Annotated in this window: 57 protein-coding genes, 1 tRNA gene and 2 pseudogenes (2 of these 60 cut by a window edge); 27 read left to right on the top strand and 33 right to left on the bottom strand. The window is 50.2% G+C overall.

Annotated features, from left to right (window positions below):
• The 4 genes from ACH0WD_RS00605 to ACH0WD_RS00590 form a co-directional block, all read right to left on the bottom strand.
• On the bottom strand, positions 1-518 hold the 5' portion of the coding sequence (locus tag ACH0WD_RS00605; protein WP_000780158.1) for an exo-alpha-sialidase. Its footprint begins 526 nt before the window's first position; 518 of the gene's 1,044 nt are visible here — the first part of the coding sequence; its start codon is at positions 516-518; the stop codon falls past the left edge of the window.
• Positions 519-856: 338 nt separating this feature from the next.
• The gene (locus ACH0WD_RS00600) at positions 857-1,324 is read right to left on the bottom strand and encodes an Hsp20 family protein (RefSeq protein ID WP_001218118.1); all 468 of its coding nucleotides are present in this window, start codon (positions 1,322-1,324) and stop codon (positions 857-859) included.
• Between the two features lie 197 nt (positions 1,325-1,521).
• A complete protein-coding gene (locus tag ACH0WD_RS00595) occupies positions 1,522-1,749 on the bottom strand; it encodes a hypothetical protein (protein ID WP_077905755.1) in 228 nt (75 codons plus the stop codon).
• 199 nt (positions 1,750-1,948) lie between these two features.
• Entirely contained in the window at positions 1,949-2,074 is a 126-nt protein-coding gene (locus ACH0WD_RS00590; protein WP_000758944.1) for a hypothetical protein, read from the bottom strand.
• Between the two features lie 377 nt (positions 2,075-2,451).
• Between ACH0WD_RS00590 and ACH0WD_RS00585 the strand changes: the two genes are divergently transcribed.
• Positions 2,452-2,796 carry a c-type lysozyme inhibitor gene (locus tag ACH0WD_RS00585; RefSeq protein ID WP_000977722.1) on the top strand — a complete coding sequence of 115 codons (345 nt, stop codon included), beginning with the start codon at positions 2,452-2,454 and terminating at the stop codon, positions 2,794-2,796.
• 753 nt (positions 2,797-3,549) lie between these two features.
• Here the strand turns inward: ACH0WD_RS00585 and ACH0WD_RS00580 are convergent.
• A tRNA-Arg gene (locus ACH0WD_RS00580) sits at positions 3,550-3,626 on the bottom strand.
• 405 nt (positions 3,627-4,031) lie between these two features.
• Entirely contained in the window at positions 4,032-4,589 is a 558-nt protein-coding gene (gene pagC, locus ACH0WD_RS00575; RefSeq protein WP_000789472.1) for a virulence membrane protein PagC, read from the bottom strand.
• An 807-nt stretch (positions 4,590-5,396) separates the two neighbouring features.
• On the opposite strand from pagC, the gene pagD reads away from it, so the two are divergent.
• The 8 genes and pseudogenes from pagD to ACH0WD_RS00535 form a co-directional block, all read left to right on the top strand.
• A complete protein-coding gene (pagD, locus tag ACH0WD_RS00570) occupies positions 5,397-5,660 on the top strand; it encodes a virulence protein PagD (protein ID WP_006497305.1) in 264 nt (87 codons plus the stop codon).
• Positions 5,661-5,791: 131 nt separating this feature from the next.
• The gene (gene cspF, locus ACH0WD_RS00565; protein ID WP_001537306.1) at positions 5,792-6,004 is read left to right on the top strand and encodes a cold shock-like protein CspF; all 213 of its coding nucleotides are present in this window, start codon (positions 5,792-5,794) and stop codon (positions 6,002-6,004) included.
• A gap of 417 nt (positions 6,005-6,421) precedes the next feature.
• Complete coding sequence (locus tag ACH0WD_RS00560) at positions 6,422-6,943, top strand: RICIN domain-containing protein (protein WP_001589112.1); 522 nt, start codon at positions 6,422-6,424, stop codon at positions 6,941-6,943.
• Between the two features lie 190 nt (positions 6,944-7,133).
• Positions 7,134-7,373 carry a virulence protein MsgA gene (msgA, locus tag ACH0WD_RS00555; protein ID WP_000497451.1) on the top strand — a complete coding sequence of 80 codons (240 nt, stop codon included), beginning with the start codon at positions 7,134-7,136 and terminating at the stop codon, positions 7,371-7,373.
• 488 nt (positions 7,374-7,861) lie between these two features.
• Positions 7,862-8,650 carry a hypothetical protein gene (locus ACH0WD_RS00550; RefSeq protein WP_001033389.1) on the top strand — a complete coding sequence of 263 codons (789 nt, stop codon included), beginning with the start codon at positions 7,862-7,864 and terminating at the stop codon, positions 8,648-8,650.
• A 321-nt stretch (positions 8,651-8,971) separates the two neighbouring features.
• Positions 8,972-9,178, top strand: coding sequence for a hypothetical protein (locus ACH0WD_RS00545; protein ID WP_000787631.1), 207 nt, complete (start codon positions 8,972-8,974; stop codon positions 9,176-9,178).
• Positions 9,179-9,339: 161 nt separating this feature from the next.
• Positions 9,340-9,441: pseudogene (locus tag ACH0WD_RS00540) on the top strand (tail fiber assembly protein); the annotation flags it as partial.
• A 391-nt stretch (positions 9,442-9,832) separates the two neighbouring features.
• Positions 9,833-10,015: pseudogene (locus ACH0WD_RS00535) on the top strand (hypothetical protein); the annotation flags it as partial.
• Positions 10,016-10,300: 285 nt separating this feature from the next.
• Here the strand turns inward: ACH0WD_RS00535 and sopF are convergent.
• Together sopF and icd are read right to left on the bottom strand one after the other, a co-directional pair.
• Entirely contained in the window at positions 10,301-11,425 is a 1,125-nt protein-coding gene (sopF, locus tag ACH0WD_RS00530) for a type III secretion system effector SopF (protein ID WP_000917278.1), read from the bottom strand.
• A gap of 457 nt (positions 11,426-11,882) precedes the next feature.
• Entirely contained in the window at positions 11,883-13,133 is a 1,251-nt protein-coding gene (gene icd / locus ACH0WD_RS00525; protein WP_000444513.1) for an NADP-dependent isocitrate dehydrogenase, read from the bottom strand.
• Positions 13,134-13,304: 171 nt separating this feature from the next.
• Between icd and rluE the strand changes: the two genes are divergently transcribed.
• The 9 genes from rluE (at position 13,305) to roxA (ending at position 21,494) form a co-directional block, all read left to right on the top strand.
• The gene (gene rluE / locus ACH0WD_RS00520; RefSeq protein WP_001249412.1) at positions 13,305-13,970 is read left to right on the top strand and encodes a 23S rRNA pseudouridine(2457) synthase RluE; all 666 of its coding nucleotides are present in this window, start codon (positions 13,305-13,307) and stop codon (positions 13,968-13,970) included.
• Positions 13,967-14,296, top strand: coding sequence for a lysozyme inhibitor LprI family protein (locus ACH0WD_RS00515; RefSeq protein WP_000825956.1), 330 nt, complete (start codon positions 13,967-13,969; stop codon positions 14,294-14,296). Before rluE ends, ACH0WD_RS00515 begins: the two co-directional genes overlap by 4 nt.
• Before the next feature lie 11 nt (positions 14,297-14,307).
• A complete protein-coding gene (locus tag ACH0WD_RS00510) occupies positions 14,308-14,769 on the top strand; it encodes an NUDIX hydrolase (RefSeq protein ID WP_000476070.1) in 462 nt (153 codons plus the stop codon).
• A 53-nt stretch (positions 14,770-14,822) separates the two neighbouring features.
• Positions 14,823-15,929, top strand: coding sequence for a tRNA 2-thiouridine(34) synthase MnmA (gene mnmA, locus ACH0WD_RS00505; protein ID WP_000004540.1), 1,107 nt, complete (start codon positions 14,823-14,825; stop codon positions 15,927-15,929).
• A gap of 86 nt (positions 15,930-16,015) precedes the next feature.
• The gene (gene hflD, locus ACH0WD_RS00500) at positions 16,016-16,657 is read left to right on the top strand and encodes a high frequency lysogenization protein HflD (protein WP_001519653.1); all 642 of its coding nucleotides are present in this window, start codon (positions 16,016-16,018) and stop codon (positions 16,655-16,657) included.
• A gap of 3 nt (positions 16,658-16,660) precedes the next feature.
• On the top strand, positions 16,661-18,031 hold the full coding sequence (gene purB, locus ACH0WD_RS00495; protein ID WP_000423763.1) for an adenylosuccinate lyase: 1,371 nt from the start codon (positions 16,661-16,663) through the stop codon (positions 18,029-18,031).
• 126 nt (positions 18,032-18,157) lie between these two features.
• Positions 18,158-18,829 (top strand): two-component system response regulator PhoP, encoded by a 672-nt coding sequence (phoP, locus tag ACH0WD_RS00490; protein ID WP_001537766.1) that lies wholly within the window; start codon positions 18,158-18,160, stop codon positions 18,827-18,829.
• Positions 18,829-20,292 carry a two-component system sensor histidine kinase PhoQ gene (phoQ, locus tag ACH0WD_RS00485; RefSeq protein ID WP_001031685.1) on the top strand — a complete coding sequence of 488 codons (1,464 nt, stop codon included), beginning with the start codon at positions 18,829-18,831 and terminating at the stop codon, positions 20,290-20,292. The genes phoP and phoQ overlap by 1 nt, the downstream gene beginning before the upstream one ends.
• Before the next feature lie 80 nt (positions 20,293-20,372).
• The gene (roxA, locus tag ACH0WD_RS00480) at positions 20,373-21,494 is read left to right on the top strand and encodes a [50S ribosomal protein L16]-arginine 3-hydroxylase (protein ID WP_000456514.1); all 1,122 of its coding nucleotides are present in this window, start codon (positions 20,373-20,375) and stop codon (positions 21,492-21,494) included.
• A gap of 39 nt (positions 21,495-21,533) precedes the next feature.
• On the opposite strand, the gene ACH0WD_RS00475 is transcribed toward roxA, so the two are convergent.
• Both ACH0WD_RS00475 and pepT read right to left on the bottom strand, forming a co-directional pair.
• Entirely contained in the window at positions 21,534-22,868 is a 1,335-nt protein-coding gene (locus ACH0WD_RS00475) for a hypothetical protein (RefSeq protein WP_000944561.1), read from the bottom strand.
• A gap of 3 nt (positions 22,869-22,871) precedes the next feature.
• Entirely contained in the window at positions 22,872-24,101 is a 1,230-nt protein-coding gene (gene pepT / locus ACH0WD_RS00470) for a peptidase T (protein WP_000359412.1), read from the bottom strand.
• Positions 24,102-24,351: 250 nt separating this feature from the next.
• Here pepT and potA point away from each other — a divergent pair, with 250 nt between their 5' ends.
• The 5 genes from potA (at position 24,352) to potD (ending at position 29,840) form a co-directional block, all read left to right on the top strand.
• Positions 24,352-25,488 carry a spermidine/putrescine ABC transporter ATP-binding protein PotA gene (gene potA / locus ACH0WD_RS00465; protein WP_000531607.1) on the top strand — a complete coding sequence of 379 codons (1,137 nt, stop codon included), beginning with the start codon at positions 24,352-24,354 and terminating at the stop codon, positions 25,486-25,488.
• Positions 25,472-26,335, top strand: coding sequence for a spermidine/putrescine ABC transporter permease PotB (gene potB, locus ACH0WD_RS00460; RefSeq protein ID WP_000799391.1), 864 nt, complete (start codon positions 25,472-25,474; stop codon positions 26,333-26,335). The genes potA and potB overlap by 17 nt, the downstream gene beginning before the upstream one ends.
• 328 nt (positions 26,336-26,663) lie before the next feature.
• Positions 26,664-27,674 carry an SPI-2 type III secretion system effector SifA gene (gene sifA, locus ACH0WD_RS00455; protein ID WP_001747472.1) on the top strand — a complete coding sequence of 337 codons (1,011 nt, stop codon included), beginning with the start codon at positions 26,664-26,666 and terminating at the stop codon, positions 27,672-27,674.
• A 315-nt stretch (positions 27,675-27,989) separates the two neighbouring features.
• On the top strand, positions 27,990-28,769 hold the full coding sequence (potC, locus tag ACH0WD_RS00450) for a spermidine/putrescine ABC transporter permease PotC (RefSeq protein WP_000580299.1): 780 nt from the start codon (positions 27,990-27,992) through the stop codon (positions 28,767-28,769).
• A 24-nt stretch (positions 28,770-28,793) separates the two neighbouring features.
• On the top strand, positions 28,794-29,840 hold the full coding sequence (gene potD, locus ACH0WD_RS00445) for a spermidine/putrescine ABC transporter substrate-binding protein PotD (RefSeq protein WP_000759329.1): 1,047 nt from the start codon (positions 28,794-28,796) through the stop codon (positions 29,838-29,840).
• An 81-nt stretch (positions 29,841-29,921) separates the two neighbouring features.
• Here the strand turns inward: potD and cobB are convergent, their stop codons facing one another.
• From cobB to lolC, 5 genes are read right to left on the bottom strand one after another with little or no spacing between them, the layout of a single operon-like run.
• Entirely contained in the window at positions 29,922-30,743 is an 822-nt protein-coding gene (gene cobB, locus ACH0WD_RS00440) for a Sir2 family NAD+-dependent deacetylase (RefSeq protein ID WP_001191856.1), read from the bottom strand.
• Positions 30,744-30,761: 18 nt separating this feature from the next.
• On the bottom strand, positions 30,762-31,673 hold the full coding sequence (gene nagK / locus ACH0WD_RS00435) for an N-acetylglucosamine kinase (protein ID WP_000291330.1): 912 nt from the start codon (positions 31,671-31,673) through the stop codon (positions 30,762-30,764).
• Positions 31,674-31,701: 28 nt separating this feature from the next.
• Complete coding sequence (gene lolE / locus ACH0WD_RS00430) at positions 31,702-32,946, bottom strand: lipoprotein-releasing ABC transporter permease subunit LolE (protein ID WP_000168091.1); 1,245 nt, start codon at positions 32,944-32,946, stop codon at positions 31,702-31,704.
• Complete coding sequence (gene lolD, locus ACH0WD_RS00425) at positions 32,946-33,647, bottom strand: lipoprotein-releasing ABC transporter ATP-binding protein LolD (protein WP_001033714.1); 702 nt, start codon at positions 33,645-33,647, stop codon at positions 32,946-32,948. Before lolD ends, lolE begins: the two co-directional genes overlap by 1 nt.
• Positions 33,640-34,839: a lipoprotein-releasing ABC transporter permease subunit LolC gene (gene lolC / locus ACH0WD_RS00420; protein ID WP_001670457.1), complete on the bottom strand. Its 1,200-nt coding sequence runs from the start codon at positions 34,837-34,839 to the stop codon at positions 33,640-33,642. Before lolC ends, lolD begins: the two co-directional genes overlap by 8 nt.
• A gap of 337 nt (positions 34,840-35,176) precedes the next feature.
• On the opposite strand from lolC, the gene mfd reads away from it, so the two are divergent.
• On the top strand, positions 35,177-38,623 hold the full coding sequence (mfd, locus tag ACH0WD_RS00415; protein ID WP_001114323.1) for a transcription-repair coupling factor: 3,447 nt from the start codon (positions 35,177-35,179) through the stop codon (positions 38,621-38,623).
• Between the two features lie 147 nt (positions 38,624-38,770).
• Positions 38,771-39,736 carry a L,D-transpeptidase family protein gene (locus ACH0WD_RS00410; protein WP_000482967.1) on the top strand — a complete coding sequence of 322 codons (966 nt, stop codon included), beginning with the start codon at positions 38,771-38,773 and terminating at the stop codon, positions 39,734-39,736.
• Positions 39,737-39,832: 96 nt separating this feature from the next.
• Here ACH0WD_RS00410 and bhsA read toward each other — a convergent pair whose 3' ends face one another.
• On the bottom strand, positions 39,833-40,090 hold the full coding sequence (gene bhsA, locus ACH0WD_RS00405) for a multiple stress resistance protein BhsA (RefSeq protein WP_000800159.1): 258 nt from the start codon (positions 40,088-40,090) through the stop codon (positions 39,833-39,835).
• A gap of 241 nt (positions 40,091-40,331) precedes the next feature.
• On the opposite strand from bhsA, the gene comR reads away from it, so the two are divergent.
• Positions 40,332-40,967, top strand: coding sequence for a TetR family copper-responsive transcriptional repressor ComR (gene comR / locus ACH0WD_RS00400; RefSeq protein ID WP_000205987.1), 636 nt, complete (start codon positions 40,332-40,334; stop codon positions 40,965-40,967).
• A gap of 74 nt (positions 40,968-41,041) precedes the next feature.
• On the opposite strand, the gene ACH0WD_RS00395 is transcribed toward comR, so the two are convergent.
• The 8 genes from ACH0WD_RS00395 to hinT form a co-directional block, all read right to left on the bottom strand.
• The gene (locus ACH0WD_RS00395) at positions 41,042-41,581 is read right to left on the bottom strand and encodes a glycine zipper 2TM domain-containing protein (RefSeq protein WP_395201712.1); all 540 of its coding nucleotides are present in this window, start codon (positions 41,579-41,581) and stop codon (positions 41,042-41,044) included.
• A gap of 178 nt (positions 41,582-41,759) precedes the next feature.
• Positions 41,760-43,064 carry an NADH-quinone dehydrogenase gene (gene ndh / locus ACH0WD_RS00390; RefSeq protein ID WP_000211053.1) on the bottom strand — a complete coding sequence of 435 codons (1,305 nt, stop codon included), beginning with the start codon at positions 43,062-43,064 and terminating at the stop codon, positions 41,760-41,762.
• A gap of 253 nt (positions 43,065-43,317) precedes the next feature.
• Complete coding sequence (ycfP, locus tag ACH0WD_RS00385; RefSeq protein ID WP_000587943.1) at positions 43,318-43,860, bottom strand: alpha/beta hydrolase YcfP; 543 nt, start codon at positions 43,858-43,860, stop codon at positions 43,318-43,320.
• 24 nt (positions 43,861-43,884) lie between these two features.
• Positions 43,885-44,910 (bottom strand): beta-N-acetylhexosaminidase, encoded by a 1,026-nt coding sequence (nagZ, locus tag ACH0WD_RS00380; RefSeq protein WP_000529340.1) that lies wholly within the window; start codon positions 44,908-44,910, stop codon positions 43,885-43,887.
• A gap of 10 nt (positions 44,911-44,920) precedes the next feature.
• A complete protein-coding gene (thiK, locus tag ACH0WD_RS00375) occupies positions 44,921-45,745 on the bottom strand; it encodes a thiamine kinase (protein ID WP_001257320.1) in 825 nt (274 codons plus the stop codon).
• Positions 45,726-46,364, bottom strand: a complete 639-nt coding sequence (gene lpoB / locus ACH0WD_RS00370; protein WP_000164359.1) for a penicillin-binding protein activator LpoB — start codon at positions 46,362-46,364, stop codon at positions 45,726-45,728. Before lpoB ends, thiK begins: the two co-directional genes overlap by 20 nt.
• A gap of 13 nt (positions 46,365-46,377) precedes the next feature.
• A complete protein-coding gene (locus ACH0WD_RS00365; RefSeq protein ID WP_000589563.1) occupies positions 46,378-46,752 on the bottom strand; it encodes a YcfL family protein in 375 nt (124 codons plus the stop codon).
• A gap of 2 nt (positions 46,753-46,754) precedes the next feature.
• Complete coding sequence (hinT, locus tag ACH0WD_RS00360; RefSeq protein ID WP_001532068.1) at positions 46,755-47,114, bottom strand: purine nucleoside phosphoramidase; 360 nt, start codon at positions 47,112-47,114, stop codon at positions 46,755-46,757.
• Positions 47,115-47,455: 341 nt separating this feature from the next.
• Here hinT and fhuE point away from each other — a divergent pair, with 341 nt between their 5' ends.
• Positions 47,456-49,630, top strand: coding sequence for a ferric-rhodotorulic acid/ferric-coprogen receptor FhuE (fhuE, locus tag ACH0WD_RS00355; protein ID WP_000008399.1), 2,175 nt, complete (start codon positions 47,456-47,458; stop codon positions 49,628-49,630).
• 72 nt (positions 49,631-49,702) lie between these two features.
• Here the strand turns inward: fhuE and ptsG are convergent, their stop codons facing one another.
• From ptsG to fabG, 9 genes are all read right to left on the bottom strand, one after another.
• Positions 49,703-51,136, bottom strand: a complete 1,434-nt coding sequence (gene ptsG / locus ACH0WD_RS00350) for a PTS glucose transporter subunit IIBC (protein ID WP_000475705.1) — start codon at positions 51,134-51,136, stop codon at positions 49,703-49,705.
• Between the two features lie 294 nt (positions 51,137-51,430).
• Positions 51,431-52,228 carry a metal-dependent hydrolase gene (locus ACH0WD_RS00345; protein WP_000480274.1) on the bottom strand — a complete coding sequence of 266 codons (798 nt, stop codon included), beginning with the start codon at positions 52,226-52,228 and terminating at the stop codon, positions 51,431-51,433.
• Positions 52,229-52,238: 10 nt separating this feature from the next.
• The gene (gene holB, locus ACH0WD_RS00340) at positions 52,239-53,243 is read right to left on the bottom strand and encodes a DNA polymerase III subunit delta' (protein ID WP_000872436.1); all 1,005 of its coding nucleotides are present in this window, start codon (positions 53,241-53,243) and stop codon (positions 52,239-52,241) included.
• A complete protein-coding gene (tmk, locus tag ACH0WD_RS00335) occupies positions 53,240-53,881 on the bottom strand; it encodes a dTMP kinase (RefSeq protein WP_000535396.1) in 642 nt (213 codons plus the stop codon). The genes holB and tmk overlap by 4 nt, the downstream gene beginning before the upstream one ends.
• Positions 53,871-54,893, bottom strand: a complete 1,023-nt coding sequence (yceG, locus tag ACH0WD_RS00330) for a cell division protein YceG (protein ID WP_000736459.1) — start codon at positions 54,891-54,893, stop codon at positions 53,871-53,873. The genes tmk and yceG overlap by 11 nt, the downstream gene beginning before the upstream one ends.
• Positions 54,894-54,895: 2 nt before the next feature.
• The gene (gene pabC, locus ACH0WD_RS00325; RefSeq protein WP_000478653.1) at positions 54,896-55,705 is read right to left on the bottom strand and encodes an aminodeoxychorismate lyase; all 810 of its coding nucleotides are present in this window, start codon (positions 55,703-55,705) and stop codon (positions 54,896-54,898) included.
• Between the two features lie 123 nt (positions 55,706-55,828).
• The gene (gene fabF / locus ACH0WD_RS00320; RefSeq protein ID WP_000044664.1) at positions 55,829-57,070 is read right to left on the bottom strand and encodes a beta-ketoacyl-ACP synthase II; all 1,242 of its coding nucleotides are present in this window, start codon (positions 57,068-57,070) and stop codon (positions 55,829-55,831) included.
• Between the two features lie 85 nt (positions 57,071-57,155).
• Entirely contained in the window at positions 57,156-57,392 is a 237-nt protein-coding gene (gene acpP / locus ACH0WD_RS00315; protein WP_000103754.1) for an acyl carrier protein, read from the bottom strand.
• A 155-nt stretch (positions 57,393-57,547) separates the two neighbouring features.
• Positions 57,548-57,671: the end of a 3-oxoacyl-ACP reductase FabG gene (gene fabG, locus ACH0WD_RS00310; RefSeq protein WP_000007236.1), read on the bottom strand. 611 nt of this gene lie beyond the right edge of the window; 124 of the gene's 735 nt are visible here — the last part of the coding sequence; its start codon lies off the right edge, out of view — the gene reads right to left on this strand; its stop codon occupies positions 57,548-57,550.

Here is a 57,671-nt window from a genome sequence, read left to right as displayed (position 1 = left end):
GAGATATTCCAGTGTTTTCCTTCGTCAGAGGATCGATCCACAAATGCCCTCCACCGTTCAGGACTTTCAATCGACCCTGGCGCAATCCAGGCGCCATTTGATGCCAGCAGGAGTTTATTTTTTACGGGACCGCGCGGCAAAATATCATCGTTAACCAACGGAGCTGGCGTACTCCAGGTAAATCCTCGATCGCTGGAGGTGATAAACCAGGTTTTCCACACGTGTACGTCGCTGCCTACTTTATAAAATAACCACAATTTATCCGACGGGTAAAATAACACCGGATTCCAGTGCGCTTCCCCCTCGCGTGCCGCCACTCGCTGCGGTGTTGTCCAGATATTATGTTCATAGCGAGATAGCCAGATGGCTGTATCTTCGCTTCCTTCGCGCAACCCCGCGAACCATGCGGCCACGAGCGTACCGCACGGTAAGCGAACAAGCGTAGAGGCATGGCACTGGAAGGACTCGGTTCCGCTTTCCGGTAAAATGACCTGCCGATTGACGAGCACTAATTTCATACCTGCCTCTATTAAATAAGGTAAAAAGCATCAGCTTTTTTACGTATGAAAGTAGTGTTAGCAGAAATGGCATCAACGCGGTGAAAACGATCAACCGCTATACGAATTTATATTCAGGTATCGCGCCCATAACAGGCAGAATGTCGAGAGTGGACAAAAATTGGACTGACCTCGCGGATAATTCCAACTTACCGCCGTCCAATGGCGACGAGGTCAGTGGCACGGGATAATATAGAGGTCAGGGCTATAATATTTAGCGATCTGTGCCTACAAGCATGACGGGATACTTTTCGCTACAGGCAATGAAGGCCCGTCTAAACGGGCCTTCATTAACGCGATTATGATTTGTGTTCAATCGCCTTTGGTTTGCTTTCTATGGCAATTTTTTTCGGTTTCTCGCTTTCAGGGATCTCCTGGTAAATCTCGACCAACAAGAGGCCCTGTTCCAGTTTCGCATTATTCACCTTAGCATGTTCAGGCAAAGAAAAACTCAACTGGAAGTCCGCCTTACGAATACCACGATAAATCCAGTGCGTCTGATCCTCTACCGTCTCTTCAGTGTGTTTACCCGTAATATTCAGGTTGCCGCCAACCGTTTCAATTTCAAGCTCTTCCTCTTTCCAGCCAGGAACGCTCACGGTAAGCAGATAGTTATTCGCATCGCGCTTTTGCAGATCGTAAGCTGGCGTCGCAGCGACTGGCGTATCTCCTGTTAATTGACTGAAAAGTCTATCAATACGGTTGAAACGGTCAGAGAAAAGAGAATCAGCAAACACGGGAAGTGCTGACAAGGTTCTGAGTGCCATCATTAACCTCCTGAATCACTATTCAAAAGTTCAACATCAAGGCAAGCATTGCTTGTCCACTGACTACATAGGGACGGAAAAAACATTTTCAAGTCTATAAAAGCCTTTTTTTAGTCACGAATTTAAGTAGTTAACGAAAAGTCTCATCCCGTTCATTGCCATTTCCGCTGTCCCTTCATCTTTACAATTTTTCTTCATCAGCAGAATTGATAATGATTATCAATTGCATTAGTGTATACAGGTTGGTTATGGCAGTGACCAACGCCCTTCTCCATTATCAAACCCAGCGCCGCCTTCGGGCGGCCTTTTGGGAGGAAATATGGTCGCCAAAAATAAAATTCACGGTCGTCGTATTCGTCAATCTCTGCAACAGTTACATCATCGTTGTCTTTTTCAGCAACTGGCGGTAAGCCCACCAGGAACAAAATATGTTTCAGTCACCGCTGAAACAAAAAACTGGCTTATTCATCTTGTGACTTCAGAGGGCCGCTAGCACGCGGTAGTGACTGTCCATGTTGTCGCTAAAATTTTAATGAAATGACTTTTATACACCTACAATTTGCGCCCGGCTACTCCGGGCGCCGTACCTGAAGATATGACACCCGTTGCCAACTGACAGGAATTTTAGTCATCGTCTCCGGCGTAGAAAAATTCGATATCTTTATTAAACCATTTATCAATGTTGTGCCACATCAGACAACCGGTCAGAAAACTTGCGATCAATATCCCTCCTATAAGCCACTTTTTCACATATACTCCTGAATAACCCCTGTTGATGCCATTATCTGATCGATAATAAAAAGACCATCATTTGAAGAAATAGTTTCACTGACAGATACCGTATGAAACGAGACAGTGAACAGTACCGTTTTCTTCGGTTTTTATGCCATAGTATTGAGCAGTGGTGACAATCATTTTCTATCGCACCATAATGATTTGCAGCCTATAGTTTATGATTTTAAGATTTGTCTACTCATCACATATGCCAGTGATGGATAAATTATAATACGCTTTTCTGGCGCACTTTTCGTCAGTAAACAGGAATACTATAGCATTCATCGTATTGATGCCGCCTTATCTCCCGTTCTTCAGGGAATTAACGACAATTTTATGCACAAAGGATACTAATGATGAAACGTAAATTGATCCCATTTACCCTCTTTCTCGCTGCGCTTAGCGCCAGTTCCACATCTATAGCAGCTTCGCAGGAGATTTCTAAATCTATATACACCTGTAATGATAACCAGGTTATGGAGGTGATTTACGTCAACACCGAGGCTGGAAACGCCTATGCGATTATCAGTCAGGTAAACGAGATGATCCCGATGCGGTTAATGAAAATGGCCTCCGGAGCAAATTACGAAGCCATAGACAAAAATTATACTTATAAACTTTATACCAAAGGCAAAACGGCTGAACTGGTGGAAGGTGATGATAAACCTGTTCTCAGTAACTGTTCCTTAGCTAACTAACCTTAAGAAATGCCTGAAGGCTCATCAGGCATTTCCACTTCAACCTTTCTGTAACGTAACGTTAAAGAATATGTGAATCACTACCATAGTATAATGGCTAATTAGTAACCACTTTTGAACATGGTTAATCCTATTTTTAAAGAAAAGTTCGAACTGTCTGAATTGTCGTTGTTGAGCGTTTAAATGTTTTGCTTTATTAAGTGACCCAGGTAGAATTCGCAGCGGCTGGTAACCATTCATATTCGCACTATTGAACGATCACCGGCCAACCGCGCCAGGGTCTTGCATACGCTCTGGCGCGGTTAAATCCCCAGGCCATAAACGAAATCACTGGTTTCTGCTATTGATCGTATCTTTCACGTTAACCTGCATTATGCTTGCCCACCTGATGTAAAAAGACACCGCTCTGAACCATAGGGTGTGAATTTCATTTTATAAAAAATTGCGGTGCCGGGTGCCTCCCGGTGAACCATACCACAGTCAATATGGTTCGCGAGGAACATTAACTATTTGACTGGACGCCCCGCCGCAAAGGGGGATTCACCGCATAAGAAAAATCTACAACTCACAAGTAATAAAAGACAATAACATTTTTGTGCATTTTTTATAAATGACTATCTTGTCACGTAATAAATGAAATTATTCTGTAACAGGGTTCGAGACAATACTTATTCAAAACTGAAGTGGTTAGTGGGAGTCGAACCCACATCATCAGCCTGACACTGAGGTAATAACATTATACGATAACCACATTGGACCGCCACCGAGGCCTCGAACCTCGCACCATCAACTTAGGAGGTTGATGCTCTATCCAGCTGAGCTAGTGGCGGCTGGGGACTTCTGCCAGGCGCAAAAAAGGTGCTCTCCTGGATAAAATACATACCTTGCTACTTTTCAGTAGTCGTTCAGCGGCAGGTACAATATGCGAAGGCGGTCACAAAATCTTGATGACATTGTGATTAATTCCAGGAAAATTTTTCAGAGTGAATCTTGTGAGATCTGGCGTTATTTACACCAGATTTTCCTTCCTGCTTATCACCTACCTGAACAACCTTGATTGCTTACCACAATCCTTTATCTGTGCTTATGCTGGTGAGATGTTATGTACAGCGTCACTATGACGAAGAGAGTATGACGAAGAGAGAAAAAACAGGCAGGTACGTGTCACTGGTAAAGAAGCCCTGTTTTATTGACTGGCGGTGCGGAAGGCGAACCTTCCGCATAGCTTATGCTTTTCAGAAACGGTATCCAACCCCGACGTTGAAGCCGTTTATTTTTGTAGAGGAGATGTTGCTTCCTTCATACCCAACATCAACGACGATATTCTCCAGCGGATTCATCTGTACACCCGCGCCCCAGGCAAATCCCGTTTTCCTTGAGGAAATTTTGTTAGAAAAAGAATCGCCATCCTGAGTGGAATGTTCTTTAAACGTCGCCTTTACCGTGCCGACACCCGCCAGCGCGTATAACGAAAAATTGTCAGACAATCGATAGGCTGGCCCAACCATAAAAGAGCCGTACTTCACCTCAAACTTGTCATGGTAATGAATACCTTCAGGCTCAATAGACCCGGAAGCCTGGCTGTCTCCATATAAGTAACTTAGCGAGGAAATAAAACTTACCGGAGAGTCATCCTCATAACGGTATTTCACATTTACCCCTCGGATATTTTTGAAATCCTGAACTTTACTTTGTGCATACCCCACGGAAAAGGCGTTAGTATCGGCCTGTGCAACATTTACAACCAAAACGCTTGTAGTAATAACTAAAGTGGATAAAATAATATTTTTCATAACAACTCCTTAATACTACTTATTATTTACGGTGTGTTTAAACACCTGCAGTACCGATCCGGCATTCAGTTATCGCCACTATGCCGAATCGACAAAACCACGAATAATTCACCGCTATCGCTCCTGATGCGTTTACTTCCTGAAAGATATTTTTACTACCAAAGCGCTCTATCGCTCATTAAGGTAACCGGTTCTACAATGTCATCTAACTTTTATAGATTTGAATGCTAATTTTTCTCACGCATATATATTTAACAGAAACCATAAAGTGTTTAGCCACTATAGAACAACAAGCTCACCATACAACTCTTTGATATTTAAAGAAAAAAACATCACAACCACATTAAGAGACCTGACACCGATCGGCTAAAAACATGTCATTAAGCAAACTCACCATATAACCAGAACATATCGCATTGTGCTTCACAGTCCTCACGTGACGCTTCAGCCACAATACCGTTATATGCCATCGCAGGCGCTGTAATCATATTCACAATGATGCTTAACACGATTTATTCCCGCTCCGATTTAATCTTTTAATATGTCTATCAGTTACAACATTTCTTGTTATAAGAATAGAATCAACACCACAATTCCAACATAAATATCACCTGTGTTGAGAGAAAATTTACATTCCAGAAAAATAATAACGGACGCAAATATTGAACACGCGATAAAAAAGTCTATTTCGCTATAAAACCCATTATTATTAAGAGTGGTTAACTCTTCGTTGAATAAAAAATGCCAATGACGTTCCATAATTCATTAGATGAACTTCACAAGTCATTACATATAACAGGAGGTGCTATGAAACATCATGCTTTTATGCTTTGGACATTACTTATTTTTTCATTCCATGTTTTGGCCAGTTCAGACCATTGTTCTGGTTTACAACAGGCATCATGGGATATTTTCATCTACGATTTTGGTAGTAAAACCCCGCAACCACCTACAAATACCGATAAAAAGCAAGCCAGGCAGATTAGTTCACCATCCTGCCCGACGGCAAAACCCATGATGTCCGCACCAACCAACGACGCCAGGAAAGGGAATACTTTCTCCAGAACATAATGTTATTTATCTACAATGGTGCCGAACGACCACTTTTAGCCATCCGGAAATCTTGATTGCCATCAAATATAGCTGGCATTATTTTTCCTGACGTGTATAGTGCGCCCCGTTATCCCCATTAAGGAATTTGTTTGTCTCGTAAAATGACAGGAATTGTCAAAACCTTTGATTGTAAGAGCGGTAAAGGTCTCATCACCCCCTCCGATGGACGCAAAGATGTTCAGGTCCACATTTCAGCATGTCGCCAACACGAAACAGAAGCGCTTATCCCCGGTATACGCGTTGAGTTTTGTCGTATTAATGGCCTCCGCGGACCTACCGCCGCCAACGTTTATCTTTCATAATTCGTCACTCGGCATTTTTTCAGAAAAATTTAGCGAGCCCGTATACCTCCGCTGTCTGTGCTATGAGGCTTTGCCTGAAAGGCTGCAGAATGTTTTCAGTGGCGAAAATCTAAAGGATTTATTTTGCTAATGACTCCTGTGACCTCTTTTATCATATATCGGGTGTCCCCCCCTTCTCACTTTGTTTAACGTGAAGAAATGTACAGCCGTTTTTCACTGTGATAGCATCTAATATTGCAAAAGTATTTAACTCTATATACCCATCGTCACAGGAGTGGCTGGCTGCGCGCATTTAACCGAAGTATTTATGTGATTCTATCGGAATTATCTCTATTGTCGCTCAATGCTACGTCATATTCAGTGGGTATAAATCGCCAATATAGTTGTAACGCTATTTATTTTTAGGGTAATAATTGAATGACTTTGCTTTCAGGAAAAACCACACTGGTTCTCTGCCTCTCCTCTATTTTATGTGGATGTACGACGAACGGCTTACCCGCACCTTATAGTATTAATTTGTCGTTCCCGGTCATTACACAAAACCAAATTAATTCCGGTGGTTATTACATAAATGACGCGGAACAAATTCGGACAACTGATGGTCTGTGCCTTGATACAGGTTCAGATCAACAGAATCGTTTGACGCTGCGGGAGTGTAAGCATGTGCAATCTCAGCTTTTCTCATTTCACCGAGACAGAATCATGCAGGGTGAGAAATGTCTGGATGCTGCAGGACAGGGTACGAAAGAAGGCACGCCAATCATTCTTTATTCATGCACGGGTAATGATAACCAGCGCTGGCTCACTGATGATAACAAAATTAAGGGGAAACAGAGCCGAAAATGCCTGGGCACAAATAGCATTATTGTCAGAAAAGGCGACCCTGTTGTGTTGGCCGATTGCGATTTTAGTCGCGCCCTGGAATTTACCATCAGGTAGCAGGACACCGCTGTGAAGAGAGAGCCGCTAACCTCATGACACGACAACAGGTTAGCGACCTTTACTTCCACGTGCGGTCAATTTACTTTACGCCCGCAACGTCAGGATGACAAAACGGCGGCTAAACCTTGACACCAGTTATATACCCAGCTTAAATACTGGTCATCCAACCAGTAAAAAGGAAATGGCGATGTTCGTCGAACTCGTTTATGACAAGCGAAATGTTGAAGGTTTGCCAGGCGCACGCGAAATCATCCTCAATGAACTCACAAAACGCGTGCATCAACTTTTTCCCGATGCGCAAGTGAAAGTTAAGCCAATGCAGGCGAACGCATTAAACAGTGACTGTACAAAAACCGAGAAAGAACGGCTGCACCGTATGCTGGAAGAGATGTTTGAAGAGGCTGATATGTGGCTGGTCGCCGAATAACGCCCCCTCCTGCGAAAGCGACATGTCCGATCGAAAACAGCGCCCTGAGGCGCTGTCTGTGACGATATAACGCAAACGCCACCACTCAGAACATGTTGTTGTTGATATCTCAGACCGATATGTGGAACCGACATTCATCGCTTCACTGGCCTGTCGGTATGAGTAGCCCTTATCAACAATCAGCTATGCGCATTCCAGCCTGAACTCTGAAAGTACGTTTGGTTTTTTTGTTTATTAAGAGCCTATCCCATTAGACTCTTTTAATCGCCAAACTGGCTTTAACGATTACGCCTACTGGGATAGGTTCTAAACTTATCATCAATACGTAAAATACCTATTTACGAACATAAAGTAACAGGTAAAAATCCGAAATAAAACCAGCATAACTAAAACTTACTGCAGATATGCACACGCATTATTACTATGTTTCCAGGATAGTCTCGACCAGTCAAGGCATCTATTTTATATAAAAAAGGGAAATACTTCACATGAATAAAATACATGTTACATATAAAAATCTCTTACTTCCGATTACCTTCATCGCGGCAACTCTAATTAGCGCCTGTGATAACGATAAAGATGCCATGGCGGAAGCTGAAAAAAATCAAGAGAAATACATGCAAGAAATCCAGCAAAAAGAGCACCAGCAATCAATGTTCTTTTACGACAAAGCCGAAATGCAAAAAGCTATTGCCAATATCAACGCAAAAGGTGGAGCCAATCTTGCGATTATTGAAGTCCGTTTCTTCAAGGGCGGGTATTCATTCATTCGACAGAGCGTTAACACCCCTGCTAAAGTAGAGATGTTTAAATTTAACAACGGCTACTGGGGGGGACCTTCGCCTGTCAACTTAACCATCTTTGGCACTATAACAGAGGAGCAAAAACAAGAAGCACTAAAAGAAGCTTTATTCAAATTCGACTCGATCAATTTCAGCATTATACCAGAGCGTATTAAGGAAACAATTAAACGCGCTAACGCCAGTGGCATCATTTCCGTTACGGAAGATAGCGATATCGTTGTACGAGCAGAGATAGCTCATAATGGCGAATTCGTCTATGACATTACCATTACTGCTAAAAATACAGCACGTGCGGTAATGACCTTAAATAAGGATGGTTCTATTGCCGGATATGAGACCAAAGAACCTTTCGACCCCAAAAAAGAAGCCGAAAAAGCACAGCAACTTGTTGAACAATCGAGAAAAGACACTGAAAGTCAGCGTAAAAAAGCAGCTGAAAAGATGAACGAAATACAGCAGACATTTAAAAAATAGTAGGCGATACAAACATTGATAAAAATTATAGCGCGAAAGAACGCGTGCCAGGTACTAAAGCACTGCCTGAAGACAGCGAATCGCCATTTCATTCTCTGACACTGTAATTTTTCGTGCTCAAAATGTTTATTTATTGAGCCTTTTGTGGATAAACAGGTGACGTTATGTGACGCCAGGAACCTGGTCCAGCGGGCGTACTTGTTGGAGCCAGTGTAAAGCCGGGCAGCGCGCAGAAACCGGAGCGTATACGTTGTACGTGAGAATTTCGAGCACTGCCCGACCTAAAAATGACGAATAAAATAGATATTTTAAAGAGGTAATATGAAGAATTTTTTCAAAATAATTACTGATTTCATCACGAATATTTCCCTTGATCTATTTGCTATATTTTTATGCATGTTATTCGTATACAAAACAGGACCATCAATTGGTGTGATATCATTTTTTATTGCATTAATTATTTATATCATTCTTCATTTTGTTTTTTACTCATTTCGTGAAAAAATCATAAAAAAAATATTCAAATAAGTATTGAAAATTACTGTTTTGAGGTACAAATTCAGCGCAATAAAACAGAGCAACTCAAAAACAAAAAATTAGGCGTAGCGAAGTGGAAGAGGACTGTCATGTACTGGACCGTGAGCTGGTCGGGAGAGCAATGTACGGGAAAGAGCGCAATACTGTCATTGATGGCAACAGATGATGAGCGACGAATGGAAAAATACAGGGTGTTGGTAAACCGTGTGGACACATCAAAACCTGACTGGCCTGATGTGCCTGTAAGCCAATAATATAACGTTGTGAAAAATCAGGCTGGCGTTAATAAAACACACCAGCCTGAAGTAATATTCAGTTCAGGATGAGCTGATGAAACATAATAGTCAGATATACCCTCAGTCCTGATATGGTTGATATAGTTTTCTGTAAAAAACTAACAACCACAAACATCACACCACCCCGGTGGCTTTAGCTCACCTTCTGGCCAATGGTCACACCAGCCTGGGTGAACCAATGATTCGGGGTTTGGCCAGCCACCGAAGGCGTGTTTTGTATTATCTGGTGGGGGTTTTGAATCACTGGCAGCCATCGCCGATGCCGAAAAGGCTGTAGCCGACAACACCAGAAGCAATGGGAAAAATACACGATGTCTCATAATATCACCCGTAAATATTAAGATTATCCTTGCTGTTAACTTCCCTCATTTTCAGCATAACTCATGCTTCATCATCATTGAATAAACAATTAAGTTTGTTGAACGAAAATTTACTTAAAGAAAAAATAATAAGCCTTAATATTTTTTGCAGTATTTTAATTTATAGCAGAATAAATGTACGTAGATGGCGTAAAAACCTGATGAGCAGGAATATCGATAGCCAGTAAATCACTCCTGTGGTAATGCAGGACACCTGATGACTGTTAAGGTCGCTTCATCTGTAGCGCCGGTGAATTCCAGCGATTTAAGTGAAAAGTAGCCAGCAGGCGCTTCTGCTGGTCCATATTCCTCTATTTTTCAGGCCATACTGAAGTGCCACACAGGTATCTGACAGAACGGTCCTGAGATAATAAATATAAAAGCAGTTACTGCCTACCTCAAGAAGTATGTGCTCATGATCATTTAAAGCTCTTTTAAAGAGACTGATAATAAGCTTGTCAATATAATATTATGCAGTCTCTATTAAGCGCTTGGTTTATTTGTTTTGCATAATCATATAGTTGACTTTTCGAGTAAGAATTTTCTTGCAAAGACAAATAAACGTGTTTTATATCTCTAAATAAGCATACATCACCATGAATATGAGCTTCTATATAATTCCCTTCATAGCCTGTACCATAATTAGAATGAGCTAAAAATTTTTCGCCCTTAGCCATTTTAACCAAACTCTTAAAGCAATTATAACCAAAAAAATCATTTTGACAGGATGCAATCAGGTTCTCCATATGGCAAAATGTAGATAATTTACTCGTATCCAGGCCAAATCTGTGACCGTAGATATCAAAAGGTGAGAATGTACAATTTGTTTTTACATTATCATTTAATTCAAAAAATGATTTCCCATAGGCGCTGGCACCTCCATTTTCACCGTTCAGAAAGTCCAGTGCAGCATAAATTGGTCTGCTTGTAGGGCTAAAAGTTTTACTGTTGGGAGTATATGCTACGGAAAAACCGCCTGTCTGACCATATGGGGCATAAGGTGAATCTGCAAGCTTCTCCAGTTCAAATGCTTTAGTTTCAACTGAATCACGCCCGACATTATAAGCGGGTAAATCTCCCGGTCTGCAACCTAATGCATAAGAGTTCAGATATTCTTTATTTTTTAAGAGAGAGACAAAGTCAATTTTTGCTGCATTAAAATTTATTGTCAGCCGGGCATTTTGTAAAATATCCACCATCTTATTTAGCAAGAGAGCGCAATCTATTTCGGCACCACACTCACGGCTTATCCGCCTGAGCGCTTTTTCTCTTATTATGTCAGCGTCGCGCTGACACCTGGAATGAATATGCGCAAGTACTTGTTTTCCAAAAAGGCGGCCATACACCTTTTTACGCTCTTCATTGCTGAGACCGCAAAACACTTCGTCAAAAGAAAGCCTGTACGCTGCGCTTACAGAACCGCTCACCGCTCCGCTTTCTGGAAATGGCGGAACATCTTCAACAACATTTTTAACTTGCTGAATATCTGAAGACAGAGGAGTACGTCCGACATTTTTTTCCTTATCTGTTTCCAGATATTCCGGAACCTTTACACTTCCACTATAGCAGATAGGTTTGAGCATATGTCTCCTGAATTTTTACGACTAATAGTATTCACTTTCGCTGACGTATTCTTTATCAGGCTGATATTTCAACACTTTTTAGCCGCCTTGTAGAAGTGCAAATAAAGACACTAATGATTTCATAAAATGCTTAATCTACCCACTATTGCAGGCAATAAATTATCACCTTTTATTGAAATATTATCCTGATAATAACAACAAATCTAATAAGGCACTTTCAAAAAATAGCCAAACCACCCATCATAAAGAAAACCACACACAATCAAAATCGGTAACTATCAGCTTTCAACGGGGCTCAGGTTATCATGACGATCGGGGTAAAGGATGGATTACTATTGCGGTCAGAATTGAGGAAGTTTTGATAAATTTTTTTGATAAAATTTTGATAACCGTTCGAATGCTAATAATAAAAACGGGGACGTTAAGTCCCCGTTTTTGTTTTTAACAATTATCGTTATTACATATTTGCGATAATCGCGTCGCCAAACTCACTACATTTCAGCAGTTTAGCGCCTTCCATCAGGCGTTCAAAGTCATAGGTCACGGTCTTCGCGGCAATCGCGCCTTCCATACCTTTAACAATCAGATCCGCCGCTTCGAACCACTGCATGTGACGCAGCATCATCTCCGCAGACAGAATAATGGAGCCTGGGTTGACTTTATCCTGGCCCGCATATTTCGGCGCAGTCCCGTGAGTCGCTTCAAACAACGCGCATTCGTCGCCGATATTCGCACCCGGTGCAATACCGATACCGCCAACCTGAGCCGCCAGGGCATCGGAAATATAGTCACCGTTCAGGTTCATACAGGCGATAACGTCGTATTCCGCCGGACGCAACAGGATCTGTTGCAGGAACGCATCGGCGATAACGTCTTTAACCACGATCTCTTTACCCGTGTTCGGGTTCTTAATTTTCAGCCACGGACCGCCGTCAATAAGCTCACCGCCGAACTCGTCGCGCGCCAACTGGTAGCCCCAGTCTTTAAACGCGCCTTCGGTGAACTTCATGATATTGCCTTTATGTACCAGCGTAACGGAATCGCGATCGTTGGTAATAGCGTATTCAATCGCCGCGCGAACCAGACGTTTAGTGCCTTCTTCAGAACACGGTTTGATACCGATACCGCAGTGCTCCGGGAAGCGAATTTTCTTCACGCCCATCTCTTCGCGCAGGAACTTGATCACTTTCTCAGCGTCTGTAGAGTCAGCTTTCCATTCAATTCCGGCGTAGATGTCTTCAGAGTTTTCACGGAAGATGACCATATCGGTCAGCTCCGGATGTTTCACCGGACTTGGCGTGCCCTGATAGTAACGAACGGGACGCAGACAAACGTACAGGTCAAGCTCCTGACGCAGGGCAACGTTCAGAGAGCGAATACCGCCGCCAACCGGCGTGGTCAACGGACCTTTAATCGCTACGCGGTAATCACGAATCAAATCAAGGGTTTCAGCGGGGAGCCAGACATCCTGGCCGTAAACCTGTGTGGATTTTTCTCCGGTGTAAATTTCCATCCAGGAAATTTTACGCTCGCCTTTATAGGCTTTCTCGACGGCGGCATCGACCACTTTAAGCATGGCTGGAGTGACATCAACACCGATACCATCGCCTTCAATAAACGGGATAATCGGATTCTCAGGAACGTTGAGTTTGCCGTTTTGCAGGGTGATCTTCTTACCTTCCACCGGAACAACTACTTTGCTTTCCATTCACCTCTCCTTCGAGCGCTTCTGGTTTGCTCGTCTGTCATCGCGCTGCATGTGCAATGGCGTCCTGCTGCACGACTGCGTTAGAGCAATTTTTTGTTAATGTTTTGTAATGAGCATGTCAATACTACCCTATTGTTTGCCGCCATGAAAGACACTCATTATTGCGCTATAATGCGGCAATTAATAAGTTCTGAAAACACCATGCAAAAAACTTCTTTTAGAAATCACTACGTTAAGCGATTCAGCTCACGACAAGCATCTAAATCACGGAAAGAAAACCAGCCAAAACGCGTGGTTTTGTTCAATAAACCTTACGATGTGTTGCCGCAGTTCACGGATGAAGCAGGTCGCCGCACGTTAAAAGATTTTATTCCTGTGCAAGGCGTTTATGCCGCAGGCCGCCTGGACCGCGACAGCGAAGGGCTTTTGGTGCTGACTAATGACGGCGCGCTGCAGGCGCGCCTCACGCAACCGGGCAAACGCACCGGCAAGATTTACTATGTTCAGGTAGAAGGTATCCCGGATAATGCAGCGCTGCAGGCGCTTCGTACTGGCGTCACGCTCAACGATGGCCCTACCCTGCCTGCCGGTATTGAGATTGTCGCGGAGCCTGACTGGCTGTGGCCGCGCACCCCGCCGATTCGCGAACGGAAGAATATTCCCACCAGTTGGCTAAAAGTCACCTTATATGAAGGCCGCAACCGCCAGGTAAGACGCATGACAGCGCATGTCGGTCATCCCACTCTACGATTAATTCGTTACAGCATGGGCGACTACACGCTCAACGGCCTCGATAATGGACAGTGGCGCGAGATCGCACAGGAGAAAGACAGATGAAACGGCTTCTCATTGCTTTTGCTTTATTAACACCGTTATCCGTTAATGCGGCCAGCTTCGACTGCCAGAAAGCGCAGGCTGCGGATGAAAAGGCTATCTGCGCGCACCTGACGCTGAATGATAAAGACGTGGAAATGCACACCAAATATCAGTTTCTGAAAGGGTTGTTCGCGATGGGCAGTCGCGGCGCCCTGCAGGACGCCCAGCAGAGCTGGCTTAAACAGCGTCAGCAGTGCAAGGCCGACGTCACCTGCCTGACAAAAGCTTATAACGAGCGTCTGAAACAGCTTGACGCGATCTATGACCACATTGATAAACCGCTTTAATAAGGATGCCTATGTTCAAGCCGCACGTGACCGTTGCCTGCATCGTACATGCCGAAGATAAATTTCTGGTGGTGGAAGAGACCATCAACGGTAAATCGTTATGGAATCAACCTGCCGGACACCTGGAGGCAGATGAAACGCTGGCGCAGGCCGCCGCGCGTGAACTGTGGGAAGAGACTGGCATCACGGCGCAACCACAGTATTTTATCCGTATGCATCAGTGGATTGCGCCGGATAAAACCCCGTTCCTGCGCTTTTTATTCGCTATCAAGCTTGATCATATTTGCGCGACCGAACCCCATGACAATGACATCGATTGCTGCCGTTGGGTGAGCGCCGATGAGATTCTGAACGCGCCGAATTTACGTTCTCCGCTGGTGGCTGAAAGCATTCGCAGTTATCAAACGGGACAACGTTACCCCTTATCTATAGTGGGCGAATTTAACTGGCCGTTTACAGAGGGTGTCAAGTAAAGGGCTGCGTGATAGAATACGCCGCCTTGAAGTTCAATGTCGCGAGTATTCCAATGTCAGAAAGCCCAAAAAAAGTGATCGTCGGCATGTCCGGCGGTGTCGATTCCTCCGTTTCCGCCTGGCTGTTGCAACAACAGGGTTATCAGGTAGAAGGCCTGTTCATGAAGAACTGGGAAGAGGACGATGGTGAGGAATACTGTACCGCGGCAGCCGATCTGGCTGACGCGCAGGCCGTGTGCGACAAACTTGGCATTGAACTGCATACCGTTAATTTTGCCGCAGAATATTGGGATAACGTCTTTGAACTGTTCCTTGAAGAGTACAAAGCGGGCCGTACGCCGAACCCGGATATTCTGTGCAATAAAGAGATCAAATTTAAAGCCTTCCTTGAATTTGCCGCAGAAGATTTAGGCGCCGACTATATCGCCACCGGTCACTACGTTCGCCGCGCGGATGTAAACGGCAAAAGCCGGTTGTTGCGCGGGCTCGACGGCAACAAAGATCAGAGCTACTTCCTCTATACGCTTGGCCATGAGCAGATTGCGCAAAGTCTGTTCCCGGTTGGCGAGCTGGAAAAACCGCAGGTGCGTAAAATCGCCGAAGATCTGGGGCTGGTAACCGCCAAGAAAAAAGATTCTACCGGTATCTGCTTTATCGGCGAGCGCAAATTCCGCGACTTTTTAGGGCGCTATCTGCCTGCGCAGCCGGGGAAAATCATTACCGTTGACGGCGATGAAATCGGCGAGCATCAGGGTCTGATGTATCATACGCTCGGTCAGCGTAAAGGGCTGGGAATCGGCGGCACCAAAGACGGTAGCGAAGACCCCTGGTATGTGGTGGATAAAGACGTTGAAAACAATGTGTTAATTGTCGCCCAAGGGCATGAGCACCCACGTCTGATGTCGGTAGGCCTCATCGCCCAGCAGCTACATTGGGTCGATCGCGAACCGTTCACCGGCACCCTGCGCTGTACGGTAAAAACCCGCTACCGCCAGACCGATATTCCGTGCACGATTAACGCGCTGGATGACGATCGTATCGAGGTCATTTTTGACGAGCCGGTTGCCGCCGTTACGCCGGGCCAGTCCGCTGTCTTTTACAGCGGCGAAGTCTGCCTGGGTGGCGGCATTATCGAGCAGCGACTGCCGCTGACGGTCTGATTATTCAATACACAACACCATTCAAGTCGCCTCAAAGCGGCTTAAAAGATGAAGTGTATTTTATTTGATACAAGGAAGCAGTGATTGTGGCAAAGAATTATTATGACATCACCCTCGCGCTGTCTGGCATTTGCCAGTCAGCACGCCTGGTGCAACAACTGGCGCACCAGGGGCACTGTGATGCCGACGCGTTGCACGTTTCACTCAACAGTGTCATTGATATGAATCCCAGTTCTACTCTGGGCGTGTTCGGCGGCAGCGAAGCTAACCTGCGTCTTGGTCTGGAAACACTGCTCGGCGTGCTGAATGCCAGCAGCCGACAAGGACTTAACGCCGAACTGACGCGTTATACGCTTAGCCTGATGGTGCTGGAGCGCAAGCTGTCATCCGCCAAAGGCGCATTGAATACGTTAGGCGATCGCATTAACGGCCTGCAGCGCCAGCTTGATCATTTTGATTTACAGTCAGACACGTTAATGAGCGCCATGGCGGGCATCTACGTGGATGTGATTAGCCCATTGGGCCCGCGCATTCAGGTGACGGGCTCCCCGGCCGTTCTGCAAAGTCCGCAGGTGCAGGCCAAAGTCCGCGCCTCGCTACTGGCAGGCATCCGTGCAGCCGTGCTCTGGCATCAGGTAGGCGGTGGTCGCCTACAGCTTATGTTTTCTCGTCATCGCCTGACGACTCAGGCAAAACAAATTCTTGCTCATTTAACCCCGGAGTTATGATCTATGGAATTATCCTCACTGACCGCCGTTTCCCCTGTCGATGGACGCTACGGCGATAAAGTCAGCGCGCTGCGCGGAATTTTTAGCGAATACGGTTTGCTGAAATTTCGTGTACAAGTCGAAGTACGTTGGCTGCAGAAATTAGCCGCGCACGCAGCGATCAAGGAAGTTCCTGCTTTTGCTGCCGACGCAAACGGTTACCTGGATACGCTTGTGGCAAACTTCAATGAAGAAGATGCCGCGCGCATTAAAACCATTGAGCGTACGACTAACCATGATGTGAAGGCAGTTGAGTATTTCCTGAAAGAAAAAGTCGCCGCGATCCCGGCGCTACATGACGTTTCCGAATTTATCCACTTTGCCTGCACTTCTGAGGACATTAACAACCTGTCGCACGCGTTAATGCTCAAAACCGCGCGCGATGAAGTGATCCTGCCTTACTGGCGTCAGGTGATTAACGCGGTTAAAGATCTCGCCACGCAGTATCGCGACATTCCTCTGCTCTCCCGCACCCACGGCCAGCCGGCAACGCCTTCCACTCTGGGTAAAGAGATGGCGAACGTGGCGTATCGTATGGAGCGTCAGTTCCGCCAGCTCAACCAGGTGGAGATCCTCGGTAAAATCAACGGCGCCGTAGGCAACTATAACGCGCATATCGCCGCCTATCCGGAAGTTGACTGGCATCAGTTCAGCGAAGAGTTCGTCACCTCGCTGGGCATCCAGTGGAACCCTTACACCACCCAGATTGAACCGCATGATTATATTGCGGAACTGTTTGACTGTATCGCGCGCTTTAACACCATCCTGATCGATTTCGATCGCGATGTCTGGGGCTATATTGCGTTGAACCATTTCAAACAGAAAACCATCGCCGGGGAGATCGGTTCTTCTACCATGCCGCATAAAGTTAACCCCATTGACTTTGAAAACTCAGAAGGCAACCTCGGTCTGTCTAATGCAGTGTTGCACCATCTGGCAAACAAACTGCCGGTTTCCCGCTGGCAGCGCGATCTGACCGACTCAACCGTCCTGCGTAACCTGGGTGTCGGCATCGGCTATGCGCTTATCGCTTATCAGTCCACCCTGAAGGGCGTCAGCAAGCTGGAAGTAAACCGCGATCATCTGCTTGACGAACTGGATCACAACTGGGAAGTATTAGCCGAGCCGATCCAGACCGTCATGCGCCGCTATGGTATTGAAAAACCCTATGAAAAACTGAAAGAATTGACCCGTGGCAAGCGTGTTGATGCCGAAGGAATGAAACAGTTTATTGATAGTCTGGCCCTGCCGGAAGCAGAAAAAACGCGCCTTAAAGCCATGACGCCGGCAAATTATATCGGTCGCGCTGTGACTCTGGTCGACGAACTTAAATAATGCGTGCCTCACCCTCTTTTCTTCAGAAAGAGGGTGACTATTTGTCTGGTTTATTAACTGTTTATCCCCAAAACACCATAATCAACGCTAGACTGTTCTTATTGTTAACACAAGGGAGAAGAGATGATGCGCGTACTGGTTGTAGAGGATAATGCATTATTACGCCACCACCTGAAGGTTCAGCTCCAGGATTCAGGTCACCAGGTCGATGCCGCAGAAGATGCCAGGGAAGCTGATTACTACCTTAATGAACACCTTCCGGATATCGCTATTGTCGATTTAGGTCTGCCGGATGAAGACGGCCTTTCCTTAATACGCCGCTGGCGCAGCAGTGATGTTTCACTGCCGGTTCTGGTGTTAACCGCGCGCGAAGGCTGGCAGGATAAAGTCGAGGTTCTCAGCTCCGGGGCCGATGACTACGTGACGAAGCCATTCCACATCGAAGAGGTAATGGCGCGTATGCAGGCGTTAATGCGCCGTAATAGCGGTCTGGCCTCCCAGGTGATCAACATCCCGCCTTTCCAGGTAGATCTCTCACGCCGGGAATTATCCGTCAATGAAGAGGTCATCAAACTCACGGCGTTCGAATACACCATTATGGAAACGCTTATCCGTAACAACGGTAAAGTGGTCAGCAAGGATTCGCTGATGCTTCAACTGTATCCGGATGCGGAACTGCGGGAAAGCCATACCATTGATGTTCTCATGGGGCGTCTGCGGAAAAAAATACAGGCCCAGTACCCGCACGATGTCATTACCACCGTACGCGGACAAGGATATCTTTTTGAATTGCGATAATGAATAAATTTGCTCGCCATTTTCTGCCGCTGTCGCTGCGGGTTCGTTTTTTGCTGGCGACAGCCGGCGTCGTGCTGGTGCTTTCTCTGGCATATGGCATAGTGGCGCTGGTCGGCTATAGCGTAAGTTTTGATAAAACCACCTTTCGTCTGCTGCGCGGCGAAAGCAACCTGTTTTATACCCTCGCCAAATGGGAAAATAATAAAATCAGCGTTGAGCTGCCTGAAAATCTGGACATGCAAAGCCCGACCATGACGCTGATTTACGATGAAACGGGCAAATTATTATGGGCGCAGCGCAACATCCCCTGGCTGATTAAAAGCATTCAACCGGAATGGTTAAAAACGAACGGCTTCCATGAAATCGAAACCAACGTAGACGCTACCAGCACGCTGTTGAGCGAGGACCATTCCGCGCAGGAAAAACTCAAAGAAGTACGTGAAGATGACGATGATGCCGAGATGACCCACTCGGTAGCGGTAAATATTTATCCTGCCACGGCGCGGATGCCGCAGTTAACCATCGTGGTGGTCGATACCATTCCGATAGAGCTAAAACGCTCCTATATGGTGTGGAGCTGGTTCGTATACGTGCTGGCCGCCAATTTACTGTTAGTCATTCCTTTACTGTGGATCGCCGCCTGGTGGAGCTTACGCCCTATCGAGGCGCTGGCGCGGGAAGTCCGCGAGCTTGAAGATCATCACCGCGAAATGCTCAATCCGGAGACGACGCGTGAGCTGACCAGCCTTGTGCGCAACCTTAATCAACTGCTCAAAAGCGAGCGTGAACGTTATAACAAATACCGCACGACCCTGACCGACCTGACGCACAGTTTAAAAACGCCGCTCGCGGTTTTGCAGAGTACGTTACGCTCTTTACGCAACGAAAAGATGAGCGTCAGCAAAGCTGAACCGGTGATGCTGGAACAGATCAGCCGGATTTCCCAGCAGATCGGCTATTATCTGCATCGCGCCAGTATGCGCGGTAGCGGCGTATTGTTAAGCCGCGAACTGCATCCCGTCGCGCCGTTGTTAGATAACCTGATCTCCGCGCTCAATAAAGTTTATCAGCGTAAAGGGGTGAATATCAGTATGGATATTTCACCAGAGATCAGTTTTGTCGGCGAGCAAAACGACTTTGTCGAAGTAATGGGCAACGTACTGGACAACGCTTGTAAATATTGCCTGGAGTTTGTCGAGATTTCGGCTCGCCAGACCGACGATCATTTGCATATTTTCGTCGAAGATGACGGCCCAGGCATTCCCCACAGCAAACGTTCCCTGGTGTTTGATCGCGGTCAGCGCGCCGATACCCTACGACCAGGACAAGGCGTGGGGCTGGCTGTCGCGCGCGAGATTACGGAACAATACGCCGGGCAGATCATTGCCAGCGACAGTCTGCTCGGCGGCGCCCGTATGGAGGTCGTTTTTGGCCGACAGCATCCCACACAGAAAGAGGAATAAACATTTCTGTGCGTTCTTCCACGCATCTCGTTAAGCATCCGTTATAATCGGTGTCAGATACCAGCCTGCGGATACTTAACATGGAATACCAATTAACTCTTAACTGGCCCGACTTTCTTGAACGCCACTGGCAAAAACGCCCGGTGGTCTTAAAACGTGGGTTTAGCAACTTTATCGATCCGCTCTCGCCGGATGAGCTGGCGGGGCTGGCGATGGAAAGCGAAATCGACAGCCGTCTCGTTAGCCATCAGGATGGCAAATGGCAGGTCAGCCATGGCCCTTTCGAAAGCTACGATCATCTGGGTGAGAGCAACTGGTCGCTGCTGGTACAGGCGGTAAACCACTGGCACGAACCCACCGCCGCCTTGATGCGCCCGTTCCGCGCTCTGCCGGACTGGCGTATCGACGATCTGATGATCTCCTTCTCCGTACCCGGAGGCGGCGTTGGCCCGCATCTGGATCAGTATGATGTGTTTATTATCCAGGGAACCGGTCGCCGTCGCTGGCGCGTGGGCGAAAAGCTGCAAATGCGTCAGCACTGCCCGCATCCCGACCTGTTACAAGTCGATCCGTTCGAGGCCATTATTGATGAAGAGCTGGAGCCGGGCGACATTCTGTATATTCCGCCAGGATTCCCGCATGAAGGCTATGCGCTGGAAAACGCCATGAACTATTCGGTCGGTTTTCGCGCGCCCAATAGCCGTGAGCTGATCAGCGGTTTTGCCGATTACGTCCTGCAACGGGAGTTGGGCAATACATACTACAGCGATCCGGATATGCCGTCCCGCAAGCATCCGGCGGATATCCTGCCGCAGGAGATGGATAAACTGCGTAATATGATGCTCGATTTGATCAATCAACCCGCGCATTTCCAACAGTGGCTTGGCGAGTTTCTCTCTCAGTCACGCCACGAACTGGATATTGCGCCGCCGGAGCCGCCGTATCAGCCTGATGAAATTTACGATGCCTTAAAGCAAGGCGAGGTATTAGTACGTCTCGGCGGGCTTCGCGTATTGCGTATCGGCGATGAGGTCTATGCGAATGGCGAAAAAATAGACTCTCCGCATCGCCCCGCTCTGGAGGCGCTCGCCAGTCATATTGCACTGACCGCTGAAAACTTCGGCGATGCGCTGGAAGACCCGTCCTTCCTCGCGATGCTGGCGGCACTGGTGAATAGCGGGTACTGGTTCTTCGAAGGATAAGAACATCGCAATGCCCGGCGACCGCCGGGCTGACGCAAACTATCCACAACGATCGCCGCCAGGTTTGGCGAAATCGTTATATTGCGGATCGCCCGGATAAATCGAGTGGGCCATTCGATGGCGAAATGACATTTGCCGATAGCGCCGCGCCAGTACGTTATCGCCAAGACCTTCGGCAATATTAGCCAGTTGCTGTAATCGTTCATATTGCATCTTTGCTGGATAAGCTACGGCATCAAGCGTAAAGGCGCGTTCCGCAAAGTCTTTTGCTTGTTCAAGCTGTTGATTATTCTTATAAAGCAGCGAAATACCATACAACACCATTGATACGTCAGACTGCCGACGTTTATATTCTTCCAGCAATGGGAGATAGAGGGAAGTACTGTCCAGGTCGATGTTTTCTGGCAAATAAAAGCGTAATCGTGATATTACCGTCGCCATTGGCGTTAAACGGCTCTGGTAATACGCGATAAGTTTAAGGTAGAGATCTTTCGCTTCCTTATAATGATGGCCCTGTGCATAAAAGCCAGCAAGATTATTGCTGTCAACCGTCATTTCGCCGAATTCGGCGCCATAAAGCGTTTGCTTAATTTTTAGCGCCTGACTTAGCGCATTAATCGCCTCGCTAATATGTCCTGCATTATAAGCAATATCCGCTTTCTGCTGCAAAAAAGAGGCGACGCGCTCACGATTATCCCAGGTTTTATCCCGTAAAATAACGCCCAACCACTGCCGCTCCGTTGCGTCTATCTTCGCCAAATAATAGGCTTTACGCGCACTATCACATTCGACATCCCGCTCTTCCAGCGCATCAGAATAAGCGTCGCGCATCCTGTTTAAGGTATAAACCAATGCTTCCGTCGATGCCTTTTTGTCTTTAAGACGCCACGTTAATGCCTGCTCTTGCCAGGCTATTCGCTGACGGTAATCAACCTTGATCTCGTATCGCCACTGCTCTGTAGATGAATACTCTATATGGCGATCGTCACTGTAAACATTAAAGGCCGCAAGGTGTTCAAACATATCGGCCCGATCGCCCGGATAAGTGCCCGCCGGAAATGTTTTCATGATTGCCCGCGCTCGCAGCAGCATTTGCGGCGTTAATTCAGGTTTACCCAGCCATTGATAAATATCGCTTTGTAATAGCAGGCTACGAACAAGCTGTATTGAGCGTTTGCCATATTGCCGCGAGGCCAGCCTCACCGCATCATCAATAAACGTCATGCAGGTTTCATCGCCGGTCATAAAACATGCTGAAGATTGTTGCTGGCGCTGGGACCAGGAAGGCGTATATTCGGCGCTCCAGGCAGAAAAATTGATGGCGGAAAATATCCCGCCATAAATAATAAAACGCTTCACCACAATGCGTAACATTCGCTACTGACCGCGCTTCGCCGTCAGCTCCGCGATACGTACAATCACCTGTACCGCTTTTTCCATCCCCTCCAGCGTCACAAACTCATGTTTACCATGATAGTTATATCCGCCGGTAAAGAGATTAGGACACGGCAGGCCCATAAACGACAGTTGCGCCCCGTCTGTACCGCCGCGAATCGGTTTCATCTCCGGCGTAATATGACAGTCGCGCATGGCCTGCTGGGCGATATCGAGAATATGCGGATGCTCAACCACTTTTTCGCGCATATTGTAATAACTGTCTTCAATCACCAGTTCGATATAGCAGTCCGGATGCAGCCCCTTACCGACTTTTTTGGCAATCTCCATCATTTTGCGTTTACGCGCTTCAAACTGCTTACGGTCGAAATCGCGAATGATGTAGTGCATTTCGGCCCGGTCAACGGTGCCTTTCATGCTGGCCAGATGATAAAACCCTTCGTAACCTTCAGTGGTTTCAGGCGCTTCATCCGCCGGCACTTCCGCGTGAATCCTCGCCGCCAACGACAGCGCATTGACCATCACACCTTTCGCCGTACCAGGATGCACGTTATTGCCGACGATTTTGATATTCACCGAGGCGGCATTGAAGTTTTCAAACTCCAGTTCGCCCACGCCGCCGCCGTCGACCGTATAGGCCCACTGCGCGCCAAATTCCTCGACATCGAAGTGCTTCGCGCCTTTCCCTACCTCTTCGTCAGGCGTAAACGCCACTTTAATGTCGCCGTGGGGAATAGGATTACCTTTCAGCACCGCCAGCGCGGTCATGATCTCCGCAACACCGGCTTTATCGTCCGCGCCCAGCAATGTCTTACCATCGGTAGTAATCAGCGTCTGTCCCAGTAATTGATGCAGTACCGGGAACATCACGGGTGACAACACCTCATCGCCAATCCCTAATGCTATATCGCCGCCGCGATAATTCTCGACAATCTGCGGGTTAACGTTTTTACCGCTGAAATCCGGAGAGGTATCCACATGGGAGATAAAACCAATGGCGGGAATATCCCCCTCAACATTGGCCGGGAGCGTCGCCATCAACGTCCCTTTTTCACTTAATGTAATGTTAACCAGCCCCATCTCTTCGAGCTGCTGTTTGAGCAAACGTAGTAACTTCCACTGCCCCTCAGTGCTGGGAACCTGCCGAACACCCGACTTTGATTGGGTATCCAGCGATACGTAGTGTAAAAAACGCTCAAGTAGTTTATCCATGCAGTCACCCTCACTTTTCGTGACAACATTATTAATAAGCAAGAAAAGACAAATATTGCGTCAGGTCACTTTTATCCCTGCAAACAAGAATATTTCACTTTGACACGCTTTCTGACTATAAAGCTAAGTCAGTAATTCGCAACAAGGATTGGCGATCACAGTGGTTTGCCGTAGAATGACCGCCCTCATTAAGAGTGATTAAGGTGGTTAACCACAAACCCCGCAGCGGTCAGCCATCCGTTGCGTTTACATGGGACAGAGTAAGAAATTGAATAATCAACCGCGTTCGCTTTCACCGCTGGTGCTTTTGTCGGGAATTAGCAAAAGTTTCGATGGCAAAGAGGTCATTTCACAGCTGGATTTGACCATTAACAATGGCGAATTCCTCACGCTGCTTGGCCCTTCCGGCTGCGGTAAAACAACCGTTCTTCGCCTGATTGCCGGCCTGGAAACCGTTGATGCCGGGCATATCATGTTGGATAACCAGGATATCACCCACGTTCCCGCCGAAAATCGTTATGTAAATACCGTATTTCAAAGCTACGCTTTATTTCCGCATATGACGGTGTTTGAAAATGTCGCGTTTGGCTTACGGATGCAAAAAACGCCAGCCGCCGAGATAGCGCCTCGCGTGACCGATGCGCTGCGTATGGTGCAGCTTGAAGAGTTTGCACAACGTAAACCGCACCAGCTTTCCGGCGGACAGCAGCAGCGTGTGGCTATCGCTCGCGCGGTGGTGAATAAACCTCGCCTGTTATTACTGGATGAATCGCTTTCCGCGCTGGACTATAAATTGCGCAAACAAATGCAGAACGAGCTTAAAGCATTACAGCGTAAACTCGGTATCACGTTTGTTTTTGTCACTCACGATCAGGAAGAAGCGCTCACCATGTCCGATCGTATCGTGGTAATGCGTAATGGCGTGATTGAGCAAGACGGCACGCCGCGTGAAATCTATGAAGAGCCAAAAAACCTGTTTGTCGCCGGTTTTATCGGCGAAATTAACCGCTTTGACGCAACCGTCATTGAACGGCTTGATGAACAGCGCGTCCGCGCCAGCGTAGAAGGTCGGGAGTGCAATATATACGTCAATTTCGCTGTCGAACCGGGCCAAAAACTGAACGTCCTGCTGCGACCGGAAGATCTACGCGTCGAAGAGATCAACGATGATAACCACATCGAAGGGCTTATCGGCTACGTGCGCGAGCGCAATTATAAAGGTATGACGCTGGAGTCGGTGGTTGAACTGGAAAATGGCAAAATGGTGATGGTCAGCGAATTCTTCAACGAAGACGATCCTGACTTCGACCATTCACTTGACCAAAAAATGGCCATTAGTTGGGTAGAAAGCTGGGAGGTCGTACTGGCTGATGAAGAACACAAGTAAATTCCAGAATGTAGTGATTGTCACTATCGTCGGTTGGCTTGTGTTGTTTGTTTTTCTGCCCAACCTGATGATCATTGGCACCAGCTTTCTGACCCGTGACGACGCCAGTTTCGTCAAGATGGTCTTTACGCTGGATAACTACGCGCGCCTGCTCGATCCGCTCTATTTTGAAGTGCTCCTGCACTCTCTGAATATGGCGCTGATCGCCACCCTCTCCTGCCTGGTGCTGGGCTATCCTTTTGCCTGGTTCCTGGCGAAGTTACCGGAAAAGATACGTCCGTTATTGCTGTTTTTGCTGATCGTTCCTTTCTGGACCAACTCACTGATCCGCATCTATGGGCTGAAAATATTCCTGAGCACTAAAGGTTATCTTAATGAATTCCTGCTGTGGCTGGGCGTGATTGATACGCCGATTCGCATCATGTTCACCCCGAGCGCCGTTATTATCGGCCTGGTTTACATTTTGCTGCCGTTTATGGTCATGCCGCTCTACTCCAGCATTGAGAAGCTCGACAAACCGCTACTGGAGGCCGCACGCGATCTCGGCGCCAGTAAAATGCAAACGTTCATCCGCATCATTATTCCATTAACCATGCCGGGCATTGTCGCCGGTTGCCTGCTCGTGATGCTACCGGCAATGGGCCTGTTCTACGTCTCCGATTTAATGGGTGGCGCGAAAAACCTGCTGATTGGTAACGTCATTAAGGTACAGTTCCTGAATATTCGCGACTGGCCGTTTGGCGCGGCGACCAGCATTACGCTGACCATTGTGATGGGACTCATGCTGTTGATTTACTGGCGGGCTTCCCGCTTATTGAATAAGAAGGTGAGTGATATAAGCGATTAATTGCGCAACGCTAACAAATCCACACGCATCCAGGCATGAAGTTTATTCAAGGGTAAACTTCATGCCTCCGGCATAAAAAACGCATGAAAGCAGTTGCCGCCAGTATTGCAAATCTACAGCATCATCCGCGCCAGGCCTTCTTTTATTTTTACCTGTAGCGACGCTATCACAGACAGTAATGCGTTTATACGCGAAGCTCTCAGGTTTTATACTGATTGCCAGTCTCTTTTAAAAATTATATTACATCCGATGCGCCCGCAGTTGAGATAAAAAGGGTCGATTTAATCAATTATGTAGTCATTTTTACTCCAGTTTAAGTGAGATTAATATGCCGATTACTATAGGGAATGGTTTTTTAAAAAGTGAAATCCTTACCAACTCCCCAGGGAATACGAAAGAAGCATGGTGGAAAGTTTTATGGGAAAAAATTAAAGACTTCTTTTTTTCTACTGGCAAAGCAAAAGCGGACCGTTGTCTACATGAGATGTTGTTTGCCGATCGCACCCCCACACGAGAGCGACTTACAGAGATTTTTTTTGAGTTAAAAGAGTTAGCCTGCGCATCACAAAGAGATAGATTTCAGGTTTATAATCCTAATGAAAATGATGACACTATTATTCTTCGCATCATGGATCAAAACGAAGAGAACGAATTGTTACGTATCACTCAAAATACCGATGCCTTTACCTGTGAAGTCATGGGGAATGCTTATTTTTTAATAAAAGATCGCCCGGATATTTTAAAACCGCATCCACAAATGACGGCCATGATTAATAGAAGATATAGCGAAATCGTAGATTACCCCCTCCCTTCGACATTATGTCTCAACCCTGCTGGCGCGCCGACATTATCGGTTCCATTAGACAACATAGAGGGGTATTTATATTCTGAATGGAGAAAAGGAAATTTAGATGAGTGGAAAACGCAAGAAAAGGTAACCTACCTGGCAGCGAAAATTCAGTCTGGGATTGAAAAGACAACGCGCATTTTACAGCATGCGAATATATCCGAAAGTACTCAGCAAAACGCATTTTTAGAAACAATGACGATGTGTGGCTTAAAACAGCTTGAAATACCACCACCACATACCCACATACCTATTGAAAAAATGGTAGAAGAGGTTTTACTGGCGGATAAGACGTTTCAGGCGTTCCTTGTAACGGATCCCAGCGCCAGCCTAAGCATGTTAGGTGAGATAATCGAAACCCTCTCTGATCAGGTTTTTCACGCCATTTTTAGAATAGACCCCCAGGCTATACAAAAAATGGCGGAAGAACAGTTAACCACGCTACACGTTCGCTCAGAACAACAAAGCGGCTGTTTATGTTGTTTTTTATAAAATCAGACGACGCTTTCTCAAACGTCACGTTCAGGGTTTACTCACGTACTCCATGTTTGCCTACAGAGTAACCTCTTGCCTGGCGCAATAATGCCGCATATGACCGGATCGGATGAGAATAGTCATTTAAATGGCCTTTTTTTCCCGCTCGTCTGGCAATTTGTTGTAAAATTCGCGGCTTCAAGCGGCAGCTTGCTTCTTCCCGGCTGCTGATAACCGCGAGACGTTTTGGAGAGATTTTGGAGAAGAGAAAAAATTGATCATTTTCAATACTCTAAAAGCACCCCATCCTCTGAATAAGAAGGTGGAACTTGAATGATCGGTCGGCTGCTCCGTGGCGGTTTCATGACTGCCATCTATGCGTATCTGTATATTCCCATCATTATTCTGATCGTGAACTCCTTCAACAGTTCGCGGTTCGGCATTAACTGGCAGGGCTTTACCACTAAATGGTACGAACTCCTGGTCAATAACGACAGTCTGTTGCAGGCCGCTCAACATTCACTGACGATGGCGATTTTTTCAGCGACCTTCGCCACGTTGATTGGCTCGTTAACCGCGGTGGCGCTTTATCGCTACCGCTTTCGCGGGAAGCCATTCGTCAGCGGGATGCTGTTTGTGGTGATGATGTCGCCGGATATCGTGATGGCGATCTCCCTGCTGGTGCTGTTTATGTTACTCGGCATTCAACTGGGCTTTTGGTCGTTGCTGTTCTCGCACATCACCTTTAGCCTGCCGTTTGTGGTCGTCACGGTCTATTCGCGCCTGAAAGGCTTTGATGTCAGAATGCTGGAAGCCGCAAAAGACCTGGGGGCCAGTGAGGTAACGATTTTACGCAAAATCATTCTGCCGCTGGCGATGCCGGCGGTGGCGGCGGGCTGGTTGCTGAGCTTTACGTTGTCGATGGACGATGTAGTGGTCTCGTCGTTTGTCACCGGGCCGGGCTATGAAATTTTACCCTTAAAGATTTATTCCATGGTAAAAGTCGGCGTTTCACCAGAAGTGAACGCGCTGGCGACCGTTTTATTGGTGCTGTCTCTGGTAATGGTCATTGCCAGCCAGCTTATTGCTCGTGATAAAACCAAGGGCCGATAAGGCCCGTAATTCAGGGGACGTTAAATGAAAAAATGGTCACGCCACCTGCTCGCGGCGGGCGCCCTGGCGCTGGGTATGAGTGCCGCTCATGCCTCCGACAACGACACGCTCTATTTCTATAACTGGACTGAGTATGTACCGCCGGGCCTGCTGGAACAGTTCACTAAAGAGACCGGCATTAAGGTGATTTATTCGACCTACGAGTCGAACGAAACCATGTATGCCAAACTCAAAACCTATAAAGATGGCGCGTATGACCTGGTTGTTCCTTCTACATACTATGTCGACAAAATGCGCAAAGAAGGCATGATCCAGAAGATCGATAAGTCGAAATTAACCAATTTCCACAACCTCGATCCGGAAATGCTCAACAAACCGTTTGACCCCAACAACGATTATTCTGTCCCGTATATCTGGGGCGCAACGGCGATTGGCGTGAACAGCGATGCTATCGATCCAAAAACCATTACCAGCTGGGCTGACTTGTGGAAACCGGAATATAAAAACAGCCTGCTTTTAACCGACGATGCGCGAGAAGTCTTCCAGATGGCGCTGCGCAAGCTAGGTTATTCCGGTAACACTACCGATCCGAAAGAGATCGAAGCGGCATATGAAGAGTTGAAAAAACTGATGCCGAACGTAGCGGCCTTCAACTCCGATAATCCGGCGAATCCGTATATGGAAGGGGAAGTAAACCTGGGGATGGTGTGGAACGGTTCGGCCTTCGTTGCTCGTCAGGCTGGCACGCCGCTGGAGGTCGTCTGGCCGAAGGAAGGCGGTATTTTCTGGATGGATAGCCTGGCTATTCCGGCGAACGCGAAAAATAAAGAGGGCGCGCTGAAGCTAATCAACTTCCTGCTGCGTCCTGACGTCGCGAAAGAGGTGGCAGAAACCATCGGCTACCCTACCCCCAACCTGGCGGCGCGTAAGCTGTTAAGCCCGGAGGTCGCCAATGATAAGTCGCTCTATCCGGATGCGCAAACCATCAGCAAAGGCGAATGGCAAAACGATGTCGGCGACGCCAGCGCCATTTATGAAGAGTATTATCAGAAGCTAAAAGCAGGACGCTAATTCAGCCAAAGCGCCTGTCAGGCCTACAGATGAACGTAACGTGAAATGTAGGCCGGATAAGGCGTTACCGGGCAAACAGCACTACAGCCCTTTCAGGAATTTATCAACAAATTCCGGCACAACCTGACTTGCCGGGCCGTAGTGCTTCTCTTCAAACTCGCTGCCGACCTGGCTTGGCTCAAGATTCAGTTCCACCGTATGCGCGCCGTGCAGTTTTGCTTCATGCACAAACCCCGCAGCCGGATAGACATGACCGGATGTGCCAATGGCGATAAAAATATCCGCCATCGACAGCGCCATATAAATTTCATCCATGCCAAGCGGCATCTCGCCAAACCACACCACGTGCGGACGTAGCGGCGCCGGGAACTGGCAGCAGTGACATTTATCTTCCGGCATCACATCGCCGTTCCATTCCAGAATTTGGCCGCTTTGCGAACAGCGCACCTTCAACAGCTCGCCATGCATATGAATGATGTTGCGGTTGCCCGCGCGTTCATGCAAATTGTCGATGTTTTGCGTCACCAGCAAAAAGCGATCGCCAAGCGCTTCTTCAAGCTTCGCTAACGCCAGATGCGCCGCATTGGGTTGTATTTCCGGCTGTTGAAGCTGCTGACGGCGGGCATTATAAAATGTCTGCACCAGCCCCGGATTACGGGCGAATCCTTCCGGCGTTGCCACGTCTTCAACCCGATGCTCTTCCCAAAGGCCATCCGCCGCGCGAAACGTACGAATACCAGACTCTGCAGAAATTCCTGCACCTGTAAGGACTAATACTCTTGGGTTTTCCATCATTTCCGGCACCACTCTGTCTCTGAAAAAGATCCGCTGGCGCAGACGTTCACGCAACAGACGTTTATTTTTACGAAAGCGGCTTAATCGATGAAACCGACGCGACTGCATAACAACCTCTTTTTTTGATTAGTCGGTAAGATGTAAAAAAGCAGCACCGCGCATCCCACCTGCATCCCCATGCCGCGCACGCTCAATGCGCGGCGCGCGGGCAACAGGGAGGAGATGGCGCGGCAGTCTTTCCGCCAGTTGCGTTGTTATTGCCGTAAAGTTCGATAGTCCGCCGCCGATCACCAATAAATCGGGATCGACAATCGTCAGTATATTCCCCAGACAAACCGCCAGTAAATCCAGATAGCGCTCAACATGCGCGTGCGCCTGCTCATCGCCCTGCTCCCACAACGCGATAATCTCCGGCGCCTGCAGCGATTGATCATAATAATGCTGATATAGCCACGCAAACCCGCGCCCGGACAGATAATTCTCAATGCAGCCCATCTGACCGCATCCACAACGGCGGAGAGGAAAATCAAACCCCATCAACGTTAGCGCGTCAACCGGCAAACGCATATGACCAAACTCGCCAGTGATATAGCTCTGACCGGTAATCGGCTTCCCATTTAGCACCAGGCCGCCGCCGACGCCGGTGCCGAGGATAAGCCCCATAACCAAAGGGTATTGCGTGAATTCATCATCCCAGGCTTCGGACAAGGCAAAACAGTTAGCGTCATTGTCCAGACGCACATCGCGATCCAGTCGGGCGCTGAGATCGGCGCGCAACGGCTTACCGCTGGCTGCCGGGACATTCGCGGCGTACAGCGTGCCGTCTTCGGTTTCCGGCATACCGGGTATGCCAATCCCTACCGACCCTTTTACGCCAAATCGCTGGTCGGCTTCCGCGACCAGTTCGCACACGGCGTCTAAAAAGGCGCTATAGCTGGTATGGGGCGTGGGAACCCGTTTTTCCCACTGCAGCCGCCGCGTTGAGTCAAATACGCCTAACGCAATCTTTGTTCCGCCAATGTCAAACCCGTAATACATCACCGCTCCTTGTTTTTATATTCCGCGATTACTGGCCGCTCAATACTCGCGCAGGGTCAATGTTGCTCGCCCGCCGCGCCGGATACCAGCTCGCCAGTAAGCTTAACAACAACGCCGTGACCAGTACGTAAACAACGTCCAGCCAATGTAATTCGGATGGCAGGAAGTCGATAAAATAGATATCGCCGGACAAAAACTGATGCCCGATCGCCTTTTCAATCCCATTAATAATGGCGGTAAGCTGAAGCGAAACGACAACGCCGATCGCCACGCCAATCAAACTGCCCAGCAAGCCCGCGAGTAGCCCGTACCAGACGAAAATGGCACGAATCAAACCATCTTTCGCCCCCAGCGTTCTTAATACCGCAATGTCGCCGCTTTTGTCTTTTACCGCCATCACTAAGGTGGAAACGATATTAAAACAGGCCACGCCGATCACCAGAATCATCGCCAGATACATAATGGCGCGAATCATCTGGATATCGCGATACATATAGCCGTAGGTGCCGATCCAGCTCTTAATGTAGACATAGCTGTTAGTCACCTCACCCGCGTCACGCACCAGTTTGTTCGCATTAAACACGTCGTGGACTTTAAGCGCGATACCGGAAACGCTGGACCCCATATCCAGATACTGCTGCGCATCCTCAAGCGGGATCATGGCGAAGCTGTGATCGAGCTGGCCGCTCAGTTGCAGAATCCCGATGACATGCAAACGCACGCGTTTGGGCTGGAGCAGCTTATGGTCGGCATTCGCATTGGGGATCATGATGGACACCCAGTCGCCCTGTTTCACGTTCAGCGCATCGGCGACGCCTTTACCGATAATGATCTGCTGCTCGCCCGCTTTGAAATGATCCCAGGCGTGATTTTGCACAAATGACGGTAACGCGCTAAGCTGCTGCTCTTGCTTAGGGTCGACGCCTTTAACCTGAATGGCGCGCAAATTGGCCCCGCTCTCTACCAGGCCGGTAAAATTGATATACGGCGCGGCGGCGGCAATGCCCGGCACCTTCTGCACTTTTGCCAGCGCTTCACGCCAGTTGGTCCACGGCTGATTGACCGCTTCAATCTCCCCGTGTGGAACCACCGCCAGAATACGGTTATTCAACTCGCGTTCGAAACCGTTCATCGCGCTTAAACCGACAATCAATACCGCCACGCCCAGCGCGATACCGATGGTAGAAATGACGGAAATGAGCGAAACCATACCGCCGCGCCGCCGTCCACGGCTGAAACGCAAGCCAATTAACAATGATAAAGGCGACGCCATTACTCCGCCCCCATCAGGCTCAGTTCCGCCGTCAGGCGGCCATCGCGCATCTCAAGCTGGCGGCTCATACGTTTCGCCAGTTGCAAATCGTGAGTCACCACCAGAAACGCGGTTCCCTGCAGACGATTTAACTCGCCCAAAAGCTCAAAAATACTGTCGGCATTACGCGCATCCAGATTACCGGTCGGCTCATCCGCCAGTACCAGACGCGGATTATTCACCAACGCGCGCGCTATCGCGACACGCTGGCGCTCACCGCCGGAAAGTTCCGAAGGTCGATGGGTTGCGCGATGCTCCAGCCCTACGGCGTGCAGCATTTCTCGCGCCCGAGCGTCAATCTCCGCCGGTTTCTTTTTGCCAATCAATAATGGCATCGCCACGTTTTCCAGCGCCGTAAAATCCGGCAGGAGATGATGAAACTGATAGATAAACCCCAGTTTCTGGTTACGTAATTCCGCTTTTGCCGCAGAAGAGAGTTTGCTCATCGGCTGGCCGCTAAAAATCACATCGCCGGAGGTAGGCGTATCCAGCCCGCCTAACAGATGCAGCAACGTACTTTTACCCGAACCGGAACTGCCGACGATCGCCATCATTTCGCCTTCGCCGATACTGAAGCTGACATCGTGCAACACGTCGGTTTGTACGGTGCCTTCCTGATAGCGTTTGCACAGGTTGTCGCATTGCAACAGGATCTTATTCATAACGTAAAGCCTCAGCGGGTTGAGTGGCGGCAGCGCGCCAGGAAGGATAAAGCGTAGAAAGCAGCGCGATGGCCATTGCCACCAGCGCGATAACGATCACCTGTAACGGCTCTATCGCCACGGGCAACGCAGCGCCATCCAGAAACGCGCCGATGATCGGCATCAGGTTATTCAGTTGGCTGGCAAGCAATGCGCCCAGCGCGGCGCCCAACAGCGCGCCGATAATCCCGGCGCTGGCGCCCTGCACCATAAAGACCATCATAATTTGTCGCGGCGTCAGCCCTTGAGTTTGTAAAATCGCCACTTCGCCCTGCTTCTCCATGACCATCAGACCCAACGAAGTAATAATGTTAAAAGCCGCGACCGCCACGATGAGGCTCAGCAACAATCCCATCATGTTCTTTTCCATGCGCACAGCCTGGAACAACTCGCCTTTACGTTCGCGCCAGTCCTGCCACTTAGTGCCTTGCGGCAGCGTCTGTTGGCTGAGGGTATCGACTTGCAGAGGTTCATCCAGCCACAGACGCCAGCCGGTAATATTGCCTGCCGGATAGCGCATTAAACGCGAAGCGTCCTGAATATTGACCAGCATTTCATAGCCATCGACCTCGCTATTGGCGGCAAATGTGCCAATCACCGTAAACAGACGCTGGCTGGGCAGACGTCCCATTGGCGTAAACTGGCTGGCAGATGGCACCATTAGCCGAATCTGATCGCCGCGGTTGACCCCTAACTGTCCGGCGAGCTGCTCGCCGAGGATGACATTATACTTACCCGGCTGTAATTCGCTTTGCTTCACATTGACCAGATACGGCGTTAACGGATCTTTTTGCGTCGGATCGATACCCAACATCACGCCAACTGCAACGCTACGCGCGCTTTGCAGTACGACATCGCCCGTCGTCAGCGGCGCAATACGGTTAACGCCTTGCAGATTCACCGCTTTTTCCGGCATCTGACTCGGGTTAAGAGAACCATGTTCAGCAGAGAGGATGGCCTGAGGCATCAAACCAAGAATGTTATTTTGCAGTTCGCGCTCAAAACCGTTCATCACCGACAATACCGTGACCAGCGCCATCACCCCCAGGGTAATGCCGATAGTGGAAAGCCAGGAAACGAAGCGACCGAAGCGATCTGCTGCACGCCCGCGCATGTAACGCAGGCCAATGAATAGAGCGACAGGTTGATACATGTAATCCGTCTGGTTGCTGTTAGCAAAGTCCCGAGTATATAAGCGAAAGCGGAATGCGTAAATGTCTGAACCGTAAGAGTTCGTCAGCGTTATTCTGAAAAAGGCCGACAAATCAAGTCACTTACATGTTCATACTTTACCTGTTCGGCGTGTTATGCGGCGGATTCAATTTGCTAATAAACAACGATCGCGGATAATAAAGAACATTGCTTATCAGTCATATGCCCCTGAATACCTGAGTCCTTCATTCTGTCCTGGCGTGCAGCCAACCATGAAGCAGCCTGAAGGGTGACGCGTAGAGTGCGGCGTAAAACAAAAAGAGATACTGACAACCGTTATGCCTGAAAAACAACGTTACACGCTGCCGACAAAAGCGGGCGATCAGCGCCAGTTGGGCGAACTTACCGGTGCCGCCTGCGCTACGCTGGTGGCGGAGATAGCTGAACGCCATGCCGGTCCGGTGGTACTCATAGCGCCTGACATGCAAAATGCTCTGCGATTGCATGATGAAATCCGCCAGTTTACCGATCAGATGGTCATGAACCTGGCGGACTGGGAAACGCTACCGTATGACAGCTTCTCCCCGCATCAGGAAATTATCTCTTCGCGTCTGTCCACGCTCTACCAGTTGCCGTCGATGCAGCGCGGCGTCTTGATTGTACCGGTAAACACCCTGATGCAGCGCGTTTGTCCGCATAGCTATCTGCATGGTCATGCGCTGGTGATGAAAAAAGGCCAGCGGCTGTCCCGCGACGCTCTGCGCGCGCAGCTTGACAGCGCCGGTTATCGGCATGTCGATCAGGTGATGGAGCATGGCGAATACGCGACGCGCGGCGCGCTGTTGGATCTCTTTCCGATGGGCAGCGAACAGCCTTATCGCCTCGACTTTTTTGATGATGAAATCGACAGCCTGCGTCTGTTTGACGCGGATACCCAGCGTACGCTGGAGGAGGTCGAGGCCATCAATTTGTTGCCCGCGCACGAATTTCCTACCGACAAAGCCGCTATTGAGCTTTTCCGTAGCCAGTGGCGCGATACCTTTGAGGTAAAACGCGACGCCGAGCACATCTATCAGCAGGTCAGCAAAGGCACTCTGCCCGCCGGGATCGAATACTGGCAGCCGCTCTTTTTCAGCGAACCGTTACCGCCATTATTTAGCTATTTCCCCGCCAATACTCTGGTGGTGAATACCGGCTCGCTGGAAACCAGCGCCGAACGCTTTCAGGCCGACACGCTGGCGCGTTTTGAAAATCGCGGCGTCGATCCTATGCGCCCGCTTTTGCCGCCGGAAGCCCTCTGGCTACGGGTAGATGAGCTCTTTTCCGAGCTTAAACGCTGGCCTCGCCTCCAGCTTAAAACCGACCATCTGCCGGAAAAAGCCGCCAATACCAATCTTGGTTTCCAGAAATTACCGGATTTGGCTATCCAGGCGCAGCAGAAAGCGCCGCTGGACGCGCTGCGTAAATTCCTCGAATCTTTCAGCGGTCCGGTGATTTTTTCGGTGGAAAGCGAAGGACGCCGCGAAGCGCTGGGAGAGCTCCTGGCTCGCATAAAAATCGCGCCGAAGCGGATATTACGCCTGGACGAGGCGCAGGATGCGGGACGCTATCTGATGATTGGCGCCGCAGAACATGGCTTTATCGACACCCAACGCAATCTGGCGCTGATTTGTGAAAGCGATCTCCTGGGTGAACGGGTCGCACGTCGCCGCCTGGATTCCCGTCGCACGATCAACCCAGATACGTTGATTCGTAACCTGGCGGAGCTCCACGTCGGTCAACCGGTAGTGCATCTGGAGCACGGCGTCGGACGCTATGCCGGCATGACCACTCTGGAGGCTGGCGGCATCAAGGGTGAATATCTGATGCTCACCTACGCCAATGACGCCAAACTGTATGTGCCGGTCTCCTCATTGCATCTGATTAGCCGCTATGCCGGCGGCGCGGAAGAAAGTGCGCCGCTGCATAAACTGGGCGGCGACGCCTGGTCGCGCGCCCGGCAGAAAGCGGCGGAAAAAGTGCGCGATGTCGCAGCGGAACTGTTGGATATTTATGCGCAACGGGCGGCAAAAGAGGGTTTTGCCTTTAAGCATGATCGTGAGCAGTATCAGTTATTCTGCGACAGCTTCCCGTTTGAAACGACGCCCGATCAGGCACAGGCGATTAACGCCGTATTGAGCGATATGTGCCAACCGCTGGCGATGGACAGGCTGGTGTGCGGCGACGTCGGCTTCGGCAAAACCGAAGTGGCGATGCGCGCCGCGTTCCTGGCGGTGGAAAACCATAAACAAGTAGCGGTACTGGTGCCGACTACGCTGCTGGCGCAGCAACACTATGACAACTTCCGCGACCGTTTCGCCAACTGGCCGGTACGCATTGAGATGCTGTCCCGCTTTCGCAGTGCCAAAGAGCAGACTCAAATCCTGGCGGAAGCCGCCGAGGGTAAGATCGATATTCTGATTGGTACGCATAAACTGCTACAAAGCGATGTGAAGCTGCGCGACCTCGGCCTGCTGATTGTCGATGAAGAGCACCGTTTCGGCGTGCGCCACAAAGAGCGAATTAAGGCGATGCGCGCCGATGTCGATATTCTGACGCTCACGGCGACGCCGATCCCGCGGACGCTGAATATGGCGATGAGCGGTATGCGCGATCTCTCCATTATCGCCACCCCCCCTGCCCGTCGTCTGGCGGTAAAAACCTTTGTCCGCGAGTATGATAGCCTGGTAGTAAGGGAAGCGATTCTGCGTGAAATCCTGCGCGGCGGTCAGGTTTACTATTTGTACAATGACGTCGAAAATATTCAGAAAGCCGCAGAGCGGCTGGCGGAACTGGTGCCGGAAGCGCGAATCGCTATAGGCCACGGGCAGATGCGCGAACGTGAGCTGGAACGGGTCATGAACGATTTCCACCATCAACGTTTTAACGTGCTGGTGTGTACTACCATTATCGAAACGGGGATCGACATTCCCACCGCTAACACGATCATCATTGAACGCGCGGATCATTTCGGCCTCGCGCAGTTGCACCAGCTGCGTGGCCGCGTTGGGCGCTCGCACCACCAGGCCTACGCCTGGCTGTTGACGCCACATCCTAAGGCCATGACCACCGATGCGCAAAAACGGCTGGAGGCGATTGCGTCGCTGGAGGATTTAGGCGCCGGGTTTGCGCTGGCGACTCACGATCTGGAGATCCGCGGCGCGGGCGAACTGCTTGGCGAAGAGCAAAGCGGCTCAATGGAAACCATTGGCTTCTCACTCTACATGGAACTGCTGGAAAACGCCGTTGATGCGCTGAAAGCAGGCCGCGAACCCTCGCTGGAAGATCTCACCAGTCAGCAAACGGAAGTCGAGCTGCGAATGCCGTCGTTACTGCCGGATGATTTTATTCCGGATGTTAATACCCGGCTGTCATTCTATAAACGCATTGCCAGCGCGAAGAACGAAAACGAGCTGGAGGAGATCAAAGTGGAATTGATCGACCGCTTCGGCCTGCTGCCCGATCCGGCGCGTAATCTGCTGGATATCGCCCGCCTGCGCCAACAGGCGCAAAAGCTCGGCATCCGAAAACTGGAGGGTAACGAGAAAGGCGGAACGATTGAGTTCGCCGAGAAAAACCACGTTGACCCCGCCTGGCTTATCGGGTTGCTGCAAAAACAGCCGCAGCATTTCCGTCTGGATGGCCCGACGCGCCTCAAGTTTATTCAGGATTTAAGCGAACGTAAAACGCGTATAGACTGGGTACGCCAGTTTATGCAGCAACTGGAAGAAAACGCTATTGCATAAGCGTCAGGCCGGGCGTCATTACTCTGCGTCCGGCCTAATCTTTACAAATTCTTTGCACTTCCCTGCAGTTCCAGACACAGCCAGCCGCCATAATTCTTATTTCCTCTTTTATAAAAATAACCACATAATAATCATGGGTTTATTATAATGTTCAACAATACGCGACTCTCTCGCTGGTGGGCGTTGCTTGCGCTTACCGCGACCATCATGCTTGCCCTTCCCGCGCAGGCGAATACGTGGCCTCTTCCGCCCCCCGGCAGTCGACTGGTGGGAGAAAATAAATTCCATGTCGTTGAAGACGACGGCGGCTCGCTGGAGGCGATCGCCAAAAAATATAACGTGGGCTTTTTAGCCCTGTTACAGGCCAATCCCGGCATTGATCCTTACGTGCCACGCGCAGGCAGCGTGCTGACGATTCCTCTGCAAACGCTGCTACCGGACGCGCCACGTGAAGGTATCGTCATTAACCTCGCGGAATTACGGCTTTACTATTATCAACCGGGGAAAAATACGGTCACGGTCTACCCTATCGGGATTGGCCAACTAGGCGGCGATACCCTGACGCCAACGATGGTGACGACCATTTCGGATAAACGCGCCAATCCAACCTGGACGCCGACCGCCAATATTCGCGCCCGTTATAAAGCGCAAGGCATCGATCTCCCCGCCGTGGTGCCTGCCGGTCCCGATAACCCAATGGGGCATCACGCGATTCGTTTAGCGGCCTACGGCGGCGTCTATCTGTTACATGGCACGAATGCCGATTTTGGCATTGGTATGCGCGTCAGTTCCGGCTGTATCCGTCTGCGCGACGGTGATATAGAGACATTGTTCCGTCAGGTCACGCCGGGAACCAAAGTGAATATAATCAATACGCCGATTAAAGCCTCGGTGGAGCCAGGCGGCGTGCGACTGGTGGAAGTTCATCAGCCGCTGTCTAAAAATATAGGCGACGATCCGCAGGTGTTGCCGATTGTGCTGAATGGCCCGATGCAGGCCTTTAAGGACGCGCCGCAGACCGATGCTGCGGTGATGGAACATGTTATGGAAGTGCGTTCCGGAATGCCGGTGGATGTAACCCGTCAAGCAGAGGCGAAACCGCAGTCGCTGTAAGCGTGAATAGCTGACCGACAAAAAAGCCTCGCGATGCATCGCGAGGCTTTTTCTTTTTATTGTGGCAATCGCAGCGGCATTAATGAGGGTTAATGCTTACTTATAGATTACCGCCGTACCGTGGAGGGTATTCGGGCCGGTAACAGAGGTAATACGGAAAGACTTCGCCCCCATCTCCTGCGCTTTTTGCGCCAGCTGATCTTCCAGCGAGCCCAGATTCGTGCCGCCATTCGCGGAAATGGTGCCGAACTTCTGTTGACCTTCTGGCGTTGCCTGAACTTCAACGGCGGCGAAGCTGGCGAATGAGAGCGAACTCAGTACGGCAGCAGCGATGAGGGTTTTTACGTTTTTCATAGTGATGACCTTTAGCAGATGAATGGGTGTCGTAAGCATTAACTTAACGATCGATAAGTTAATCATAGATGTGATCTACATCACACGTCAACTTCTTTTTATAATGATCGTTATATAATTTATAAAGATGTTATTTTTCATGTGAATAGAATTGATTTATTTTTCTAATGAATACTCTGGAGCCAGAAGTGGTTTGTTTTTATAATAGAGAGACCGCTCTTTAAACAGGTACAACGGCATCATGACAACGGATACCACGAGTTGCGCGAAGAAAAGCCGTGGCCGACCAAAAGTGTTCGACAGGGAAGCCGCGCTTGATAAGGCCATGACTCTCTTCTGGCAGCACGGCTATGAAGCAACTTCGCTTGCCGATCTCGTAGAGGCTACCGGGGCGAAAGCGCCTACTCTCTATGCGGAATTCACTAACAAAGAAGGATTATTTCGCGCTGTCCTGGATCGCTACATCACTCGCTTTGCCTCAAAGCACGAAGCCCAGCTCTTTTGTGAAGAGAAAAGCGTGGAATCGGCGCTGGAAGATTACTTCACAGAAATTGCCGCCTGCTTTACCAGTACAGACACGCCGGCTGGCTGCTTTATGATTAATACGTCCGCCACCCTGGCCGCCTCCTCGCGCGATATCGCCCGCACGGTAAAATCACGCCACGCCATGCAGGAACAGACGCTCATCCAGTTTCTGCGCCAACGTCAGGAGCGCGGTGAAATTCCGGCGTACTGTAACCCGCAGGCGCTCGCAGAATATATAAACTGTATTTTACAGGGAATGTCGATCAGCGCCCGTGAAGGTGCCACCTTCGAACAACTGATGCAAATTACGCGTACGACTCTGCGCATCTGGCCTGAACTGCTCAAGCCCTAAACGACGCGGCTTCGGATAAAAAAAAGCCCCTCAGCCTGAGCGAATGAGGGGCTAACTTGCAGAGTACAGCTTTTTTATGCTTTGTTATTCAAAACCAGTTGGCCATTGCCGTCGAGGGGAATTTGCGTTCCGGGGTCTTTATCCATGCGGATTTTGCCCTGCTGATCGCCAATTTTGTAGGTCACGTCGTAGCCAAGCATCTTTTCAGATTTGTCATACACCGTCTTACAGCGTTGCTGCGTGGTAGTGTAGGTATCACTTTCTTGCATTGATCCCTGGATTTGATTGCCAGCATAACCGCCGCCCAGCGCCCCGACGACCGTCGCCACATCTTTACCATGACCGCCGCCAAATTGATGTCCAATCACGCCGCCTGCTACTGCGCCAAGCACCGAGCCGGCAATACGGTTTTCGTCCTGAACCGGTCTACGATGCGTGACCGTGACATTACGGCACTCCTGACGCGGCGTTTTTACCGTCTCTTTAATCGGTTTAGCCGATATCACCTGCGCATACTGCGGACCACGATCAAATACGTTGAGACTGGCCACTGCCGCCACACCCAGCGCAGCCGCTACGCCAATCCCTATACCCGCCAACATTGATTTATTCACGGGAGTTCCTCCTTCGTTGCTATTGGTAACAATTTTGCAACCAGTATGCGAACAAAGCCAATCGGAATGAGGATGAAAAATGCGGGATGAGGCGGTAAAGCTGAAGGATTCGGACAACTCCGAAGCAAGAGATGGAGAAGCGCTCACCGGCGCGAGCAGCCGGTGAGGCGCAGAGAAATTAATGCAGTTTCAGGCGCGGACGAATGACGCGGTTAATACTGCCCACCAGCATCATCAGGCCGGTTTTAAAGTATCCATGCAGCGCTATCTGGTGCATACGGTATAGCGAGATATACACGAAGCGGGCGATACGTCCTTCAATCATCATTGAACCGCGGGTCAGGTTCCCCATCAGACTACCCACGGTAGAGAAGTTGGACAGAGAGACCAGCGAACCATGATCTTTATACTGGTAAGCTTTCAGCGGTTTGCCATTCATCTGCGCCAGAATGTTATTCATCGCGCAGGTAGCCATCTGATGCGCCGCCTGAGCGCGAGGCGGCACAAAACCTCCCTCCGGACGTGCGCAGGAAGCGCAGTCGCCAATCGCATAAATATCAGGATCGCGCGTGGTTTGCAGCGTCGGTTCCACCACCAGTTGGTTAATGCGGTTCGTTTCCAGACCACCAATCTCTTTCATAAAATCTGGCGCTTTGATACCCGCCGCCCACACCATCAGATCGGCCTGAATATATTCACCTTCTTTCGTATGCAGACCGCCTTCGTCGGCGCTGGTGACCATAGTTTGCGTCAGCACGCGAACGCCCAGTTTGGTCAGTTCATTATGCGCGGCGCTGGAGATACGCGGCGGCAACGCAGGCAGAATACGCTCGCCAGCCTCAACCAACGTCACGTTCAGCGCGTCGTTGGTCAGCCCCTTATAACCATAGCTATGCAGCTGTTTTACCGCATTATGCAGTTCAGCCGACAGCTCAACCCCCGTCGCACCGCCGCCAACGATGGCGATATTGACCTTACCGTTCGCGCCCAGATTAGCCGAATACTTGAGGAACAGGTTCAGCATCTCCTGGTGAAAACGGCGCGCCTGATGCGGGTTATCGAGGAAGATACAGTGCTCTTTCACGCCCGGCGTGTTGAAATCATTAGAGGTGCTGCCCAGCGCCATCACCAGCGTGTCATACGCGATTTTGCGCTCCGGCACCAGCAGTTCGCCCTTTTCATCACGCAACTCGGCAATGGTGATGGTCTTCGCTTCGCGATCGATATCCATCACCGACCCCAGCTGGAACTGGAAACCATGATTACGCGCATGAGCCAGATAGCTCAGCGCATCCACGCCTTCGTCCAGCGAGCCAGTCGCCACTTCGTGCAACAATGGTTTCCACAGATGGCTGTGATTTCTGTCTACCAGCGTGATTTTCGCTTTTTTCTTGCGCCCCAGTTTATGGCCTAACTGCGTCGCCATTTCCAGCCCGCCAGCGCCGCCGCCGACAATCACGATCTTTTTTAATGGTGTAGTCAACGTGACCCCCTTAAATTTATTAACCAATTGTTAATTAAAGGTTATTATTATAGCCTTTAATTAACAACAAGTTACGTTAATGAGAATAAGCTTCTGATATGAGAATAGCATGAACGGTGCATTGGTCATACCAAAATTGATGTGCATCAAGTTTTCATGCTGAAAAGATAGACAGTTTGCGAGAATTGAACATAAAAAAACCAGCCGCAAGGCTGGTTATCCGGTCACTGATAACGCCATATTGCCGGGGGCGTTACCCCAGCGTTTTAAACGCTTTGATACGTTGCAAATGCGGCGAAATATTTTTGAATTTGTGAGTCTGTTCCTCATCCCACACAATTTCATAAAACGGGTGAAGCGCTTGCGCTGAGCGTTGGCTGTCCAGCGCTTCGTCATGACGCGAGAGGATCACCAGACAACGATCGCGATTTTTTTCGCGAAAGTTGGTCACGCACTTTGTAGCGATGTCCGCATATTCTTCCGGGCGATCGATTTTCCCCTCCATGTTTTCATAGGGGAACAGGTTCGGGTTAAAAACCACCTGACGGATATCGCACAAAAAGCCAATCCGCTCCGCCCAGTAACCGCCCAGCCCCACGCCACAGATTAAAGGGCGCTCGTCCACATTCAACTGCAACATTTTGTCCACTTCTTTCAGCAGATGCTGCATATCGTGCTTAGGATGCCGCGTACTGTAGCTTACCAGCCGAACATCCGGGTCGATAAACTGTAATTGCAACACTTTTTCATGGTTGCCCGGACTATTTGAATCAAAACCGTGTAAATAAATAATCATCTGGCACCCTCACGAAAACTCGAGTTAATGACCTGCTTTTTCTTCCTGCCAGCGTTCATGTAACTGGTTGAGCTGGGCGCTGGCTGTTTTCCAGCGTGCTGAGTCCATGAGCTCCCGGCGTGAAAATGAACCTTTATGATACAAACGTGTAACACGTTCTGCTTTGATCGGCGACAGATTATCCAGCACGCTGACTGCGCCTTTACGATTATTGCAGACCAGAATCATATCGCAACCCGCATCCAGCGACGCCTGAGCGCGCTCAGCATAGCTGCCCATAATCGCCGCGCCCTCCATCGACAGATCGTCGGAGAAAATGACGCCGTCAAAGCCTAACTCCTGACGCAGCACCGTTTTCAGCCAGTACGGCGAACCGCTTGCCGGACGCGGATCGATAGCGCGGTAGATCACGTGGGCAGGCATAATCGCATCCAGTTTATTCTCGCTAATCAGCGTGCGGAACACCGACATATCTTTGCCACGGATGTCCGTTTCAGGACGTGGATCGCACGGCGTCTCTTTGTGGGAGTCCGCCGTGACCGCGCCGTGGCCGGGGAAATGCTTACCGGTCGTTTTCATCCCGGCGTCATGCATGCCGTCAATAAAGCGTGTTGCCATTGCCAACGCTTTTGCGGGATCGGCATGATAAGAACGCTCGCCAATTGCCGCGCTGATATGCCCGACGTCCAGCACTGGCGCAAAACTGATATCAATATCCATCGCGATCATTTCGCTGGCCATCAGCCACCCTGCCTCCTGCGCCAGTCGTCCCCCCTCTTCCAGTCCATGCAGCGCAAAAAAAGATTGCGCCGCAGGCAGGCGGGTAAACCCTTCACGGAAACGCTGTACGCGCCCGCCTTCCTGATCGACGGCCACCACCAGATGGTTACGCGATGCCGCCCGAATCTGGCGCACTAATTCGCGCAGCTGTTCCGGGTCATGGTAATTACGCGTGAACAGAATAAGCCCGCCAACCAGCGGATGCGCCAGTATCTCGCGCTCCTCCGCATCCAGCTCACATCCTTCGACATTCAACATTACTGGGCCCACACTGCTCTCCTTATCCTTTCATACGTAGCTGGCGCCAGGTTTCATCGGCCAGCCTGATAAATTGTTGCTCGCCGGTTTGTCGCCAGCGGTATTCGAACCACCCTGCTTTTAGCATAATGACCCAGGGGTGCCATAATCGTATCTGTCGCCATAGCTGCCGGGCGTCGATTCGCGCGCGCGCGGCATAAGCGTCTGCCAGTTGTCGGTGCTGGCGTTCATCCTCAACCCATACTGCCGCCAGCTCCAACGCAATATCGCCGTCGCCGGCATACTCCCAGTCAATCAGTCTCAACCCGGCGGACGTTAATACTATATTGTCGCCATGGACATCCATATGCAAAGGCGCGAGCCGCAGCGGGCGAGGTTCACCGTTTTTTTGCAACTGTTTGAGCCGCCGCAACCAAAACGGCGTACGCCTTGCCGGATCGCAACACGACCAGTACTGCGCCAATAGTGGCGATAGCGCAATACGCCAGCCAAAACGCGGCTGTTGATGCAAATGATACAGTAAGGCCGCCAGTTCGTCGGCATCTGGCAGAGCGGAATTTACCACACCATGCAGATATTCTACCGCCATCCAGCCCGGCGTATAAAAAAGCGCTCGCGGCGCCAGACTGGCTGGCAATTGGGATAAGGCGCGGTGATGACGTAAAAAATGGGCTGGTGGAGCGTCGGGGTCGTGATGACGGCGCAGCACGATACGGTGAGTATCGTGGGCAATAATACAGCTCCCGCCGCTTAGCCCCTGCGATGCGGCGACGGCGGGACGATACTGGGGAAAATAGCGCGACAGGATCTCGTCGCGCGTTAAGGGATTATTGTTGTTGGACCGCACCTTTACCTGACCAGATTATCTCGCCAGTTTGCACCAGCATTAACTGCATCTGTAATGCAGGCGCGTTAACGTTACCGGATGCGCTGGAGTAAAGTACATATTGCGCCCCGACATTGCGCGCAATGCCAATAGCTTTACTGCGCGTTCCCAGACTATCCTGCGGAGACAACCCTAACTGCTGTTTTGCCATCGAGAGTTGCTGTACGGAGACCAGCGTAAATTTACCGTTGTTCGCCAGCGCATTACGTAACGTTTCCGTTGCCTCGTTCGCATTTAACGACCCATTCGTCCGGTTATTCACGCTGTCGACAAGCAATACGCTTCCGGCCGTCACGCCATCAGCCTGCAACATTTTGCTGACCAGCGGTTGCATCGCGCCGTTCCAGTCATAGTGGCGCACCTTAGGCGCTGGCTGGCCCGTTTGATCTTCATGTTCGATCGGCCCCGGTTGCTGTGGAATGGTTGGCACAGACGGCACAACAGGAGGCTGTGGTGGCTGCGCGGGTTGTTCTGGCGCTGGTTTTACCTCTTCAACTGGCGCAGGTTGACGTTGCGCCATACACCCGGAGAGAAATATCGCCAGCGCAGCAATGGCAGCGTAGCGATGCATTTTTGTCATCAAAATTCACTCCTCACAAATAAAGATAAAGCCTGACCTTATGCGCCCCCAGATAATTGGCGCTGCCAAATAGCGTTACCGACGAACGCGCGGGTATGGTTACGCTACGCGGCGCCTCCAGCGGATGCATCTCCAGCCCCCGCGCGTCATACCAGTAAAACCGATAATGAACGGTTATGGGCTCTTGCCTTTCGTTATAGACGCGGGAAGAGGCTGATGGCTGGATATCAGACGCCGTCAGTTCAGGCGGCTCTGCGGTGACGCCCGCCGCCAGAACCGTGGACTCCATCACCAGCGACTGCGCGTCGCTTACCGGAATTTCAGGGTGTGACCGGCAGCCGGTAAGCAGCAGCAAGCCCAGAGAAACCGCGATGCATCCTTTGATCATACTTACAAGCCTTTATGCGCCAGCATCGGGCCTAGCGGGCGGCCGCCCAGTAGGTGCATATGGATATGATAAACCTCCTGGCCCCCATGACGGTTGGTATTCATGATTAAACGATACCCATCTTCGGCAATGCCTTCTTGTTCAGCGATTTTCGCCGCCACGGTGATCATCCGACCTAACGCCTGTTCATGTTCCGCCGTCACGTCATTGACGGTTGGGATCAGGATATTGGGAATAATCAAGATATGCGTCGGCGCCTGCGGTGAAATATCACGAAAGGCGGTGACCAGCTCATCCTGATAAACGATATCCGAAGGGATTTCACGACGAATAATTTTGCTGAATATAGTTTCTTCTGCCACGACGTTTTCCTTTTTCATAATAGCCCTTGCAGCGCACATGCTACGCCGAGCCATACTGCGAGTATAGAGTATGAGCGAGTTACCGACGCTCTTTCAACTTTAACCCACGATTTATTAAGCGAAAAATGACTACATGCTGGACTTACCGCCATATCCCCCTGCCATGACGCCTTTGTACGCTTAAAAAATATTTCTAGTTTCCCTGGTTATACCGTTTTACATATTTAATACAAATGCGTATATTTCTCATTTGCATTTTTATGCGCATTAACTAGCAAAGAATGAAAAGGTTCAACGTCATACGTCCTGAACTTACCCCAATAACAAGCAAGGATTTTCAGATGTCTTTCATTCAATACCGCCGGGACAAACACCTTCCGTCCACCGCCGCACCGTCGCTGTTAGCTATGGGTATGGCGATGGCATTTATGCCTGCCGCCTTCGCGGCTGAGGATACCGTTATTGTCGAAGGCGCGACGACCGCTGACGCCGTAAACCGTGAAGAACAGGATTACAGCGTGAAAACGACCGCAGCGGGCACCAAAATGCCGATGACTCAGCGCGATATCCCGCAGTCGGTCAGTATTGTCAGCCAACAGCGTATGGAAGACCAGCAGTTGCAAACCCTGGGCGAGGTGATGACCAATACGCTGGGGATCAGCGGAAGCCAGGCTGACTCCGATCGCATCAGCTATTACTCGCGCGGGTTTGAAATTGACAACTATATGGTTGACGGTATTCCAACGTATTTTGAGTCCCGCTGGAATCTGGGCGATGCGCTAACGGATACCGCGCTGTATGAGCGCGTGGAGGTGGTTCGCGGCGCGAATGGGCTGATGACCGGAACCGGCAATCCTTCTGCCTCAATTAATATGATCCGTAAACACGCCACCAGTCGAGAGTTCAAAGGTAACGTCTCCACAGAATACGGTAGCTGGAATAAGCAGCGTTACGTCATGGATCTGCAAAGTCCGCTCACCGCAGACGGTAATGTCCGTGGGCGCATCGTGGCGGGTTATCAGAATAATGATTCCTGGCTGGACCGCTATAACAGTGAGAAAGCGTTCTTTTCCGGAATTATCGATGCCGATCTGGGTGCAACTACCAGCCTTTCAGCCGGTTATGAATATCAAAAAATTGATGTCAACAGCCCGACCTGGGGCGGTCTGCCGCGCTGGAACACCGATGGCAGCAAAAATAGCTATGACCGCGCGCGTAGTACCGCCCCGGACTGGGCTTATAACAACAAAGAGATAAATAAATTCTTCGTCACGCTTAAGCAGCGTTTTGCCGAAAGCTGGCAGGCGACCCTGAATGCGACCCATACTGAGGTCAAATTCGACAGTAAAATGATGTATATCGATGCGTTAGTCGATAAAGAGACAGGTACTCTGGTGAGTCCTTATGGCGCAAGCTACCCCGTGGTCGGCGGTACGGGCTGGAACAGCGGCAAGCGCAAAGTAGATGCCATAGATCTCTTTGCCGATGGCGCTTATGAGCTGTTTGGCCGTCAGCACAATATGATGTTTGGCGGCAGTTATAGTAAACAGAATAACCGCTATTTTAGCGCCTGGGCGAACGTCTTTCCGGACGACATTGGCAACTTCAGCGCCTTTAACGGTAATTTCCCCCAAACCCACTGGGCGCCACAAAATCTGGCGCAGGACGATACCACGCATATGAAATCGCTGTATGCCGCTACGCGCATTTCGCTGGCCGACCCGCTGCATCTGATTCTTGGCGCTCGTTATACCAACTGGCGTGTTGATACACTGACCTACAGCATGGAGAAAAACCATACCACGCCGTATGCCGGGCTGATTTATGATATCAACGACAACTGGTCCGCTTATGCCAGTTATACCTCTATCTTTCAGCCGCAGAATAAACGCGACAAAGCGGGTCAATATCTGGCTCCGATTACCGGTAATAACTATGAAGCGGGTCTGAAGTCCGACTGGATGAACAGCCGCCTCACCACCACGTTGTCCGTGTTCCGCATTGAGCAGAATAACGTCGCTCAGGCAACCACTATTCCCATCCCTGGCAGTAATGGGGAGTTTGCCTGGAAGTCTACTGACGGAACGGTGAGCAAAGGCGTCGAATTTGAAGTGAACGGCGCAATTACCGATAACTGGCAGATGACTTTCGGGGCTACCCGGTATGTTGCCGAGGACAATGAAGGTAACGCCGTGAACCCTAATCTTCCGCGCACCAGCGTGAAGTTATTCACCCGCTATCGTCTGCCGGCGATACCGGAGCTGACGGTCGGCGGCGGCGTGAACTGGCAGAATCGGGTTTACAAAGATACCACGACGCCGTACGGCACTTTCCGCGCCGAACAAGGTAGCTATGCGCTGGTCGATCTGTTTACCCGCTATCAGGTGACGAAAAATTTCTCCGTACAGGGAAACATCAACAACCTGTTCGATAAAACCTACGACACCAATATTGATGGTTCCATTGTTTACGGCGCGCCGCGTAACGTCAGCCTCACCGCCAATTATCAGTTCTGACAGCGGCATGTAAAGCGCCATTAAAAAAGGCAGCCGAATGGCTGCCTTAATTCTCCCCAACATCATTACTGCTTAGCTGTTACGGATGTACTCATCCATTTCCGTTTTCAGGTTATCGGATTTCGTACCGAAAATAGCCTGAACGCCGGAACCCGCGACGACAACGCCTGCCGCGCCCAGTTTCTTCAGGCCAGCCTGATCCACTTTCGCTACATCGGCTACGCTCACGCGCAGACGCGTGATACAGGCATCCAGGTTAGTGATGTTCTCTTTACCGCCAAACGCCGCAACCAAAGCCGGCGCCATTTCGCTGGTCGCGCCCGCTTTTGCGTCATCAGTAGTGTCTTCACGACCCGGCGTTTTCAGATCCAGCGCTTTGATCAGCACGCGGAACACGGTGTAGTACACAATCGCATAACCGGCGCCAACAATCGGGAACAGCCACAATTTGCTGCTGTTACCGGACAGCACGATAAAGTCGATCAGACCGTGGGAGAACGACGTACCGTCACGCATCCCCAGCAGGATACAGATCGGGAATGCCAGACCTGCCAGAATCGCGTGAATGATGTACAGGATCGGCGCCACGAACATGAAGGAGAACTCGATAGGCTCGGTAATACCCGTCAAAAACGAGGTCAGCGCGGCGGAAATCATGATACCGCCCACTTTTGCGCGGTTTTCCGGTTTAGCAGAGTGCCAGATAGCAATGGCCGCAGCCGGCAGACCGTACATTTTGAACAGGAAGCCGCCAGACAACATACCCGCCGTCGGGTCGCCCGCCATATAGCGCGGAATGTCGCCGTGGAATACCTGACCCGCTGCGTTGGTGTATTCGCCGATCTGCATCTGGAAAGGAACGTTCCAGATATGATGCAGACCAAACGGCACCAGGCAACGCTCGATAAAACCGTAAATACCAAACGCGACAACCGGGTTCTGATAAGCCGCCCACTGCGAGAACGCCTGGATAGCCGTACCGATTGGCGGCCATACGAAAGACAGCACCACACCGGTAAAAATAGCGGCCAGACCCGAAATGATCGGCACGAAGCGTTTGCCCGCAAAGAAGCCCAGATACTCAGGCAGTTTGATACGGTAGAAGCGGTTAAACATATACGCTGCGATCGCACCGGAGATAATCCCCCCGAGAACACCCGTATCAGCAAGGTGTTTAGCGGCGATCTCTTCAGCAGGTAAATGCAGAACCAGCGGCGCAACCACAGCCATGGTTTTCACCATGATGCCATACGCGACTACCGCCGCCAGAGCCGAAACGCCGTCGTTGTTGGTAAAGCCCAACGCCACGCCGATAGCGAAAATCAGCGGCATATTGGCAAAAACAGATCCGCCCGCTTCTGCCATAACGTGCGATACAACGGCTGGCAGCCAGCTGAAGTTAGCGGAACCGACACCCAGCAGGATACCTGCGATAGGGAGTACGGATACCGGCAGCATCAGCGATTTACCGACCTTTTGCAGGTTAGCAAATGCATTCTTAAACATAATTGAGAGTGCTCCTGAGTATTTGTGCTTTTCTACGTTCTCACGCATTGGCGAGGGGGGAGAACCCCGCCGTGGACAGGACATCTAAGTGCCCTTTTATTTATTACACAGAGTAAAATAAATACGTCTGATTTTGTTTGACGGCTATCACGTTTCAGCGCCAGATAGCCTAAAAAGTATCACATTCTGCCAAAATGAGTTTCCGAATATTTCCATAAGCTCGCTCACCGCCCCTTTTGTGGCGGTGAACTTTACGCGCTTTGCTTATTAATTACGAGCTTTAAAAAAACTCGTTTAACGGATTGATGACAGGCGAGACGCGTCAATATGGAACAGGCGAGCAAAGTTATCGGTGGTGATCTGCGCCAGTTCTTCAACGGCAACCCCTTTCAATACCGCCATATATTCTGCGACGTCGCGTACCATCGCAGGCTGGTTCTCTTTACCGCGATGCGGCACCGGCGCCAGATAAGGAGAATCGGTCTCGACTAACAACCGATCCAGCGGCACATAGCGCGCCGCATCACGCAACTGTTCAGCGTTACGGAACGTTACGATGCCGGAAAAAGAGATATAAAACCCCAGATCCAGCAATTTGCCGGCCGTTTCTCTGTCTTCTGTAAAACAGTGTAGTACGCCGCCGCAATCCGTCACTTTTTCTTCGCGCAGGATAGCCAGCGTATCGGCACGCGCGTCGCGAGTATGGACAATCACCGGTTTATGCAATTCGCGGCCAATCTGGATATGATGAATAAAAGACGCCTGCTGGCGGATTTTGGTCTCAGGCGTGTAAAAGTAATCAAGCCCGGTCTCGCCCATCGCCACCACATCGTCTTCTGCAGCAAGGAGGCGCAGTTCTTCTACGTCATATACTTCATCCTGATTTAACGGATGCACGCCGCAGGAAAAGACCACATTATCGCGCTTGCCCACCAGCTCGCGCATATGGCGATACCCCGGCAGCGTCGTCGCCACCGCTAAACAGAACTTCACATCGCGCGCGGCGGCTTTCGCCAGCACATCGTCCACGTCCTTATGCAAAGATTGATAATCCAGACCATCAAGATGGCAGTGTGAGTCGACTAAAAACATAATGTCTCTCTCAAAGATGAGGAACAGGCAACAAGGTGCCTGGTTGCAGGTAATGCTCGATGCGGAGAATGAGATCGGTTAATACCAGTTCGCGGTTTAATCCGGTCACATGAAGTAATTGATCACGACAATGACAAACATCGTTCAGGATTGCCTGAATACGCGCCGGGGATAGCGGCCCCGCCAGCGCGGCAACAACCGCGTCCGCATCAACGTTTGTCAGGTACGACGCGCCGTGCTGACGTTTCAGCGCGTCTACCAGCAGCGTCGCCAGCCAGTGCAGGCGCGCCGGGGCTTGCTCATGATTGAGCGCCGTTAATAACGCATACCAGTCGCCCGTATGTAAACTGTCCATCAACGCCTGACACAGCGCCTCACGCTGCGCCCAGCGTTCAGACTGCAACAGCGCCAGCGCGGCGCCGGGCGACCCCGCATTCAGACGTAGCGCCGTGAGCAATGCTTCTTGTGACGCCGTCACTTCTCGCGACAGCCATGACATCGCATACGATTCGGACGGCGGCGCCAGATGATGCAGCCGGCAGCGGCTGCGTAATGTCGCCAACAGACGAGCAGGCTCCGGGCTGGCAAGGAAAAACCAGGTTTGCTCCGGCGGCTCTTCCAGCGTTTTGAGCAACGCATTGGCGGCGGCGTCGGTTAATAGCGCCGCATCCGCAATCCACACCACCTTCGCGCCGCCCAGACGGGAGTGCTCGTACAATTTCTCGCTGACCTCGCGTACCGCATCTACGCCGAGGCTGCTTTTGCCTTTATCCGGCGTCAGCGTGTAATAGTCCGGATGCGTGCCAGCCTGCATAAGCTGACAGCCACGGCAATGCCCACAGCTTTTGTGGCCCTCAGGCTGCTGGCATAACAGATAACGGCTCAGCGCATAGCACAACGCCTCGTCGCCCATGCCAGGTAAGGCCTGAATCAGTAGCGCATGGTGCCCACGTTCCGCCTGGTAACTTTCTACCAGTTTTTCATAGGCGGGCCGTAACCATGGATACCATTTCATGCCGCTTGCTCCTGCACCCACTTCGTCACCGTGGCGCGAATGTCGCGCATGACGGCATCCAGCGGCTGGGTCGCGTCAATGGTGCGGATACGCGAGTCTTGCGCCGCCAGTTCCAGATAGCGCGCGCGAGTCCGGTTAAAGAAATCAAAAGATTCCTGCTCAATGCGATCCAAATCGCCGCGCGCTCTGGCGCGTTTTAGCCCGACTTCCGGCGTGACATCCAGATACAGCGTCAGGTCAGGGCGAAAATCGCCCAGCACGGCATCGCGTAGTGTCGCCAGCATGGTTTGATCAATGCCGCGCCCTCCCCCCTGATACGCCTGGGTCGAGAGATCGTGGCGATCGCCGATCACCCATATGCCTTGCGCCAGCGCGGGTTTGATTACCGTTTCGACGAGCTGTACGCGAGCGGCATAAAACATCAGCACTTCCGCTTTATCGGTAATCACTTCGTCGCCTACCGATCGGATATCCAATACCAGACTTCTTAGTTTTTCGGCAAGCTGCGTACCGCCCGGCTCACGGGTAAAAATCATATTACGAATACCCAGTTGCTCAAGGGTCTCCACCACCACGTCGCGCGCAGTGGTTTTTCCGGCGCCTTCCAGGCCCTCGATGACGATATAATTACTGCCCATTTTTTTCCTTAAGCACTTTCAGGTACTCCTGCACTGACCGATTATGGCTGGCAAGATTGGTGTTAAATGTGTGACCGCCTTTACCGTCGGCCACAAAATAGAGATACGGCGTTTTCGCCGGATGCGCCGCCGCCTGCAATGACGCTTCGCTGGGCGATGCAATCGGTCCTGGCGGCAGCCCGGTTATGGTATACGTGTTATAAGCCGTCGGCTTTTCCAGATCCGCACGCGACAAGTTACCATTATAACTCGTCCCCATCCCGTAAATCACGGTGGGATCGGTCTGAAGGCGCATACCGATTCTCAGGCGATTAATAAAGACTGAGGCCACCTGATCGCGTTCGCTGGCGACAGCCGTCTCTTTTTCAATAATCGAGGCCATTGTCACCAGTTGGTTCTGATCTTTATAAGGCAGCCCCTCGGCCCGACCTTTCCAGACAGTATCGACAGCTTTCACCATCTTTTGATGCGCTCGCTTGAGAATAGCGACATCGCTGGTGTTGGCGGTATACATCCAGGTATCAGGCCAGAACCACCCTTCTACCCATTCCGGGTGCGCAAGCTTTAATGCCTGAGCGACAGTGGCGTAGTCATCATCCGGCAATGTATGGCGAATATACGGCGCCTCTCGTAGCTGTTTCAGGTAATCGCTAAGGCGCATCCCTTCCACAAACCGCAACGGGAATTGCGCTTCTTTGCCGCTCTCCAGCAACTCAAGCATCTCCCGTACGGTCATCCCCGGCGTAAAACGGTAAGTTCCTGCTTTAAAGTGCGATAACTCAGGCTCCACGCGCAGCAGCCACTGAAATACCCGGGGGCGATTAATGATTTTTTCATCATAAAGCTGGTCGCCAAGCGCCAGCCGCCCCGTTCCCGCCTTGAGCGTAAAGATAGTCTCGTTTTTAATAAGTAACGTGCTGTTCGCCAGATGGCGAACTTTCCACATCCCCACGCCCGCGGCAATACCCAGCACAACCAACAGCAGAAGGAAAACGCCTGACAATTTTTTCATAACTAATTCGGATGCTCACAAAATGGGGCTAAAAATTGAAACAGTGTTCGCGAAGAATACGACGTCCCGTGATAGGCGCGTATGGGAATAATCGGCATTAGCGCGTTGCAGATGATAATCTCATCCGCCTGCCTGACTGCCTCCTCTCTCGCCTGTACTTCAAGAACCTGGAAAGGAGATTGCGCCAGTTGGCGTAAACAAAATTGTCGCATAATGCCGTTCACCCCGGCCTGATCCAGACGCGGCGTAAAAACAATGTCGCCTGTACGCCAGAACAAATTAGCCGCACAGCATTCCGTAACCCATCCCTCGCTGTCAAGAACCAGCGCCTCATCGGCGTCCGTCTGCTCAAGATGAGAGCGAATCAACACCTGTTCGAGGCGGTTCAGATGTTTTAATCCGGCAAGATAAGGATTGCGCCCAAGCGGTATGGGACTAAGGGTAAGAGTGATGCCTTGCTTACGCCACTGAGAATAATAAGCGGGATAAGCAGAAACGGAGAGGATTCGGGTAGCTGCCTGACAATTCATGGCGCTGTATCCCCGGCCGCCGCTGCCACGGCTAATGATCACTTTCAACACGCCTGAATCATGCCCTGTGGCCAACATTGTCATCTCTTGCCGAAGGGTCGCCCAATGGCTAAAAGCGATCCGTAATTTTTCACAGGCAACCTGCAAGCGCTGAAGATGCGCTTCCAGATGGCAAATGTTGCCATCAACAATACGTGCGGTCGTAAAACTGCCATCGCCGAACTGCGTCGCCCGGTCGCTTACAGCAAGTTGATCCTGCGCATGGCCATTAATTAAAAACATAGTGGCTCCTTATCCGTCGCCTGCTAGTGTGGCAGGATGAATAACGCAGAACAAGAGGTGATATGCCTGATAAAAAAGGCCCGACAAGCGGACCTTTTTATTAATGTCTGTCTCTGGCTTAACTTAGATCTTTTTAAAGATCAAGGAACCGTTAGTTCCGCCAAAGCCAAAGGAGTTACACAGAGCGTACTCCAGATCGCTGACCTGGCGCGCTTCATGCGGCACGAAGTCCAGATCGCAACCTTCATCCGGGTTATCCAGATTAATGGTTGGCGGAATGGCCTGATCGCGTAGCGCCAGAATAGAGAAAATAGACTCTACTGCGCCTGCGGCGCCCAACAGATGGCCGGTCATCGATTTGGTCGAGCTCACCATCACTCGGCTTGCGGCATCGCCAAAGACTGACTTAACCGCCTGCGTCTCAGCTTTGTCGCCGGCAGGCGTCGACGTGCCATGCGCGTTGACGTAGCCAATCTGAGCAGGCTCAATCGCGGCATCACGCAACGCGTTAACCATCGCCAGCGCAGCGCCTGCGCCATTTTCCGGCGGCGACGTCATATGGTAAGCATCGCTGCTCATACCAAAGCCGACGATTTCAGCATAGATTTTCGCACCACGCGCTTTTGCATGTTCGTACTCTTCAAGCACCAACATACCGGCACCGTCGCCCAGTACAAAACCATCGCGTTCTTTATCCCACGGACGGCTCGCCGCCTGTGGGTTATCGTTGCGGGTCGACAGCGCGCGCGCTGCGCCAAAACCGCCTACACCCAGCGGTGTACTGGCTTTTTCTGCGCCACCTGCCACCATCGCGTCCGCATCGCCATAGGCGATGATACGCGCGGCATGGCCGATGTTATGCACGCCTGAAGTACAGGCAGTCGCAATAGAGATGCTTGGCCCACGCAGGCCATACATGATAGTCAGATGGCCTGCTACCATGTTAACAATCGTCGACGGGACAAAGAACGGGCTAATCTTACGCGGTCCGCCTTTTACCAGCGAACTGTGGTTTTCTTCGATCAGGCCGAGACCACCGATACCGGAGCCGATAGCGGCGCCAATACGGCTTGCGTTCTCTTCCGTCACTTCAAGGCCAGAATCCTGCATGGCCTGTACGCCAGCGACAATTCCATATTGAATGAAGGCATCCATCTTGCGCTGTTCTTTGCGCGAGATAATGTCATCACAGTTAAAATCCTTTACTAAGCCAGCAAATTTCGTTGCATAGGCGCTAGTATCGAAATGGTCGATCAGGCTGATGCCACTCTGACCGGCAAGGAGAGCTTTCCAGGTAGACTCTACGGTATTGCCGACAGGAGACAACATGCCCAGTCCGGTCACAACTACACGACGCTTAGACACGGTTGTCCTCCAGGGAGGGAAAATGATTCTAGTGGGACAAAAAGATAAAACTCAGGCGGTCGAACGACCGCCTGGAGATGTTCACTTACGCCTGGTGGCCGTTGATGTAATCAATGGCAGCCTGAACGGTGGTGATTTTCTCAGCTTCTTCGTCCGGAATCTCAGTATCAAACTCTTCTTCCAGAGCCATTACCAGCTCAACGGTGTCAAGAGAATCTGCGCCCAGGTCTTCAACGAAAGAAGCATTGTTGGTTACTTCTTCCTGCTTAACGCCCAGCTGTTCGCCGATAATTTTCTTAACGCGTTCTTCGATAGTGCTCATACTCTTAAATTTCCTATCAAAACTCGCTTTCGCGATGGTTTTCGTAGTGTATAAAATGTTGAAAAATTTGCAACTAAATCCCGGCAGGTCTTACCACGATTTTACGTTATTTTGCGGCCTTTCGCCCTAATAACGCAAATATTTTTCAATCGTGATTAAACCATGTACATTCCGCCGTTGACGTGCAGAGTCTCACCAGTGATGTAACTCGCTTCGTCAGAGGCTAAAAATGCAACCGCACTGGCGATTTCCTGAGCGCCGCCGAGGCGACCCGCAGGC

This window comes from Salmonella sp. 2020_1395 (assembly GCF_043848115.1).
Lineage (GTDB): Bacteria > Pseudomonadota > Gammaproteobacteria > Enterobacterales > Enterobacteriaceae > Salmonella > Salmonella enterica.
The sequence above is the reverse complement of the archived record's forward strand: the minus strand, read 5'-3'. Positions and strand labels throughout refer to the sequence as shown.

Coding starts and splice junctions, on each gene's coding strand:
- fhuE (WP_000008399.1), top strand. CDS start 47,456: ATGTCTTTCATTCAATACCGCCGGGACAAACACCTTCCGTCCACCGCC.
- ACH0WD_RS00510 (WP_000476070.1), top strand. CDS start 14,308: ATGTTCAAGCCGCACGTGACCGTTGCCTGCATCGTACATGCCGAAGAT.
- holB (WP_000872436.1), bottom strand. CDS start 53,243: ATGAAATGGTATCCATGGTTACGGCCCGCCTATGAAAAACTGGTAGAA.
- potA (WP_000531607.1), top strand. CDS start 24,352: ATGGGACAGAGTAAGAAATTGAATAATCAACCGCGTTCGCTTTCACCG.
- tmk (WP_000535396.1), bottom strand. CDS start 53,881: ATGGGCAGTAATTATATCGTCATCGAGGGCCTGGAAGGCGCCGGAAAA.
- acpP (WP_000103754.1), bottom strand. CDS start 57,392: ATGAGCACTATCGAAGAACGCGTTAAGAAAATTATCGGCGAACAGCTG.
- ACH0WD_RS00410 (WP_000482967.1), top strand. CDS start 38,771: ATGTTCAACAATACGCGACTCTCTCGCTGGTGGGCGTTGCTTGCGCTT.
- ACH0WD_RS00600 (WP_001218118.1), bottom strand. CDS start 1,324: ATGGCACTCAGAACCTTGTCAGCACTTCCCGTGTTTGCTGATTCTCTT.
- mnmA (WP_000004540.1), top strand. CDS start 14,823: ATGTCAGAAAGCCCAAAAAAAGTGATCGTCGGCATGTCCGGCGGTGTC.
- yceG (WP_000736459.1), bottom strand. CDS start 54,893: ATGAAAAAATTGTCAGGCGTTTTCCTTCTGCTGTTGGTTGTGCTGGGT.
- ACH0WD_RS00345 (WP_000480274.1), bottom strand. CDS start 52,228: ATGTTTTTAGTCGACTCACACTGCCATCTTGATGGTCTGGATTATCAA.
- purB (WP_000423763.1), top strand. CDS start 16,661: ATGGAATTATCCTCACTGACCGCCGTTTCCCCTGTCGATGGACGCTAC.
- pagD (WP_006497305.1), top strand. CDS start 5,397: ATGAAACATCATGCTTTTATGCTTTGGACATTACTTATTTTTTCATTC.
- sifA (WP_001747472.1), top strand. CDS start 26,664: ATGCCGATTACTATAGGGAATGGTTTTTTAAAAAGTGAAATCCTTACC.
- ACH0WD_RS00545 (WP_000787631.1), top strand. CDS start 8,972: ATGAAGAATTTTTTCAAAATAATTACTGATTTCATCACGAATATTTCC.
- potB (WP_000799391.1), top strand. CDS start 25,472: ATGAAGAACACAAGTAAATTCCAGAATGTAGTGATTGTCACTATCGTC.
- sopF (WP_000917278.1), bottom strand. CDS start 11,425: ATGCTCAAACCTATCTGCTATAGTGGAAGTGTAAAGGTTCCGGAATAT.
- pagC (WP_000789472.1), bottom strand. CDS start 4,589: ATGAAAAATATTATTTTATCCACTTTAGTTATTACTACAAGCGTTTTG.
- pabC (WP_000478653.1), bottom strand. CDS start 55,705: ATGTTTTTAATTAATGGCCATGCGCAGGATCAACTTGCTGTAAGCGAC.
- ACH0WD_RS00585 (WP_000977722.1), top strand. CDS start 2,452: ATGATGAAACGTAAATTGATCCCATTTACCCTCTTTCTCGCTGCGCTT.
- ACH0WD_RS00475 (WP_000944561.1), bottom strand. CDS start 22,868: ATGTTACGCATTGTGGTGAAGCGTTTTATTATTTATGGCGGGATATTT.
- ACH0WD_RS00550 (WP_001033389.1), top strand. CDS start 7,862: ATGAATAAAATACATGTTACATATAAAAATCTCTTACTTCCGATTACC.
- ACH0WD_RS00365 (WP_000589563.1), bottom strand. CDS start 46,752: ATGATCAAAGGATGCATCGCGGTTTCTCTGGGCTTGCTGCTGCTTACC.
- ycfP (WP_000587943.1), bottom strand. CDS start 43,860: ATGATTATTTATTTACACGGTTTTGATTCAAATAGTCCGGGCAACCAT.
- potC (WP_000580299.1), top strand. CDS start 27,990: ATGATCGGTCGGCTGCTCCGTGGCGGTTTCATGACTGCCATCTATGCG.
- rluE (WP_001249412.1), top strand. CDS start 13,305: ATGCGGCAATTAATAAGTTCTGAAAACACCATGCAAAAAACTTCTTTT.
- lolE (WP_000168091.1), bottom strand. CDS start 32,946: ATGGCGTCGCCTTTATCATTGTTAATTGGCTTGCGTTTCAGCCGTGGA.
- potD (WP_000759329.1), top strand. CDS start 28,794: ATGAAAAAATGGTCACGCCACCTGCTCGCGGCGGGCGCCCTGGCGCTG.
- icd (WP_000444513.1), bottom strand. CDS start 13,133: ATGGAAAGCAAAGTAGTTGTTCCGGTGGAAGGTAAGAAGATCACCCTG.
- bhsA (WP_000800159.1), bottom strand. CDS start 40,090: ATGAAAAACGTAAAAACCCTCATCGCTGCTGCCGTACTGAGTTCGCTC.
- mfd (WP_001114323.1), top strand. CDS start 35,177: ATGCCTGAAAAACAACGTTACACGCTGCCGACAAAAGCGGGCGATCAG.
- lolD (WP_001033714.1), bottom strand. CDS start 33,647: ATGAATAAGATCCTGTTGCAATGCGACAACCTGTGCAAACGCTATCAG.
- lolC (WP_001670457.1), bottom strand. CDS start 34,839: ATGTATCAACCTGTCGCTCTATTCATTGGCCTGCGTTACATGCGCGGG.
- ACH0WD_RS00560 (WP_001589112.1), top strand. CDS start 6,422: ATGACTTTGCTTTCAGGAAAAACCACACTGGTTCTCTGCCTCTCCTCT.
- nagK (WP_000291330.1), bottom strand. CDS start 31,673: ATGTATTACGGGTTTGACATTGGCGGAACAAAGATTGCGTTAGGCGTA.
- phoQ (WP_001031685.1), top strand. CDS start 18,829: ATGAATAAATTTGCTCGCCATTTTCTGCCGCTGTCGCTGCGGGTTCGT.
- ACH0WD_RS00515 (WP_000825956.1), top strand. CDS start 13,967: ATGAAACGGCTTCTCATTGCTTTTGCTTTATTAACACCGTTATCCGTT.
- comR (WP_000205987.1), top strand. CDS start 40,332: ATGACAACGGATACCACGAGTTGCGCGAAGAAAAGCCGTGGCCGACCA.
- ptsG (WP_000475705.1), bottom strand. CDS start 51,136: ATGTTTAAGAATGCATTTGCTAACCTGCAAAAGGTCGGTAAATCGCTG.
- cobB (WP_001191856.1), bottom strand. CDS start 30,743: ATGCAGTCGCGTCGGTTTCATCGATTAAGCCGCTTTCGTAAAAATAAA.
- pepT (WP_000359412.1), bottom strand. CDS start 24,101: ATGGATAAACTACTTGAGCGTTTTTTACACTACGTATCGCTGGATACC.
- lpoB (WP_000164359.1), bottom strand. CDS start 46,364: ATGACAAAAATGCATCGCTACGCTGCCATTGCTGCGCTGGCGATATTT.
- roxA (WP_000456514.1), top strand. CDS start 20,373: ATGGAATACCAATTAACTCTTAACTGGCCCGACTTTCTTGAACGCCAC.
- phoP (WP_001537766.1), top strand. CDS start 18,158: ATGCGCGTACTGGTTGTAGAGGATAATGCATTATTACGCCACCACCTG.
- msgA (WP_000497451.1), top strand. CDS start 7,134: ATGTTCGTCGAACTCGTTTATGACAAGCGAAATGTTGAAGGTTTGCCA.